This is a genomic window from Flavobacterium sp., assembly GCF_027484205.1.
Taxonomy (GTDB): domain Bacteria; phylum Bacteroidota; class Bacteroidia; order Flavobacteriales; family Flavobacteriaceae; genus Flavobacterium.
Window position 1 is genome coordinate 1 of record NZ_JAIXUB010000002.1, and the last position, 46,482, is coordinate 46,482.

44 protein-coding genes, 1 tRNA gene and 1 rRNA gene are annotated in these 46,482 nt (G+C 30.9%); 13 read left to right on the forward strand and 33 right to left on the reverse strand.

What is annotated here, in order from left to right; translation table 11 throughout:
* Together Q0049_RS01450 and Q0049_RS01455 are read right to left on the reverse strand one after the other, a co-directional pair.
* Window positions 1-392: ribosomal RNA gene (locus Q0049_RS01450) — 16S ribosomal RNA — on the reverse strand; the annotation flags it as partial.
* A gap of 680 nt (window positions 393-1,072) precedes the next feature.
* Window positions 1,073-2,308 (reverse strand): FtsX-like permease family protein, encoded by a 1,236-nt coding sequence (locus tag Q0049_RS01455; protein ID WP_298115681.1) that lies wholly within the window; start codon window positions 2,306-2,308, stop codon window positions 1,073-1,075.
* Between the two features lie 57 nt (window positions 2,309-2,365).
* Between Q0049_RS01455 and Q0049_RS01460 the strand changes: the two genes are divergently transcribed.
* The gene (locus tag Q0049_RS01460; RefSeq protein ID WP_298115684.1) at window positions 2,366-3,658 is read left to right on the forward strand and encodes a DUF1343 domain-containing protein; all 1,293 of its coding nucleotides are present in this window, start codon (window positions 2,366-2,368) and stop codon (window positions 3,656-3,658) included.
* A gap of 24 nt (window positions 3,659-3,682) precedes the next feature.
* Here Q0049_RS01460 and Q0049_RS01465 read toward each other — a convergent pair whose 3' ends face one another.
* Window positions 3,683-4,180, reverse strand: a complete 498-nt coding sequence (locus Q0049_RS01465; RefSeq protein WP_298115687.1) for a YkgJ family cysteine cluster protein — start codon at window positions 4,178-4,180, stop codon at window positions 3,683-3,685.
* 62 nt (window positions 4,181-4,242) lie between these two features.
* Here Q0049_RS01465 and Q0049_RS01470 point away from each other — a divergent pair, with 62 nt between their 5' ends.
* Complete coding sequence (locus Q0049_RS01470; protein ID WP_298115690.1) at window positions 4,243-4,947, forward strand: bifunctional 2-polyprenyl-6-hydroxyphenol methylase/3-demethylubiquinol 3-O-methyltransferase UbiG; 705 nt, start codon at window positions 4,243-4,245, stop codon at window positions 4,945-4,947.
* Between the two features lie 219 nt (window positions 4,948-5,166).
* Here Q0049_RS01470 and Q0049_RS01475 read toward each other — a convergent pair whose 3' ends face one another.
* From Q0049_RS01475 to der, 6 genes are all read right to left on the reverse strand, one after another.
* Complete coding sequence (locus Q0049_RS01475; protein ID WP_298115693.1) at window positions 5,167-6,324, reverse strand: aminotransferase class V-fold PLP-dependent enzyme; 1,158 nt, start codon at window positions 6,322-6,324, stop codon at window positions 5,167-5,169.
* Window positions 6,325-6,383: 59 nt separating this feature from the next.
* On the reverse strand, window positions 6,384-6,791 hold the full coding sequence (locus Q0049_RS01480) for an energy transducer TonB (protein WP_298115695.1): 408 nt from the start codon (window positions 6,789-6,791) through the stop codon (window positions 6,384-6,386).
* A 2-nt stretch (window positions 6,792-6,793) separates the two neighbouring features.
* Entirely contained in the window at window positions 6,794-7,204 is a 411-nt protein-coding gene (locus tag Q0049_RS01485; protein WP_298115698.1) for a DUF2059 domain-containing protein, read from the reverse strand.
* A 69-nt stretch (window positions 7,205-7,273) separates the two neighbouring features.
* Entirely contained in the window at window positions 7,274-8,047 is a 774-nt protein-coding gene (locus Q0049_RS01490; protein ID WP_298115701.1) for an energy transducer TonB, read from the reverse strand.
* 3 nt (window positions 8,048-8,050) lie between these two features.
* Entirely contained in the window at window positions 8,051-8,683 is a 633-nt protein-coding gene (locus Q0049_RS01495; RefSeq protein ID WP_298115703.1) for a 7-carboxy-7-deazaguanine synthase QueE, read from the reverse strand.
* A gap of 48 nt (window positions 8,684-8,731) precedes the next feature.
* Window positions 8,732-10,042 carry a ribosome biogenesis GTPase Der gene (der, locus tag Q0049_RS01500; RefSeq protein ID WP_298115706.1) on the reverse strand — a complete coding sequence of 437 codons (1,311 nt, stop codon included), beginning with the start codon at window positions 10,040-10,042 and terminating at the stop codon, window positions 8,732-8,734.
* 115 nt (window positions 10,043-10,157) lie between these two features.
* On the opposite strand from der, the gene Q0049_RS01505 reads away from it, so the two are divergent.
* Complete coding sequence (locus Q0049_RS01505; RefSeq protein WP_298115709.1) at window positions 10,158-10,661, forward strand: hypothetical protein; 504 nt, start codon at window positions 10,158-10,160, stop codon at window positions 10,659-10,661.
* 3 nt (window positions 10,662-10,664) lie between these two features.
* Here Q0049_RS01505 and Q0049_RS01510 read toward each other — a convergent pair whose 3' ends face one another.
* Both Q0049_RS01510 and era read right to left on the reverse strand, forming a co-directional pair.
* Entirely contained in the window at window positions 10,665-11,219 is a 555-nt protein-coding gene (locus Q0049_RS01510; protein WP_298115711.1) for a hypothetical protein, read from the reverse strand.
* Between the two features lie 15 nt (window positions 11,220-11,234).
* Window positions 11,235-12,119, reverse strand: coding sequence for a GTPase Era (era, locus tag Q0049_RS01515; protein WP_298115713.1), 885 nt, complete (start codon window positions 12,117-12,119; stop codon window positions 11,235-11,237).
* 119 nt (window positions 12,120-12,238) lie between these two features.
* On the opposite strand from era, the gene Q0049_RS01520 reads away from it, so the two are divergent.
* Window positions 12,239-12,311, forward strand: a tRNA-Met gene (locus Q0049_RS01520).
* A 56-nt stretch (window positions 12,312-12,367) separates the two neighbouring features.
* A complete protein-coding gene (locus tag Q0049_RS01525) occupies window positions 12,368-12,814 on the forward strand; it encodes a KTSC domain-containing protein (RefSeq protein WP_298115716.1) in 447 nt (148 codons plus the stop codon).
* Window positions 12,815-12,881: 67 nt separating this feature from the next.
* Here the strand turns inward: Q0049_RS01525 and Q0049_RS01530 are convergent, their stop codons facing one another.
* Both Q0049_RS01530 and Q0049_RS01535 read right to left on the reverse strand, forming a co-directional pair.
* A complete protein-coding gene (locus tag Q0049_RS01530; RefSeq protein ID WP_298115718.1) occupies window positions 12,882-14,051 on the reverse strand; it encodes an acyl-CoA dehydrogenase family protein in 1,170 nt (389 codons plus the stop codon).
* A gap of 25 nt (window positions 14,052-14,076) precedes the next feature.
* Entirely contained in the window at window positions 14,077-14,967 is an 891-nt protein-coding gene (locus Q0049_RS01535; protein ID WP_298115721.1) for a helix-hairpin-helix domain-containing protein, read from the reverse strand.
* A 147-nt stretch (window positions 14,968-15,114) separates the two neighbouring features.
* Between Q0049_RS01535 and Q0049_RS01540 the strand changes: the two genes are divergently transcribed.
* Entirely contained in the window at window positions 15,115-16,563 is a 1,449-nt protein-coding gene (locus tag Q0049_RS01540; RefSeq protein ID WP_298115725.1) for an APC family permease, read from the forward strand.
* A gap of 78 nt (window positions 16,564-16,641) precedes the next feature.
* Window positions 16,642-18,117 carry an amino acid permease gene (locus Q0049_RS01545; protein WP_298115728.1) on the forward strand — a complete coding sequence of 492 codons (1,476 nt, stop codon included), beginning with the start codon at window positions 16,642-16,644 and terminating at the stop codon, window positions 18,115-18,117.
* A gap of 55 nt (window positions 18,118-18,172) precedes the next feature.
* Here Q0049_RS01545 and Q0049_RS01550 read toward each other — a convergent pair whose 3' ends face one another.
* Window positions 18,173-18,394 carry a PspC domain-containing protein gene (locus Q0049_RS01550; RefSeq protein ID WP_298115731.1) on the reverse strand — a complete coding sequence of 74 codons (222 nt, stop codon included), beginning with the start codon at window positions 18,392-18,394 and terminating at the stop codon, window positions 18,173-18,175.
* 113 nt (window positions 18,395-18,507) lie between these two features.
* Window positions 18,508-19,776: a DUF2851 family protein gene (locus tag Q0049_RS01555; RefSeq protein WP_298115734.1), complete on the reverse strand. Its 1,269-nt coding sequence runs from the start codon at window positions 19,774-19,776 to the stop codon at window positions 18,508-18,510.
* Between the two features lie 223 nt (window positions 19,777-19,999).
* Between Q0049_RS01555 and Q0049_RS01560 the strand changes: the two genes are divergently transcribed.
* On the forward strand, window positions 20,000-21,649 hold the full coding sequence (locus Q0049_RS01560; RefSeq protein WP_298115735.1) for a PNGase F N-terminal domain-containing protein: 1,650 nt from the start codon (window positions 20,000-20,002) through the stop codon (window positions 21,647-21,649).
* 45 nt (window positions 21,650-21,694) lie between these two features.
* On the opposite strand, the gene Q0049_RS01565 is transcribed toward Q0049_RS01560, so the two are convergent.
* The 8 genes from Q0049_RS01565 to Q0049_RS01600 form a co-directional block, all read right to left on the reverse strand.
* A complete protein-coding gene (locus Q0049_RS01565) occupies window positions 21,695-21,868 on the reverse strand; it encodes a hypothetical protein (RefSeq protein WP_298115738.1) in 174 nt (57 codons plus the stop codon).
* Window positions 21,869-21,879: 11 nt separating this feature from the next.
* Window positions 21,880-22,449, reverse strand: coding sequence for a zeta toxin family protein (locus tag Q0049_RS01570; RefSeq protein ID WP_298115739.1), 570 nt, complete (start codon window positions 22,447-22,449; stop codon window positions 21,880-21,882).
* Between the two features lie 2 nt (window positions 22,450-22,451).
* Window positions 22,452-23,813 carry a pyridoxal-phosphate dependent enzyme gene (locus tag Q0049_RS01575; protein ID WP_298115742.1) on the reverse strand — a complete coding sequence of 454 codons (1,362 nt, stop codon included), beginning with the start codon at window positions 23,811-23,813 and terminating at the stop codon, window positions 22,452-22,454.
* A gap of 211 nt (window positions 23,814-24,024) precedes the next feature.
* Window positions 24,025-25,956 carry a putative porin gene (locus tag Q0049_RS01580; protein ID WP_298115745.1) on the reverse strand — a complete coding sequence of 644 codons (1,932 nt, stop codon included), beginning with the start codon at window positions 25,954-25,956 and terminating at the stop codon, window positions 24,025-24,027.
* Between the two features lie 125 nt (window positions 25,957-26,081).
* A complete protein-coding gene (locus Q0049_RS01585) occupies window positions 26,082-27,092 on the reverse strand; it encodes a hypothetical protein (protein WP_298115748.1) in 1,011 nt (336 codons plus the stop codon).
* Between the two features lie 19 nt (window positions 27,093-27,111).
* Window positions 27,112-28,047 carry a hypothetical protein gene (locus tag Q0049_RS01590; RefSeq protein WP_298115751.1) on the reverse strand — a complete coding sequence of 312 codons (936 nt, stop codon included), beginning with the start codon at window positions 28,045-28,047 and terminating at the stop codon, window positions 27,112-27,114.
* A gap of 18 nt (window positions 28,048-28,065) precedes the next feature.
* On the reverse strand, window positions 28,066-29,535 hold the full coding sequence (locus Q0049_RS01595; RefSeq protein ID WP_298115754.1) for a SusD/RagB family nutrient-binding outer membrane lipoprotein: 1,470 nt from the start codon (window positions 29,533-29,535) through the stop codon (window positions 28,066-28,068).
* A 12-nt stretch (window positions 29,536-29,547) separates the two neighbouring features.
* Window positions 29,548-32,637 carry a SusC/RagA family TonB-linked outer membrane protein gene (locus Q0049_RS01600; protein ID WP_298115756.1) on the reverse strand — a complete coding sequence of 1,030 codons (3,090 nt, stop codon included), beginning with the start codon at window positions 32,635-32,637 and terminating at the stop codon, window positions 29,548-29,550.
* A gap of 198 nt (window positions 32,638-32,835) precedes the next feature.
* On the opposite strand from Q0049_RS01600, the gene Q0049_RS01605 reads away from it, so the two are divergent.
* On the forward strand, window positions 32,836-33,435 hold the full coding sequence (locus Q0049_RS01605) for a ribonuclease HII (protein WP_298115759.1): 600 nt from the start codon (window positions 32,836-32,838) through the stop codon (window positions 33,433-33,435).
* A gap of 19 nt (window positions 33,436-33,454) precedes the next feature.
* Here the strand turns inward: Q0049_RS01605 and lipB are convergent, their stop codons facing one another.
* Both lipB and Q0049_RS01615 read right to left on the reverse strand, forming a co-directional pair.
* The gene (gene lipB, locus Q0049_RS01610) at window positions 33,455-34,156 is read right to left on the reverse strand and encodes a lipoyl(octanoyl) transferase LipB (protein WP_298115763.1); all 702 of its coding nucleotides are present in this window, start codon (window positions 34,154-34,156) and stop codon (window positions 33,455-33,457) included.
* Window positions 34,157-34,248: 92 nt separating this feature from the next.
* A complete protein-coding gene (locus Q0049_RS01615) occupies window positions 34,249-34,986 on the reverse strand; it encodes a hypothetical protein (RefSeq protein WP_298115765.1) in 738 nt (245 codons plus the stop codon).
* Between the two features lie 150 nt (window positions 34,987-35,136).
* On the opposite strand from Q0049_RS01615, the gene lysS reads away from it, so the two are divergent.
* Together lysS and Q0049_RS01625 are read left to right on the forward strand one after the other, a co-directional pair.
* A complete protein-coding gene (gene lysS, locus Q0049_RS01620) occupies window positions 35,137-36,834 on the forward strand; it encodes a lysine--tRNA ligase (RefSeq protein ID WP_298115768.1) in 1,698 nt (565 codons plus the stop codon).
* Between the two features lie 69 nt (window positions 36,835-36,903).
* The gene (locus Q0049_RS01625; protein WP_298115771.1) at window positions 36,904-38,433 is read left to right on the forward strand and encodes a hypothetical protein; all 1,530 of its coding nucleotides are present in this window, start codon (window positions 36,904-36,906) and stop codon (window positions 38,431-38,433) included.
* A 36-nt stretch (window positions 38,434-38,469) separates the two neighbouring features.
* On the opposite strand, the gene Q0049_RS01630 is transcribed toward Q0049_RS01625, so the two are convergent.
* The 4 genes from Q0049_RS01630 to Q0049_RS01645 all read right to left on the reverse strand — a co-directional run bounded on the left by Q0049_RS01630 (window position 38,470) and on the right by Q0049_RS01645 (window position 41,674).
* A complete protein-coding gene (locus Q0049_RS01630; protein WP_298115773.1) occupies window positions 38,470-39,432 on the reverse strand; it encodes a transporter in 963 nt (320 codons plus the stop codon).
* Between the two features lies 1 nt (window position 39,433).
* A complete protein-coding gene (locus Q0049_RS01635) occupies window positions 39,434-40,474 on the reverse strand; it encodes a cytochrome c peroxidase (protein WP_298115776.1) in 1,041 nt (346 codons plus the stop codon).
* A 56-nt stretch (window positions 40,475-40,530) separates the two neighbouring features.
* Window positions 40,531-41,331 (reverse strand): MbnP family protein, encoded by an 801-nt coding sequence (locus Q0049_RS01640; protein WP_298115778.1) that lies wholly within the window; start codon window positions 41,329-41,331, stop codon window positions 40,531-40,533.
* Between the two features lie 118 nt (window positions 41,332-41,449).
* Window positions 41,450-41,674, reverse strand: coding sequence for a hypothetical protein (locus Q0049_RS01645; RefSeq protein ID WP_298115782.1), 225 nt, complete (start codon window positions 41,672-41,674; stop codon window positions 41,450-41,452).
* Window positions 41,675-41,945: 271 nt separating this feature from the next.
* Between Q0049_RS01645 and Q0049_RS01650 the strand changes: the two genes are divergently transcribed.
* Window positions 41,946-42,398 (forward strand): hypothetical protein, encoded by a 453-nt coding sequence (locus tag Q0049_RS01650; protein ID WP_298115785.1) that lies wholly within the window; start codon window positions 41,946-41,948, stop codon window positions 42,396-42,398.
* Window positions 42,399-42,461: 63 nt separating this feature from the next.
* Window positions 42,462-42,803 (forward strand): hypothetical protein, encoded by a 342-nt coding sequence (locus tag Q0049_RS01655; RefSeq protein WP_298115787.1) that lies wholly within the window; start codon window positions 42,462-42,464, stop codon window positions 42,801-42,803.
* Between the two features lie 53 nt (window positions 42,804-42,856).
* Here Q0049_RS01655 and hemL read toward each other — a convergent pair whose 3' ends face one another.
* The 4 genes from hemL to Q0049_RS01675 all read right to left on the reverse strand — a co-directional run.
* Entirely contained in the window at window positions 42,857-44,143 is a 1,287-nt protein-coding gene (gene hemL / locus Q0049_RS01660; protein WP_298115792.1) for a glutamate-1-semialdehyde 2,1-aminomutase, read from the reverse strand.
* A 13-nt stretch (window positions 44,144-44,156) separates the two neighbouring features.
* Window positions 44,157-45,050 carry a glucosaminidase domain-containing protein gene (locus tag Q0049_RS01665; protein WP_298115795.1) on the reverse strand — a complete coding sequence of 298 codons (894 nt, stop codon included), beginning with the start codon at window positions 45,048-45,050 and terminating at the stop codon, window positions 44,157-44,159.
* Complete coding sequence (locus Q0049_RS01670; protein WP_298115802.1) at window positions 45,047-45,934, reverse strand: 1-aminocyclopropane-1-carboxylate deaminase/D-cysteine desulfhydrase; 888 nt, start codon at window positions 45,932-45,934, stop codon at window positions 45,047-45,049. Before Q0049_RS01670 ends, Q0049_RS01665 begins: the two co-directional genes overlap by 4 nt.
* A 98-nt stretch (window positions 45,935-46,032) precedes the next feature.
* Window positions 46,033-46,482, reverse strand: a 450-nt coding sequence (locus Q0049_RS01675) for an OmpA family protein (protein WP_298115799.1), incomplete at its 5' end; no start/stop codon positions are given.

Genomic DNA, 46,482 nt, shown 5'->3' on the forward strand with positions numbered 1-46,482 from the left:
CATGGCTGGATCAGGCTTGCGCCCATTGTCCAATATTCCTCACTGCTGCCTCCCGTAGGAGTCTGGTCCGTGTCTCAGTACCAGTGTGGGGGATCTCCCTCTCAGGACCCCTACCCATCATCGTCTTGGTAAGCCGTTACCTTACCAACTAACTAATGGGACGCATGCTCATCTTTTACCGTTGGAACTTTAATATGTCTAACATGCGAAAAACATATATTATGGGGCATTAATCCAAATTTCTCTGGGCTATTCCCCTGTAAAAGGTAGATTGCATACGCGTTACGCACCCGTGCGCCGGTCTCATTACCCGAAAGTAACTACCCCTCGACTTGCATGTGTTAGGCCTGCCGCTAGCGTTCATCCTGAGCCAGGATCAAACTCTTCATCGTATATTTTAATATTGTCGATAATTCAATAATATCTAATATCAATTAGCCTTACTTTCTTTTTTATTTGTTTCTAACATCTCTGTTAAAAACGGCTGTCAATTCAATATGTCTATGAACGTGTCATTCTTTTTATTTTCGCCTTTCTTTTGTTTACCTCTCAATACTTTTATTAGTAAGCGGTGATTAGCAACTCTCAGTTAGCGGGTGCAAAAGTACATTTTTTTTCTTAACTCACAAGTAAATCGAAAAAAAAATATTTTTTTATTTTTTTTACTCATTCTTTCAAAAAACTTCCTCGTTTTGCGGAGGGCAAAGATAAAACCTTTATCTATTCCTTGCAAATCTTTTTTAAAGTTTTTTTTTCAGTATTTATTATAGAACGTCTGCCGTATTGCGGGTGCAAAAGTACTACTTATTTCCACTCTCGCAAATCTTTTTAAACCCTTTTTTAAAAGTATTTTTTAATTACCTGAAAACAAGATTGTTGTTCAAGAATTTTTTTTTGATTTTTTTTCTTAAAAGTGAAATTACCTCTGAAAATCGAACCTCCTCTCAAATCAATCTACCAAATAGCCCCGATTGTAGTGGAAATAAAAATAGTTTTTTCTTTAAAAACTACTTTTATTGCAACAAAAGCGGGAAAACAGAATACCGAAATGCACAAAACAATCGCTCATAAATCAATCGAAACGAATTGTTTTTGAAGGAGATATTTTAGAAATAATATATGATGGTATAATTAAAACTAACAAACACATAACTATTACAATAAAATTCAGTACTAATATAAAAAATAAGTTAATATCAACTGGGGCAGTATTCACATAATAACTTTCTGGATTAAGTTTAACTATTTTAAAATATTTTTGAATTAACAATAACCCTAAACCAATTATATTACCATAAAATAATCCCTTTAATATTAAGTAAGAAGCTTGATAAAGAAATATTTTTCTTATTGAAACATTATTTGCTCCTATTGACTTTAATATTCCTATCATTTGTGTTTTCTCTAAAATAAGAACTAACAATGCTACAACCATATTTATTATCGAAACTAAAATCATTATCCCGATAACTAATAAAATATTAAAATCAAACAACTTTAGCCATTCAAATATGTAATAAAATTTTTCTACTATTGTTTGAGAATTTAATGTAGAAGGCACTTCTTCATATACTTCTTTACCCTTTTCTTCTATTTTATCAAAATCATCTACAAATATTTCAAATGACCCAACTTGATTGCTGTTCCATCTATTTATTTTTTGAAGATGACGAATATCTCCTATTATATATGCTGCATCAAACTCTGGGAAACCTGAATTATATATACCCACTATTTTAAAACGACGACTTTTAGGCAATCCATTTCCTCCTTCTTTAATAAAAAAGGTGTTAAAACTATCATTTAATTTAATATTAAGTCTTTTTGCAAGATATTCTGAAATTAGTATTTCATTAGTAAGCTCTTTGTTTAAATTTGGAATTCTTCCCGAAATCAAATACTCACTAATATTATCCCATTTATAATCTTTCCCAACACCTTTATAAAGAATTGGTTCAAAAGCAGACTCAGTTCTAATTATTCCTGCTTTGCTGGCAACTGCTTGAACATGTTGAATACCTTCAATATTTTTAAAATTTGGATAAAATTTTTGATTTAAAGAAATAGGATTTGTACTAACGTCCGATTGATTATCTGTAAAAGACGATATAATTATATGACCATTGAAAGCAGAAACTTTTTGGCGTATTTTTTGCTGCAATCCAATTCCAGTTGCAACTGAAATAATCATCATTATGATACCCATTGCAATTGCAACAACTGCTATTTTTATTATTGGTGCAGAAATACTACTTTTATACTCTTTAGTTGAGATAAGTCGTTTTGCAATGAAATATTCTAAATTCAAAATAAAAGTGTTTGTTGCAAATATAATTAAAGTAGCAAAGTTTAAAAGATAAAGTTTATGAAATATATTATCAATACAACATTATTAGGGTTATTTTTTTTATTCATTTCTTCATCTTGTGGCATTAAGAATAAAACTTTTACACCAACTCCTTCAAAAACTAATGACATTATCTCTAGTAATGAAGCAATCATTGATCCTATAAAAACTGGTGCTGATAATTTTGAAACATATTTACATCTATTAAAAGATAAAAAAGTTGGAATTATAACGAATCAATCCGGAATAGTTAATTATCAGGTTCCAGAGATTATTTATGTACAAGACCCCAGTCAAAAACCAATTGCCCAAATTAAAAATAAATCGATATCTATTGTAGATTATTTAATTGGGCGAGAAGTCAATCTCCAAAAAATATTCGCTCCAGAACACGGATTTCGTGGCACAGCAGATGCAGGAGAACATGTAGTTGATGGCAAAGACACTAAAACTGATTTGCCAATAATTTCATTATACGGAAATAACAAAAAACCAAAACCTGAACAATTAGTTGGAATTGATATTATGGTTTTCGATTTGCAAGATGTAGGTGCACGTTTCTACACCTATATATCTTCCTTACACTATATAATGGAAGCTTGTGCTGAAAACAATATTGATTTAATTGTTTTAGATCGACCAAATCCAAATGGAAACATTGTTGACGGACCAATTCTAGAAAAAGAATTTACCAGTTTTGTTGGAATGCATCCAATTCCTTTGCTTCATGGAATGACTATTGGTGAATATGCAAAAATGATTAATGGTGAGAAATGGCTGAAAAACGGAATCCAATGCAACTTAACTGTTATTCCGTGTTTAAATTACAAACGAGAAATGACTTATAGTTTACCCGTAAAACCTTCACCAAATTTACCAAATGACCAATCCATAAACTTGTATGCTAGTTTGTGCTTGTTTGAAGGAACCAATGTTAGTGTTGGCCGTGGAACAGAAATGCAATTTCAAATTTATGGTTCGCCTTTTTTACCAAAAAATGATTTCAGCTTCACTCCTATTCCTAATTTTGGCGCAAAAGAACCCGTTTATAAAAACCAATTGTGCTTTGGAGAAAATTTAACTTCTATTCCAAAAGTAAATCAATTGGAACTAAAATGGCTGATTAAAGCGTACAATTCAACATCAGATAAATCTTCATTCTTTAATGATTTCTTCACCAAATTAGCCGGAACCAAAAAACTACAACAGCAAATAACAGATGGCGTTTCTGAAACAGAAATCAGAAAATCTTGGGAGAAAGGGTTGCTTAATTTTAAAGAAACTAGAAAGAAGTATTTGATTTATAATTAGAAAAAGAATATAGAAAACAGATTTCTAAAGTACTATTTTCTCCTTCATTCTTTCCACAATATTATATGCAGCAGGACAAATTTCAACATTCTTTAAAGTCAAATTAGATATCTGTTGAAACTTTTTTCTATCTGTATGTGGAAATTCTCGACAAGCTTTTGGTCGCACATCGTAGATAAAACATTTATTATCTGCCTCTAAAAAAGTACACGGAACGCTTTGCAAAACGTAATCATTGTCTTCATCAATTCGCAAATATTGTTCAATAAATTGCTGTGGTTTTTGTTTAAAATGCTTTGAAATTCGCTCAATATCAGCAGAAGTAAAAAGTGGTCCAGTCGTTTTACAGCAATTGGCACAGTCTAAACAATCAGTACGTTTAAATTCCGCATCATGTAAATCTTGCATTACATAATCCAAATTTTTGGGTGCTTTCTTTTTCAGCTTATCGAAATACTTTTTGTTTTCGTTATGCTTATCTTTGGCAAGTTTTCCGAGTTCGTTTAATTGTGGCTTTAGCATTTAATATGATTTCTGATGCAAATTTAAACAACTTGAAACGTTAAACCTGAAACTTTACAAAAATGTTAGATTTATTCGGAAAAGCCATTCTCGATTTTCAAACCAACAATTCTCCTGAAGATATTATCACAGAAACCAATATTTCGGAAGCCGATGAAATGGATGTTGCTTATCTTTTTCGTTCCTATAATGAAATGCCCAAATTAGAAAAAAAAGCACTTCAACTTTCTAAAGGCAAAATCCTTGACGTTGGTTGTGGCGCTGGAAGTCATAGTTTGTATCTCCAAAATGATAAAAATTTGAATGTAACTTCCATTGATATTTCAGAAAATGCAATTCAAGCCTGTCAACTTCGTGGTTTGAAAAATGCTAAAGTTCAAAATATTTTAGATTTGGAAAACGAGAAATTCGATACCATTCTATTATTAATGAACGGAACAGGAATTTTCGGAACATTGGCAGAAACTTCCAACTATTTGCAAAAATTAAAAAGCTTACTGACACCAAACGGTCAAATTCTAATCGATTCTTCCGATATTATTTATATGTTTGATGAAGACGACGATGGTTCTAAATGGATTCCTGCTGATGGTTATTACGGCGAACTCACTTTTACTATTTCTTATAAAAACCAAACCGAAAAACCATTTCCATGGTTATACTTGGATTATAACACACTTCAAAATGCCGCTTTTGCCAATGGCTTGCAATGCGAATTAATCGAAGAAGGAAAACATTTTGATTATTTGGCAAAGTTGTCGCACTAAGCCTGTTGAAGTTGTTACACTGACCGCAGTCGAAGTTGTCGCACTAAAACTGTCGAAGTTGTCACACTGAGCGAAGTTGAAGTTGTCACACTGAGCTTGTCGAAGTTGTCACACTGAGCTTGTCGAAGTGAGAAGCTATTTCCAGCTATACGTTGCAATCTTTAATTTTTTAAAGAAAAAAATTAAAGGATTTCCACTGCTATCTGGGCTAAGCCATCACTAAACTTCAATCAAATCGGTAGTTTTTATAATATCGGTAATCGCTTGGTATAAAACCTCTAAATCTTCCTGAGAATTATATACATTTATGGAATATCTCATGTAAATATTTCCATTCAAAGGCATAATCGGAATTTGAATTTTATATTTCGAATACAACAACTCTTTCAATTCCATTGGCTTTTCAGTTCTAACAGGAATACTAGCCATTTGACCAAGAAATTCTTCTGAAATTGGACAAATAGGTTGTGTTCCTAACAAATCACAAAAACGTTGATAATTCTCTAAAACTATTTTTCGACAGGCTTTAGATTTTTCTCTCCAGTTATTTTCTTCCAAAAACTCAATCACTTTTGGTGTACACAAATAAGCCGAATGATCGTTTGTACCTTGATATTCGTGATAATCTAGAAATTGACTTTCGCTTGGAGCCAAACTTTCATAACCCCAACTTACCACTAAAGGGTCAATATCGGCTTGGAATTCTTTTTTTACATATAAAAACGAACTTCCTTTGGGTGCCAACATCCATTTATGCAAAGTTCCTGTATAAAAATCGGGATTTAATTCTGAAATGTTTAAATCAATATGACCAGGAACATGAGCGCCATCAACAATAGTTATCAATCCGAGTTGTTGTGCTTTATCGCAAATTTCTTTCACAGGAAAAATCAAAGCTGTCGAACTCGAAATCTGATTCAAGAAAATCACTTTCGTATTTTCATTATATCCTTTCCAAAATTCATCTATGATTTGCTCTTTTGAAACAATAGGTAATGAAATTTCTTGACGGATATATTTTACTCCTGACTTTTTACAATAGAAATTCCAAGTTCTGTCCATTGCTCCATATTCATGATTAGTTGTTAGAATTTCATCTCCTTTTTGAAGATTCAAACTTCTCATGATGGTATTTACTGCAAAAGTTGGATTCGGTGTAAAAAAGAAATCTTCAACATTACATCCTATAAATTTTGCTAAAGGTTTCTTGGCTTCTTTCAAATATACTGGCAATTTCTTTTGAATAAATTGAACTGGTTCTTGTTCTAATTCCAATTGTAATCGTTGAAATTCATCAAAAACTGGCTTCGGACAAGCACCAAACGAACCATGATTTAAAAAAGTAATAGTATTATCTAAAAGAAATTCCGATTTCATAAATTATATTTTTTGTAAAAATAAAAAATCCCAACCTTATTTTGATTGGGATTTGAATTCTATTTTGGTGGTTGAATTGTAATTGGTAACATATAACTACATCTTACCTTCTTACCATTCTGTTCTGCGGGTTGCCATGTTTTAGCATTCTTCAAAACTCTAATTGTTTCCTCTGCTGTTCCAAAACCTGCATCTCTTAAAACTTTTATATCTGTCAAAGTTCCGTCTTTTTCAACAACAAAACTAACAAGTATCTTTCCTCCTTTAAAGTTTTTATGTTCAGGAGTAACAAAATGATTTGCAACATGCTTATAAAAAGCTTCAATTCCACCAGGATATTCTGGCTTAACTTCAATTCCAGAGGAATTATATACTAAATTATCATCACTTGTTGCTTCTACAACTTGCTCTTGAGCATATGAAAATTGGAAGAAAATTATTGAAAATAAGAAAAATAGTTTTCTCATATTTATTCTTGCATGTATTTTGCCATTAATGCCTGAACATCAGCAGTTACATCTTGCATTGCAGCCTGTGACTTTTCAGTTACAGCAGCTGATTTTTCATTGATTTTTTTTCCAATTGGGCTTTCATAAAATGCAATCATCGCTTTTACGTCCTCTTTTGTATATTCTTCCATATATACTTTTGCCGTTGCATCATTGATTTTAGCAATAATTCCGTCAAATTCAACTAAGAAAGAAGCTTGCTTGTCTTCAGGAATCATACCTAAAACTTGTTTCTTTGCAGCATCAATTTGTCCAGCTGAACCATTTAAAGTCAATACTTTCAATACATCTTTTTTGAAAGCTGCATCTTCTTGTGCGAATCCGAATTGAGCAACTGCTACAAATACGAAAGTTAAAATAAGTTTTTTCATTTTCTGTTTCTGGTTTTAAAATTTTTATAAATATATAATTTTCAATTATTATGCCAAAATTAATTTGAACTATTTTGGGAAAACAATAGTTATTGGTAAAGTGAATGCGCATCGAACTGGCTTACCTTTTTGCATTGCTGGCTTCCATTTAGGTGATAGTTTCAATACTCTAATAGCTTCAGCTCCAGTTCCAAAACCAATATCTTTTACAACTTTAATATCTTCTAAATCACCTTCTTTATTTACAATAAAAGAAACCATAATTTTACCATCAACACCTTCAACATCAGGTGTATTAAAGTTTTTTCCAACAAATTTATAGAACTCATTAATTCCTCCAGGATATTCTGGTCGTTGTTCTAATTCAAAAGCTTTAACTACCTCATCGTCATTTTGTGCTTCTTCAACTAGATTTCCATCTTTAGTTGGTTCTTCTGTAGATTTTTGCACTTCTGTAATTTTAACTTTGCTTTCAAAAACAAGTGGAAATTTCACCTCAACACTAATTGGTTTTCCACCACGTTTCGATGGTTCCCATTTTGGCGCTTTCTTTAAAACTCTAATTATTTCTGTAGCCGATTCAACATCCACAAATTCAATGACTCTTATGTTTTTAATTTCACCTAACTCATTTATTGAAAAAGAAGTTACCATTTTTCCTGCTTTAGTAACTTTAGAAAAATTAAATTCTTTATTAATAAATTCATAGAATTTATCCATTCCTCCACCTTGAAATTTTGCTTCTACAGCATCACCTCCAAGATAAACCTCATCCTCACCACCAACTTGTGAAAACCCAATTACAAAATAAAATAAGGATATTATTGTTAGAATTTTTTTCATAATCTAAGGAATATTCAAATATTTATGGGTTTGCAACGAAACTCTCCATTTTGGGTTGTTCATAACATAATCTACAATCATAGGTGTCATTTCTTCTTTTTTACTCCATTCAGGTTGAAGAAATAGAATGGCATTTTTATTTACTTTTTCAGCTTGTTCTTCTGCAAAAATGAAATCATGTTTATTGTAAATAATCACTTTTAATTCATTAGCAATTTCATAAGCAGCATCAACAGGAAGTTTATTTTTTTTTGGCGAAAGGCAAAACCAATCCCAAGTTCCAGTTACTGGATAACATCCTGATGTTTCAATATGTACTTTAATATCTTGATTTTTTAGCTTTTGAGTAAGCAAAGTCATGTCCCAAGTTAAAGGTTCACCACCTGTAATTACAACGGTATCAGCATATTTTTTAGCATTTGAAACGATATGGTCTGTTGCTGTTGGTGGATGCAATTCGGCATTCCAACTTTCTTTCACATCACACCAATGACATCCAACGTCACAACCACCAATTCTTATGAAATAAGCAGCAGTTCCTGTATGAAATCCTTCGCCTTGAATTGTGTAAAATTCCTCCATAAGCGGAAGCATTTCTCCTTTATCAACAGCTATTTGTATATCTTTTTGCAACATTTTATTTAAAACATCTAACAAATTATATCAATTTGTATAGTATAAAATTTATTTTTCTCTAATGTAAATATCAATTGGAACTCCTGAAAAATCCCAGTTTTCACGAATTTTGTTTTCAAGAAAACGTTTGTACGGATCTTTAACATACTGCGGCAAATTAGCAAAAAACACAAATTGAGGTGTTGGCGTAGGCAATTGCATACAGTATTTAATTTTAACATATTTCCCTTTCAAAGCTGGTGGAGGATAAGCTTCTATTAGCTTAAGCATAAAATCATTAAACTTTGAAGTTGAAATTCTTTGACTTCTGTTTTCATAAACTTTCACCGTTTCTTCTAACGCTTTTAATAAACGTTGCTTAGTTAATGCAGAAACGAAAAGAATAGGAACATCAGTAAATGGTTGCAATTCTTCACGAATCTTAGCTTCATAATCTCTGGCAGACATGGTGTCTTTTTCAACTAAATCCCATTTATTTACTAGAATAACTACACCTTTTCTATTTTTTTCTGCCAACCAAAATATACTTTGATCTTGACCTTCAAATCCACGTGTTGCATCAATAATTAAAATACACACATCAGAATGCTCAATGGCTCTAACAGAACGCATTACAGAATAAAATTCTAAATCTTCTTTTACTTTAGCTTTTCTTCTAATTCCTGCTGTATCAACAAGATTAAACTGAAATCCAAAACGGTCAAATTTTGTATCAATTGCATCACGAGTAGTTCCTGCAATATCAGTTACAATATATCTATCTTCGCCAATAAGTGCGTTTATGAAACTAGATTTTCCAGCATTTGGACGACCTACAACACAAAAACGTGGCAATTCTAACTCTTCTTTTGTAGGTTCAGGTTTTTCAGGAAATGCTTCAATCAAAGCGTCTAATAAATCACCTGTTCCACTTCCAGAAATACTTGCAAAAGTAAAATATTCACCTAATCCTAAGTTGTAGAATTCCACTGCATCTTTTTCACGCATGGCATTATCCACTTTATTAACTGCTAATAAAACTGGCTTGGTAACTTTACGAAGTAATTTAGCAACTGCATCATCCATTGGAGTGATTCCTTCTTCAACATCTACAACAAAGATAATTACGTCAGCTTCATCAATTGCTAACTCTACTTGTTTACGAATTTCGCCTTCAAAAACATCATCACTTCCGCGAACATATCCACCAGTATCAATTACTGAAAATTCCTTTCCATTCCATTCGCTTTTTCCATAGTTTCTATCACGAGTCACACCCGAAACAGAATCTACAATAGCTTCTCTTCTTTTTATCAACCTATTGAAAAGCGTTGATTTTCCTACATTTGGTCTTCCGACGATGGCTACAATGTTATTCATAATGATTTTAAAATAATGTGCAAAGGTACTACTAATTTTATTTTTTCTTACCTTAGTAATGTGGTAATACTAAAAAAACTACATTTAACTGAATTTGAATATTATAATTTAAGTAATGGAACTGGATAATACTATCGTGCTTCGTCCACGGTTTCATATGGATGTGGCTTTACCAATGAATGAAATTCTTGAACATGCAACTAAAATAAAAGAAGAAGTTAAAGAAGATTTTCGTGTAAAAATATCAGACCATCATATTTTTTTATTCATCACATTAGCTAAACGAAAGTATTACTCGCCACACTTACATCTTGAATTAGAAGAAAAAGAAGATGAAACCACTCATGTAAAAGGGCTTTTTGGACCTGATCAAACGGTTTGGACATTCTTTATGTTTCTTCATTTCATCATTGCAGGAGTTTTTCTTGTCTTCTTGATGATGGCTTATTCGCATTGGAGTTTAAAACAATCTGCAACCATAGATTTTGTTATTATGGGATTGATGATTGTATTTTGGTTTGCCCTATATTTTCAAGCTAGAATTAATAGAAAAAAATGCCAACCACAAATGCATAAACTTAAAGAATTAACTCATAAAATATTGAGACATAAAATCTAAAAACTATCCTTCAAAATCGCCACAATCGTGCTCCTTTAATTTATTTAATGTTTTACTTTGAGTAAAATACATAGCAATTCTTTTGTTCTCTAAAGTAAGTCTTTTTCCATTGATGGTTAGTTCGTAAATTGGTGCTTCATCAATCTTAGTTAAAAGAAATTCTTGCTCTTTTGTTTTAATTTTTAAGATTTTATTGTCATTAGAATAAGACAAAACTTCAAATCTTTGAACATCTTCTTCATTACAAACATTTACTAAATCAAAATGCTTTTTGTTGATTTCAATTTTAGCCAAATCGCAAGCGTAACAATTTCCTGAAAATTCAATACCATATTTTTCATAAACGTCTTGACTGGTTGAATCAATAATAGCTAAAGGAACTAACTCTGAAAAATCAGCTAAATCATTTTGACTACTACTATTATCTTCTAGAGCAACATTGTTATTTTCAATGCTATCTATTTTTGTTGATGCAGTTTTAGATTCCGACTGATTTTTATTACAACTTACAAAGGTGATTGACAGCAAGAATACGTAAATAAAAAGATACTTCTTCATTTCTATGAATTGATATTATTTTTGATTGTATCCAAATCTTCTTAGTTGGAACTGATTACTTCTCCAATCTTTATTAACTTTAACGAACATTTCAATGTGAATTTGCTTGCCAAAGAATTTTTCTAAATCTTGACGTGCTTGCATTCCAACACGTTTTAACGCTTCACCTTTATGACCAATGATAATTCCTTTTTGAGTGTCACGTTCTACCATAATTACAGAACGAATTCTGATAATTTTTTCATCTTCAAGAAACTCCTCTGTTTCAATTTCTACAGCATATGGAATTTCTTTATCATAATTTAAAAGAATTTTTTCACGAATAGTTTCGTTTACAAAAAAGCGCTCTGGCTTATCCGTCAAAGCATCTTTTGGATAATATGCAGGTGATTCTGGAAGCAATTCTAAAATTCGAGCAAAAACCTCTTTCACATTGAAATTTTCAAGTGCCGAAATTGGGTAAATCTCAGCATTTGGAACTTTCTCTTTCCATAAATCGATTTGTTCATCTAATTGTTCTTGATTTGATTTATCAATTTTATTAAGAAGCAATAAAACTGGAATCTTGGCATGAATGATTTTCTTGAAAAAATCTTCATCTTTTAATTCTTTTTCACCAATTTCAACCATGTAAATCAATACATCAGCATCTTCAAAGGCAGATTTTACAAAATCCATCATTGATTTTTGCATTTCATAAGCTGGTTTAATAATTCCTGGCGTATCAGAAAGTATCACTTGAAAGTCATCACCATTCACAATTCCAAGAATCCTATGGCGTGTTGTTTGTGCTTTTGATGTAATAATAGATAATCTTTCTCCAACAAAAGCATTCATTAGTGTTGATTTTCCTACGTTTGGATTTCCGATAATGTTTACAAAACCTGCTTTATGCGACATTTTTAATGATTTAATTTGGCGCAAAGGTAGTCATATCAAGTGAATAGTAGAAATAAAAGATTTTTTTAATTTTTTTGTTGCGAGTGTCGATATTCGTTGTATATTTGCACTCGAAACATCGCGGGATAGAGCAGTAGGCAGCTCGTCGGGCTCATAACCCGAAGGTCACAGGTTCGAGTCCTGTTCCCGCTACTAAGAGAAGCCATTCTGAAAAGAGTGGCTTTTATTTTTTTAGCAAAAATTTATTTATGAAAAGAGTTGTTGAGTACAGAAAGTTACTTGAAGTTGACAAAAATGTAACTTTAAAAGAATTAAAAACCATTTACAGAAACAGTATGAAGGATTCTCATCCTGATAAATTTGTAAATGACGAAGAAGGAAGAATTGCCGCAGAAGAAAGAAGCAAAAACATCATTAATGCATATCATTTTTTGGTAAGTATTTCAAATGAAACGGTTGAAAAAAATCTTCCTGAATATCAAGAAACTATTAATAATCATAATATTCTTGATTATTATTTAGAGAAGCAAACACTTTTTGTAACTCATGTAAATGGTGTTTCCTATGAATATATTGGTGTTCCAAAAAATATTTACATCAAAATGGTCAATGCAGAATCACCTAATCGTTTTGCAAAAAGACACATTTATGGAAATTTCATTTATAGAAAAGCTGGCGAAGGAACTGAAGATTAATTTTTGAAATTATTATATAAAAAAAACCATTCGTGATGAATGGTTTTTTTTATGCTTATAAATTTTATTATTTCACAGCAGGCTTATAATTCTGCTTATCGATTATCATTTTTGATAAAATCTCTCTCAAAATTTCAGAAGTTCCGCCACCAATTGGTCCTAATCGGCTATCTCTTAATAAACGTGCTAATGGATATTCTTCCATATATCCATAACCTCCAAGCATTTGTAAACAACTATAAATTGCTTCATCTGCTACTTTTGTAGATTTTAATTTAGCCATAGTAGCTTCTTTCACTACATACTCACCTTTATTTAAACGAGCAACAGCAGCATAATTAAATATCTTGCAATGTTCCACTTCTGTAGCGTGATCAACTAATGTGTGACGTAATGCTTGAAATTTATCGATTGTAGTCCCAAAAGCTTCACGTTTTGACATATAATCAATGGTGTAATCTATTGCGTATTCTGCTCTTGCATGTGCATTAATTGCCATAATTAATCGCTCTAAAGCAAAATGTTGCATGATGTAAGGAAAACCTTTTCCTTCTTCGCCCATTAAATTTTCTTCGGGAATTTCAACATCATCAAAAGCAATTTCAGCTGTATCTGAAGCTCTCCAACCTAATTTATCTAATTTAGTAGCTGAGATTCCTTTTAAATTTGTATCCAAAAGAAAAATACTAATTCCTTTGTTTCCAAGTTCAGGACTTGTTTTTGCAGCTACAACATAATAATCAGCATAAACACCATTGGTAATAAATGTTTTTGAACCGTTGATTATATATTTATTTCCTTTTTTAACAGCAGTAGTTCGCATTCCTGCAACATCACTTCCACCAAAAGGTTCTGTAATACACAAAGCTCCTATTTTATCGCCAGAAATACTTGTCGCTAAATATTCTTGTTTAATTTTTTCACTTCCTTCGGCATTCAAATGTGTCATTGCTAAGTATGCGTGTGCCCACATTGCGGCAGCAAATCCGGATGATTTTATTTTTTGCAGTTCTTCTAAAAAGACAACCGTATAAAACAAATCTAAATTTAACCCACCATAAACTTCTGGATAAGCAATTCCGAAGAAACCCATTTCACCAAATTTCTTCCAAATAAAACGTTCAATTGTACCTGTTTTTTCCCATTTTTCGATGTGAGGCACTACTTCTTTTTGTAAAAAATCTTGTAAACTTTTTCTAAATAATTCGTGTTCTTCTGTAAAATATATTGAACTCATATATGACTATTTTTGGATTCTTTTTTTAGAATTCCAAATATAATGCTATTATTTTGATTTTATCAACAGGAAAATCCTTTATTTTTGTTAAATCCTCAATTTTTAAATCACCATTCATACTTCTGTACGTTACAATGTTTTTAGAAATAGGAAATCTAAAATAAGGAAACTGACCTAATTCTTTGATTGAAGCATCGTTAATTTTTATTTTCTTTGGGTTTAGTGCATTTATTACTTTAAAACTTTCATTTAATTTTTCAATAACTTCAGGCGATAATCCCCAAACATCATTCATTTGTTCCATAGAAACAAAACAGCCATAAATTTCTTTTTGTTTTAAAATTCTATCTGAAATAGCATCACCAATTCCATAAACTTTCATTAAATCTTCTTTTGTGGCTGCATTTATATCAAGAACAATAATTTTCTTTTCCTTCTTTTCATAATTTGATTTAGAATAATCAACCCAACCATTCTGTGATTTAGAATTTTTATTTTTCACCCAATCAGGAAATTTAAAATAGGGAGAAATTGCTTTTAATAAAGAATCTGAAATTCCTGTCACTTGCTGAAACTCTTCAGGTGAATTTGCAAATTTACCTAGTTTTCTATAAGCTAATAATCGATTAATTTCCTCTGTTTTCATTCCAAGTTTGTACCCTTTGAAATCAGTTATGAAATTTGGATTAAAAGGATACATCTTATATGATTCCTTAGGTCTATTTTCTTTTAAAGAATCAATCTTAGATTGCATCGCTATCCAATTTTGTTTTTCAGGCGAATCTTTAAAATCTGATTTTAAGTTGATGAAACTATATGCAATTTGGGTGCAAATAATAATTACGAACAAAACCAATATCCCTTTTCGTTGGTCTTTGGTAAATAAAAAAAATGATTTCAATTGTTTAGAATCCATATGTGATTATTAATCTTGAATTTCAAATATAGAGAAGATTTTTATAAATATCATAAAAATATTACAAAATTACAATTGTCTAAGAGTTTAAATCAATTCTGTAAAATAAATTTCTTTTTCTATCTTTAGCCAAATAAAATTTATCAAATGGATTCAAATACAAAAGAGTTAAAAAAAGAATTGAATTTAGTAAACGCGACAAGTATTGTTGCAGGCTCAATGATAGGTTCGGGAATATTTATTGTAACCGCAGCCATGTCAAAAGATTTAGGATCATCTGGATGGTTACTTTTTACTTGGTTTTTAACAGGTTTACTAACTATTGCAGCTGCATTAAGTTATGGTGAGTTAGCTGGAATGATGCCAAATGCAGGTGGACAATATGTTTATATTCAAAGAGCGTATGGTAAATTAGTTTCATTTTTATATGGCTGGACCGTTTTTACAGTAATTCAAACCGGTGTAATTGCTGCTGTTGCAGTTGCTTTTGCAAATTATACTTCGGTTTTTATTCCAAAACTTGAAACAGAACTCTTTTCAATTGGAAACTTTACAACGATAACATTAAAACAAGTAATGGCTATTGTTAGTGTGGTTTTGCTAACTTATATCAATACCAAAGGAATTCAAAATGGTAAAAAACTGCAACTTCTTTTTACTGTAGCAAAACTTTTTGCACTTTTTGCACTAATTATTTTTGGTTTGTATGTTGGTCTTCAAACTGATATATTAAGTCAAAATTTTGAAAATCCATGGAATGCTTTTAAAACTATTTCAAATAATGATGGTACTTCTACGACTATTGGAATTACAGGTTTAGCATTAGCTGGAGCAGTTGGTACAACTATAATAAATTCTTTATTTTCTAGTGACGCATGGAATAATGTTACCTTCATTGCTGCTGAAATTAAAGACCCAAAAAAGAATATTCCAAGAAGCTTATTTTTAGGAACATTAATCGTAACAATAATTTATTTATTGGCAAATCTTGCCTATTTATCATTATTACCGATGAGTGGAAATCCTAATGGAACAACTGTTTTAGAAAGAGGAATTATGTTTGCTAGCGAAGATCGAGTTGGTGCTGCTGCTGCTAATATGATTTTTGGAAATGTTGGCGTTTTCATCATGGCAGGATTGATTATGATTTCAACTTTTGGTTGCAATAGTGGATTGATACTTTCTGGTGGAAGACTTTTTTATGCTATGTCAAAAGATGGTTTATTCTTTAAACAAGCTGGAGAATTAAACAATAATAATGTACCTGAAAAAGCATTATGGTTTCAATGTGTTTGGGCTTCAATTCTATGTTTATCAGGAAAATATGGAGATTTACTTACCTATGCAACTTTTGCTTCTTTACTTTTTTATATGTTAACCATTTATGGCATTTTCATATTAAGAAAAAAAGAACCTAATGCAGAAAGACCTTATAAGGCATTTGGTTATCCATTTGTGCCAATTTTGTACATCTTAATTACGGGAGCAATTTGTGTAACATTATTAATTAATTACACTGTAAATACAGGTTTAGGTTTATTAATTGTTTTATTAGGAATTCCTGTATATTATCTAACTCAAAAAAACAAAAAATAATATTTTCACGCGTTTATACACTTGATTTTATTAAAAAAATATATATTTGATTTTTATTACTAACCAAAAATTTAAACTATGTCTATTTGGAAAAGAAAACCATTGGCTTTATTATTAGCAGAAGCTTCTGATTCTGAAAAAGGATTAAAAAGAACATTAACCGCTTGGTCATTAATTGCCTTAGGAATTGGAGCAATTATTGGTGCTGGATTATTTGTTAGAACTGCAATGGCAGCGTCTCAAAATGCTGGTCCATCGGTAACTATAGCATTTGTTCTTGCTGCTGTAGGTTGTGCATTAGCAGGATTATGTTATGCAGAACTTTCATCTTCTATTCCAATCTCAGGTAGCGCTTATACCTATACCTATGCAACAATGGGTGAATTTTTAGCATGGATTATTGGATGGGATTTAATACTTGAATATGCTGTTGGAGCAGCAACAGTTGGAATTGCTTGGAGTGAATATCTCAACAATTTATTGGTCAACGTTCTACATATGAGCCCAATACCTTATGAATTATCGCATTCGCCGTTTCAAACATCACCTGATGGAGTTAGTGGAATTATAAATTTACCCGCTTTATTTATTGTAGGAATTATTAGTTTACTTTTAATAAAAGGTATTCAAGAATCTGCTTTTGTTAATGGTATTATTGTAATTGTAAAAGTTGCAATTGTTGTATTGATTATTATAATTGGTTGGCATTTTATCAATCCAGATAATCACACACCATATATTCCAGAAAGTTCAGTATACACTGATCCACACGGAATTTCTCACAATTTTGGAGGATTTTGGGGAATAGTTGGAGCTGCTGGAACAGTTTTCTTTGCATTTATTGGTTTTGATGCAGTTAGTACTGCTGCTCAAGAAACAAAAAATCCAAAAAGAAATATGCCTATTGGTATTTTAGGATCATTAGCAATTTGTACACTATTATACATTCTTTTTGCTCACGTTTTAACAGGTGTTGCAACAGTTGATGATTTTAGAGGTGAAGGTGGCGAAGCTTCTGTAGCTTTTGCTATTCAAAAATATATGATTGGATATAAATGGTTAGCTGACTTTGTTACTGTTGCAATTCTTGCAGGATTTTCTTCAGTAATATTAGTGATGTTACTTGGTCAATCAAGAGTTTTTTATGCTATGGGAAAAGATGGTTTATTACCAAAAGCATTCAGTGATTTACATTCAAAATATCAAACACCTTACAAAGCAAATTTAATCATTTTAGTAATTGTTGGTCTATTTGCTGCCTTCGTTCCTGGAGATATTGTTGGTGATATGACAAGTATTGGAACTTTATTTGCTTTCGTTTTAGTTTGTATTTCTGTAATTGTATTGAGAAAGAAAGAACCAGATATGAAAAGAGAATTTAAAACTCCATTGGTTCCATTAGTTCCTATTTTAGGAGTACTTGCTTGTGGATTAATGATGGTTGGTTTAGGATGGACAAACTGGTTAAGACTGTTTGCTTGGATGGCACTTGGTGTTATTCTTTATTTCGCTTATGGTAAGAAAAATAGTAAACTAAACAATCCTGAGAAATAAAATTTTGCTTTATACAAAAAAGGATTTAACTAGAAGTTAAATCCTTTTTTTATGTCTATAAATCAAAAACTGAACTTCGTTTTGCTCTTACTAAATCTTTCAGTTTTATCCAAAAAGCTAAGGTTAGATAAAATCCAAAACCTAATCCTACTGTAACAAAGGAAATGTAAATAAAAAACAAGCGCACATTTGTAGCACGCATACCAAGCTTATCAGCTAAGCGAGAAGAGACATGAAATCCGTGTTTCTCAAAAAAATAGCGAATGTTGTTTATCATTTTTAGTACCTATAATATTTTGAGTCTGAATATTTATAAAAATATCTTGGACAAGCTCATACAGCCAATCCTTTTCAAATTAACCTCTTGCAATAAACTACAAATTTATACTTTTATTTCTTTAAAAGTTGAATTCCAATAGCACATTCTAAACACTTTTTATTATTGCAATATTCGTTTTTGAGTTGCAATAAGGCTTGCGATTGAAATGCGCTTTTAGATTTTATTCCAAAAGAATTGAATTTATCAATAATAGTGTTCTTTTCAGATGAAATTTCAGAGAGTAATTCAATTAATTGCTCTGAAATATCTTTACCTTGACTTCGTGCATAAGCAAACTTTATTGGAATTATAGTGTTGATTATTAATAAATCTATAAATGATTTAGACAAAACTTTTTCTTTTTTTGGACTTAATTTATCAAAATTATAATGTGTTTTCCAATAATCGCTTACAGAAATTGCAAACAAAGAATACAATTCTTTCAATGATTTTGCTTCTATAATTTTCGAAAATAAATTTCTATTCAAATGATAAATCATTGCTAATTGTGATAATCTAATAGTTGGGAAATTATCTGGTCGATGTTTAAAAAACTGAATTGGAGCTAAAATTGGTGGTTGCAATTTATATTTTAAAGCAATATAATCATACCACGATTTTAATTCTTTTGCATAATTATCTTCAATAACTATCGGAATTAAATTGGCTTGACCAAAAAGTAATGCCTCAAGATATAAAACTTCGAGAGCTTCTTTTCTAATAATTGAAAACGTAATTGACTTTGCTACTTTCAAAAACGATTCACCATTGGTATTCAACCCGAAATTTTTAGCAAGCATACAAAACAAAACTGATTCCCAATCGTTTTCAGTTTCCAAGAGTAATTGATTTATGGGTTGTGACTTTCGCTCTAAACGTTCAAAAAACAAACGCTCTTGCCAATTAGAAATCGTAAAATCGTCAACATCTTTAATTTGATTTTCGCAAAAAATCCAAGATTTCGGTGAAATTAAAGATTGATATTTATATAATTCTTCTCTAGAAACATAATTTTTAATTTCAAGAACAGGAATTTCAGAATTATCTTTTCTAAAAATTGGTGCATCATGTTCCCAAACAACATGAAGAATTACGTTGTTGTAATTATCATCTTTTTCATGATGATGCACATACCAATCAGATGACTTGATATGAATTTCAATGTTTCCTGCCCATTTTTGTTCGTTTAAAACAATTTGAGCATTAAAAAAATCTGGACCGGATTGTTGAATGTATTGCCCGAAGTTAAGAATGTGTAAAACTTCGCCTTGTGTGGTTTTTAAATTAGAAATATCTAATTTTTTATACAACCAAATGTAGTGTAGAAAATCTTCTTTCATAAAAATGTTATCTATATGGCTTTGAAACGACCAAAGTAATTTTTTGATCTGAATTACACAAATATTCTAAAATTAAATTTTCAAAACTTATATTTGTATTACAAACAACTAATAGAAGTATTTTTTTAATTACGTAGTGCTACTATGCAATGAAAAAATATAAAATCTAAAACAAAAACCCTAATTTTTCGCTTCAATCAAAAAAAGCTAAAATGACTTCATTATGAAAAATTTCTTCATCCTACTCTTTTCGGTATTTTCCATTACAAGTTTTGGTCAGAAAAATTATAAAATTACTTATTTAAAAAGTTCTAATGGAACACTAATTGAAAATCAAGATGCAATTTTAGTGTATTCAAATGAGAAAAAATCGTTAATTACTTCAGAAAAAATTATAGCAAACAAATCGGAATTTCCTTTTGAACAAACAATTATTGATGGTCTAAGTTATTATCAATTGGCTAATTTGAGTAATTCAAAAGCAATTTCAACAAAAGATTCGGTTTCAATTGGGAAACAAAATTTCGAATTTTTATCGGATACTAAAAAAATATTAGGATATAATTGTAAAAAAGCAAAGACCATTATTAATTCAAATACCATTGAGCTTTGGTACACTAATGATTTAAAAATTAAAGGCGCGCCAACAGTTTTAGGTCAAGATTTAGGATTGGTTTTAGAAATGAATAGAAATGGAAATTTTATTATTGCAGCAACAAAAATTGAAAAAGTTAAAACCATTCCATCAATATCATTGGATTCAAACAAAACGTTAGATTTACTTTCCTACAGAGATTTGCTATGGAAAAGTAGATTTACAACTGTTTCTGTTTTTAAAGATGAGATTATTAATTTTTCAAATGAATCAAAATCGAACGATAGCATTTTGAGATTTGCTAATGGCACAATTATTTTGAAGAAAGTAAAAATTCCATCAATAGCAAAAGGAAGTCAAGTATTTATTGATGTTTGTGAGCAATCTAATGGTGATGCTTATGATAGAACGGGTTCCGTTTTTATGATTCCAATGGATAAAAAGCAATCCTTTATTGATGGATTAAAAAATGGGGCAAAAACACTTCCAGTTTATAACAACGGAAATGGCAAGGACTATCAAGGAATTATTTCAACAGAAAACTATTTGCCTTTGCTAGAGTTGATGCGCTTTTTTACACCATTTGGAATAAAACAATACAATCATATTCAATTAAAAGACAAAACTTGGGAAGAAAAAGTAAATTATCGTCAGGACATTTCCGAATTGACCGCTGCACTGAATGACAAAGAAATTTATATTGGAACTTTTATAGGTAATTATGACAAAGGTGGACATAAAGTGAGTGTAAATATCACGATTCATCCTGAAGAAAATGGAAAAGAGAAATCAACTTTTGTGCTTCCTATTTTTAATACTACCAATGTTATGGAAATGGCAGGTCAAGAGTATGGCACTTTATTTAATTCTGAAAAAGGATTGTTTGTCAATTTCACACTAGAAAAAGAATTGAAAAATGCAAAATTGAGGTATATTTCAACAGGTCATGGCGGTTGGGAAAACGGAGATGAATTTGTACCAAAGAAAAATACAATTTTATTAGACGAAAAAGAAGTATTTCATTTTACACCTTGGCGAGAAGATTGTGGTTCGTACAGATTATACAATCCTGCATCGGGAAATTTCTCTAATGGATTATCTTCATCAGATTATAGTCGCTCTAATTGGTGTCCCGGAATGGTTACAAACCCAGTATATATTGAATTAGGTGATTTAAAGGAAGGACAACATTCGATTCAAGTGATTATTCCACAAGGTAATCCTGAAGGAACAAGTTTTAGTTCTTGGAATGTTTCTGGAGTTTTGATTGGTGAATAGCTTTTAGATAAAAATTTTCACTAATTTAAATTCATTATTTATGAATTAGATTTTATCCAATTCAGATGCTTTTACAGTAATTACTTTACCATCACGCATTATAACTACAGATTGGTCTTTTTCAATTTTTGATTTTATCATTCTTTGAAAAGATAATTTTAACCCTTTTGCGACTTTTTCGTGAAAATCATCAATTTTAGATACTACTTTCTTACTCATATTATCTTCGTTTATTCAGTAACTATTGAATCCCATTTTTTTATATCAAAAATTTCTATTTCTTGATTTATAGAACCTTTAGCGATAATTTTTGGTTGTTCTTCATTGTCTAACAACATCCAACTGTCACACAAAGGTAAATAAATTTTGATTAGATTTTCAATTCCTCTTTTATATCTTCTTGAAATTATGTTATTTGGAATATTATGTCCACCTTCTGAAACTCTAATTGCAACTCTATTTATTGCCATTTCAATACTTGGTAACCAAAAGAAAAGCAGTTTAATAGTAAACCCTAATTGTTTGGCTTTTATTAATCTGTGTTTGTATGTTTTTGTTGATAAAGTGGTTTCAAAAGCAAAACTTTCATCAGAATTCATTAAAACATCAATTCTTTCAAGCATAATTCTACCTGATTCAAAAGCAACTTTTTCAGGCTGGAATGGCGATAATCCTTTCGCTATTTCATCAGCATTTACAAACTCTTTACAGTTTAAAATTTCAGGAAGAATGGTGTAAGAAGCAGTAGTTTTTCCTGCACCATTACATCCTGCAATTATATAAATATTTTTATCTTTCAATTTTATTTTATTGAACCAATGATATCATATTTTGTTATGATATGATGTTTTCCGTTTCCTAAATCGACTAAAACTGCTTGATTGTCTTTAGTGAAAAGTTTTGAAACTTCTTCAATTGGCGTTCCAAGTTTTACAATTGGGTAAGGTTTGCCCATTACTTCACGAATTGGCTTTTCAGCAATATCTTTATCTACAACATAGCTTTGAAACAAATCAGATTCGTCAACAGAACCAACAAAACCTGTTACATCAACAACTGGAATCTGTGATATTTTATATTTTCGCATTCTTTCAATTGCATGAGAAACTAATTCTTCAGTGCGAACAATAACTAAAGATTTATCGATATGATCTTTAATTACATCTTCCGCTTTTGTAATTTCCTCGTCTAGAAAACCTCTTTCACGCATCCAGTCATCGTTGAACATTTTTCCTACATAACGACTTCCTGAGTCATGAAACAATACTACAACAACATCTTCTGGTTTAAAATGTTCTTTTAACTGATGTAATCCTTTGATACATGAACCAGCAGAATTTCCAACAAAGATTCCTTCTTCAAGTGCAATTTTTCTTGTGTAAACAGCAGCATCTTTATCGGTTACTTTTGTAAAACCATCAATTAATGAAAAGTCAACATTTTTAGGAAGAATATCTTCACCTATTCCTTCAGTGATATAAGAATAGATTTCGTTTTCATCAAAAATTCCTGTTTCATGGTATTTTTTGAAAACTGAACCATAGGTATCAATTCCCCAGATTTTGATGTTAGGATTTTTTTCTTTTAAGTATTTTGCAACACCCGAAATTGTTCCTCCTGTTCCTACTCCAACAACAAAATGTGTTACTTTTCCATTAGTTTGTTCCCAAATTTCTGGACCTGTTTGTTCGTAATGAGCAATAGCATTTGATGGATTATCGTATTGATTTACGTACCAAGAGTTTGGAGTTTCTTCGCCTAATTTTTTAGACACTGAATAGTATGAGCGAGGATCAGTTGGTTCAACATCTGTTGGACAAACTACAACTTTAGCGCCAACTGCACGAAGAATATCCATTTTTTCTTTAGATTGCTTGTCAGTAATTACAAAAATACATTTGTAACCTTTTACAATAGCAGCTAAAGCCAACCCCATTCCTGTGTTGCCAGAAGTTCCTTCAATAATTGTTCCGCCTGGTTTTAATCGGCCATCAGCCTCTGCATCTTCAACCATTTTTAAAGCCATTCTATCTTTAGTAGAATTTCCTGGATTGAAAGTTTCTACTTTTGCTAAAACTAAAGCGTCAATTCCTTGAACCACTTTGTTTAGTTTAACTAAAGGTGTGTTTCCAATAGTTCCTAATATATTTTCTGAATAATTCATATTATTTGTTTGTGAATGCAAAGATATTGATAATTATATGGTTTTACAAGACCTTGATATTAGAGAAAACGGAATGCTAATTAACCCTGATTGAAATGAAAATCCTTTTCTTATTTTGCCTGAGGTTCTCGAAGGCAACATAAGAAAAGATTGAAATGAAAAGCAGGAAAATGGTTTTGTAAAATTCGCAAACCATTCGTTCCTAAAAAACTTATTGAAAGAATGTCCAAACAAGTCCAAAACGAATCATGAAATCGCGATATGGTGTATTTGGCGCTGAATAGAATTTATTTCCTGTCATTCCTGAATTAAAATGCTCTGCTTTTAGGAAAATTCGAGCTTGACGAATTCGGGCATTTACAAAGAAATCTAACATTGGGAAGTTACCAATTTCTGTTTGATTTTGGACAAAAAACTCTCCAAGAACTGGATTATAATCGTTAGCATAATATTTTGTAAAATAGTTAGCTGTTATTCCGGTTTGAAGATATAATGCTTTTTTAAAGAAATAATTTGTGTAATATAAAGTGTTTCGAGCTGTTAGTTGAGGCACGTTTAGAATATCATCTTCTTGAGAAACGTTTTGATAAAGAATGGTATTATCTAAACCAAATTTTTTATAGGCAATTTCCTTTGATGCTTTGAATGAAACGTAACTAATTGACTTGTTGTACTGTTTAGGAGTAATTAATTGAAATTTATCATCTGTTGCATCGTTACTAAAATATAAATGGTCGTTAAGGACAGAAAATTGAGCAGAAAGATTTACCCATTGAGTATTTGCATCAATTTGGATTTTATTGATTTTTTGATTTTCAAAATTATTTTTCCAATTATAATCTATATAGCTACTTTGATGAAGTATATAATTATTATTAGGAACGCTACTTATATTTTGATATTGAAAAGTGAAATCGTTTTTATCGTTTAATTTATATTTTAAATTGGCTTCAATTGTTGAAAAGGTTTGCTTTGAGATTGCTTTACTATAGATGAATTTTCCTTTCCAATTATTCTTTTGATACGAATACTGAGCACCAAAAGCATTTAACCTTTCTGATAACTGATTTGGAATTGTTTGATCTTCAAGAATTAATATTTTATTGTATTTGTAAACGTATTTAAAATCTTCAACAAAAAATTGAAATTCTCCAAGAGTTGTGTTTTGATATATTGCTCCTAATTTGTTATACATTCTTTGATAACGGGTTTGATCATTTATGTTACTTGAAACATAAGAAGTTCCAAAGCGTTGAAAGGTATCATTATCTAATGTTGTTGAAAGTGTTTTTTGATTAAACTCGTAAAACTTATTTTCAAGGTTGAACTGATGATTAATTATCAAATTGTTACTTGACTGTTTAGGATTAATACGAAAATTATGATCAATAAAGAGCCTTTTCCCTTTTAAAAAGGATTTAGCATCTGTAAGGTATACTTGAAGACGTGCTCTATTTTTAAAATCTTTATCATCGCTCTCAAAATCATCAATTGAAGTAATTCCACCATTTTCACCATTTAGCATATCTTGACCAGTAAAATGTGAATTTATTGAATATCTATTATTCTTAGATGTGTAACTTGTTGTAAATCTAAAATTTCCAATACTTGACAATTGATTGATGTATTTTCCTAAAGAGCGTAAACCTCTATAAGCAACAGAAAAATTAAATTGCTCTGACGTGTTTACGGTTATAAGTGCATCAACACTTTGTCCTTGTTCCATGACCGTTTTGAAATATAATTCGGAAATTGGAGTAGCTACAGAATAATAATTAATATCTTTTACTTGAAGATAAGGAAATTGTTTTCCGGTAAAACCAAATTCTGGTAACGCCGAAAATTCATTTAAGCCAAAAAAAAGCGTATTGTATGTTTGGCCTTCATTAGTAAATTGTTGCAAACCAAAAATATCTTTGCGCAAATAATTGTATTTATATTCACTTTTGATGGTTAGTGAAGTATCAATATAAATTGTATCTCTTTCGAGCGTATAGATTTTGTATTGGTTGTGAGCTGCTTTTGGAGCTTCTTTACTTAACGATTCGCTATCTGTGTCTTTAGACTTAATTGGTTTATCTTGAGCGAAAGAATTGTTTATAAGAAGAACAACAAAAATAAAACTATAAAATATCTTTTTCATTTATAAGTAATAAAGAGCAAAAATATATAAATGAAATATAAAATACTATTGATTTAGTAAAAGTTAACTAAAACAAAAAAACGTCTCACAATGTGAGACGTTTTTAAATTTATTCAATAAAAGAATTATTTAACTCTTTTAGAAATATGTTTTGACTTAGAAGCCATTCTTCCAGAAGCAGAAACATTACCTGCTGTATCTTGAATAGTAAAGATACGTTTTCCACCTACTGTACTAATCACAATATCAACAACTTGATTTTCAGAATCAACAGCAGTATTAGATGTAAAATAATTTACTGGCTCTTGATTGTATCTTCCTTTGTTTATAGAACCAGCTCTTAAATAATCAACAGTAATTGGAATGTTGAATTCAGGAATTGCTACTAAAGGAAATCCAATCTCGGCTAAATCTAATTCAGCATTAGTATATAAATATGCTGTAATATGATAAGTACCATCAACATAATCTGCTAAGTCCATAGAAAGTTCTTCAGGACATGCACCAGTTTGGGCATCAGTAACTCCTAAATCATTGAATGAATCATCATAAACTATGAAATCAATATCATATGGATCACCTGATAAATCACTAGTAATTTCACATAAACTGTATGTATTAGAACCAGCTGTAAAGTCTCTATCAAAGTTGAAAGTCAAATCTAAAACATCAGACACAACGTTAGTAATAGTGATGTTTGTAGTTGCTGGAGTAAACTTAACAGCAGATGTTCTTGATTCTCCAATTTGAAGAATTAAGTTTTCATTACCTTCAGCTAACTCATCCTCATTAATTTCAATTTCACCAGAATATGAAGTTGTAAAAGCAGGAAAAGTAATCTTCTTTTGGTAAGAAGTGTTAGCATAATCACCGTTAATATCACTATCATTTTGGTCAGCAGTACTAGTAACCTGACGCATAATAAAAACGTCAAAGTCATGTCCTGTTGGTTCATCTAAAGTTAAAGTAAAAGGAACTGTTGTTCCTTCCGCTGTAGTAACTGCAGACGCTACACTAATGGTCATTGTTGGCTTATCAATTTGAACAATAGAAGCTACATCTTGATCATCATTACAAGAAGTAAAAAAAGATGCAACAGCCAAAAGACTAAAAATTTTAACTATATTTTTTTTCATATTAAAAATATTAAATTGATTAAAGTGGAGTATAAATACTTCTAAATGATCTATTTCCAGCAGCGAAAGTAACAGTGTACTCAATTGTAATTACTCCAGTTGATAAATTAACTGAACTTGCAGCATATTGAGCAGGTGTTTGCTGAACTAAATTTGAATAATAGTCAAATAAATTTTGTTCTTCTACAGCAATTCTACCACAAACTTCTTTAAAAATAAAACCTCCTCTAGGTGCAGGTACAGATAAATTATTCCATGGACCACCTAAAACTAAACCATAAGCTGCTAAAGTAAAATTACCTGTAGCTTGATTTGAATAGTTTCCATCACCTAAATCAGTAATAACTTCAGATGCAACACTGTATGGTCCACCAGCAGGTGTCAATCTAGTAATTGCAGTTGAATAAGTACCACCTAAATCAGATGGACATTGTGCTTGTAATACAACGTTGATTTTAGATTTGTTTCCTGAATTAACAACATTAACACCATCAGCAGAAGACTGTGTTAAGTTCAATACCAAAACTGGCTGATTTAAATCGTCTAGATTTGCAGAATAAACCTTAATTGGAATAGTTGCAAACTTACTTCCTGCAGGAATTGTTAATACATTCGAAGTATTTACAAAATCGAAATCTTCACCTTCTACTGCAGTAACATAAGTATCATCAAATGTAACTGAAGCATCATCAACATAGTCTAATTTCTCAAAAGTTACTGTGATATCACTTCCAACAGCAAGACCATTACCTCCTACTAATTCAACAGGAACTGTATAGTCGTAAATAACTTCATTTTCATCTTTCAAGAAAAAAGCTGTCTTTGAAGCATAAGGAAATTGAGTAACATACGCACCATTTCCATAATTTAACTCTTCATCGTCGCCAACATCACAAGATGTTATCAAACTAGCAACAAACAAAAGAGCAAATGAATTTCTAATAAATTTTTTCATAATTTCAATTTTTTAATTTTAATTATCCCAGAATATTCTAGTATTGAATATATCAGATGTTGTTTGAGCTGGAACATTATTTGGATTAGCAGAATATTCTGAATCTGGATAAGGAACTCTTACTGGGCGAGTTGGTTGTGTAGCATTTGGTGCCACAGGAACAATTGCTCCCCAAGCATTAATTCTTCTCAATTCACAATAATTTTCAAATCCATTAATGTGCATCAAATCAATATATTTTTGCTTTGCAATTTCAAGAATTGGATTAAGAGTAGGATATGAAGTATCAAATGCTCCAACGCTCACTCCTAATCTAGTACAACTAGCTTCAATACCCGCTTTGTATAATGCAGCTTTATCACCTGAGATAAAACCTCTTTCAATTGCTTCTGCTTGTAAAAAAGCACTTTCAGAACCTGTCATGATAATAGCATCTTGAGAAGAACTTGAAACAATGATTGAACCATAAGTAGATAAGTTAGCAGAAGTTGGACCTCCATTATTATTTTGATCAATTCCAACGTAATTTGTAGTAGTACCAACTGGTCTCAATAACGCAGGTTTTCTAGGATCACCTGTTAACAAAGATGAAATAGTTGGAGAACCAGCAGGAGAACTAGCGCCAGCCACAAAAGGAGTAACTCTAGTTGCATTTGTATTTGCAGCAGGATCACCAGCTACAGTTTTACCAAAAGCAGCATAGAATGGATTTTGTTTGTTAGTGTCATTAACGTAACCTGGGTTACATGTAACATTCTCATTAGCAGCTAAAAACCCAATACCATTATTAACGCTTGAATAATCAGTAACACCTACTTCAGATTGACGTAATAAAATTCTCAATTTTAAAGTATTAGCAAAACGAGCCCATTTAGCCATATCACCACCACACATAACATCTATTGTAGATGAAGGAACTAAATCACTTGAATCAGCATTAGCAATTAATGCTTGAGCAGCTGTTAATTGAACAATTAAATCAGCATACACAGACTGCGCTGTATCATAAGCTGGAGTAGTATTCAAAGCACCTTGAAAAGCTTGAGAATAAGGAATATCACCATAAGCATCAACTAAATATTGAAAGTGAAACGCTTTCATAATTTTAGCAATAGCTTTGTAATTATCGTGATTTTCATCTGATGTTTGTTCTACAACATGGTAGTTTCTCAAAGGTAAAACATAAGTTGTTTCAAAAAGACCAGTTCTAAAACTACTAGAAACTAAATATTTAGTCTCATCAGTAAAATAAATATAATCTCCTCCAGCTGCCCATGTGTATGACCATAAGTTTCCTAGAGTGTTGTAAGAATTATAACCACCTTGAAAACTATCTACAGAATATTTCTGTGCTACAGGCAATGACAACTCTGGAGTAGAAGATGTTGGATTGTTTTGACTATCATTAACGTCAAAGAAATCATCACTACATGATGTTGCAGCTGAGGCAACAAAAAGAGTTAATAAAAGTTTTTTTACTATTTTCATAAAGCAATAAAATTAAAATTTAATATCCATCTTGAATCCGTAAGAACCCGTTGGAGGTAATTGTGATTGTGTACCAAAACCTGTTACTTGTTGACCGTCATTAGTAAATTCTGGGTCAGTATATTTGTTTTGAGCAGAACGTAACATTAATATATTTCTAGCAACTAAACCAAAAGAAACATTTTTAATAAATGTATTTTTTAAATATTGGCTTGGCAAATCATAAGATAAAGCAACCTCTCTTAATTTAAAAGTTGTAGCATCAACAACATAATTTTCTTTAATTGCATTATAAGTATTATTCCAGAAATCAAATCCACCACCTGAAGTTGTAATATTTGTATTTGGAACAAAAACACCTGGAGATGTCTCATAAGAAGAGTTAGGGAAAATAAACGGTTGTCTTCCTGAAGAAACACTGTGTAATGTAGAACCTGTAAATTCTAATGCATCTACCATGTTATTATAGTAAACATGTCCTGTTTTATAATCAGCTGTAGCAGATAATGTAAATTGACCGTATTTAACAGAAGTATTAAAACCAACAATTAAATCTGGAGTAGTAGAACCTAAATTTTTAAGTTCAGAACTAACAACAGGATCACCAGTAGTAGCATCAATTACAACATTCCCATTATCATCTCTTGTATATGCAGTAGCAAAAAGAGAAGGGAAAGGCGAACCAACTTGAGCATAAATACCAACAGCACCATCACCAGCAGCTAAACCAGTTTGTAATCTTTCAGCTCCATCAGATAAAGATTTAACTTCACTTTCTATTTTAGAAACATTCACACCCACCTTCCAAGTAAACTTGTCTGATTGCAAAACAGTACCATTAACATCTAATTCAATACCTTTAGTTTCTAATTCACCACTGTTCAATCTTAAACTAGCAATTCCAGAAGCATAAGATGTAGAAGCATTCAAGAAATCATCAGTAGAGTTATTTATAAAATAAGTAGCACCAATGTTAAGTCTATTTTTAAACAAAGCTAATTCAGTACCAAACTCTAATGTTTTTGTGTATGCAGGAGTAATTCCAGCATCAACAGCACTAGTTGGAGCAGCTAAACCAACAACTGAACCAAATGGAAATCCAGTAGGAGTAGCATACAATTCATTTGTATAACCAATTGTTGGATCGCTACCCACGCTTGCATAACTTCCAAATAATTTCCAGTATTTGATATAATCACTTTTTAATCCAGGAATTGCTTCTGTTAACAATAATGAAGCTCCCAAAGAGTAAAAATCAAAACCATTATTATCCAATAATAAAGTTGATGATTGATCATATCTGTAAGCACCACTTAGAGTTAAAAATTTGTTGTACTCTAAAGATAAATCTGCAAAGTATCCAGCTCTAGTACTTTGAAATTCAGAAAAACCTACCACAGGCTCTCCTGTTCTAACACCTGGATTGTACAAATCTGGTACAAATAAATTGTTTCCACTGATAGAATATGCATTAGAACGGAAAGTAGTAACAGCATTTCCTAAAGTTAAATTAGCATCAAGTTTTTTAAATAAATTCTTTTTTATGTTAATTAATAAATCCGAATTTAATCTTGTATTGCTACTATTACCAACAGCTACAGAAGCAGTCGTATTTTGATCAGTTCTTGTTGGCGCTAATACAGGATTAACAGTAACTGCCGCTCTAGTATTTTTAGAATCACTAGTAAAATAAGTTCCTGTTAAACTGTAACTTGCAGAAATCCAATCAGCAAATTCATAATCAAATTTCAAATTAGCGAACAATCTATTACTTTTTCCTCTGTTTCTTGCAATATCAATTAACATGTAAGGGTTTTGATAATACTCATTAAAATATCCTTCAGGAGTTGCAAAAGGATTATTTCTCCAATCTTTATAGCTTGTTAAAGGCACATTCGCTGGTGTATTCAAAATACTCCAGTATAATGGTCTTGCTTGATATCCTCCATCGCCAACTACATCTGTTTTATCAGAGAAAAACGACGTATTCAATCCAATTTTAAATTTACCTGATTTTCTTGTAGCATTAAATCTAAAGTTGTCTTTAGTATACTCATCATTAGGTGTTATACCTGTAATGTCAGAGCGTTGAGCAGAGAAGAAAAATGTTGATTTATCATCACCACCACTAAAAGACAATCCATTAATAGCTGTTACACCATCAACAAAGAAGTCTCTTCTATTATTTTTGATAGCAGCATAATCAACTGTTTGAAAAGATCCATCAGCTAAGATAGGACCTAGACGTCTTGGTACACCATCAAATCTTGGTCCCCAACTTGTATTTTCGTAAGGATCGTAGATATCATCGAAACCAGGACCAAAAGTTGTTTGCAACTCAGGAAAATATTTAACTCTCTCCAAAGCGTAGCTTGTGTTATAAGTAACCTCTAAACCTTTGTTGTTATCTCCTTGTTTAGTAGTTACAACTAAAGCTCCGTTTTTACCTTGCGAACCATAAAGCACAGTAGCCGCAGAACCTTTCAATGTATTTACCGAAGTAATATCATTAGGATTCAAATTATCCAATGCTGAATTAGCCTGAACAACACCATCAATAATAATCAAAGCAGAGTTATCACCTGTTAAAGATTTGTAACCTCTCAAGATAATTGCTGTTGAAGGATTAACACCATTATTTCTTGTAATAATGTTCAAACCTGAAACTTTACCTTGAAGAGCAGTTACAGCATTTACTGGAGCTGCTTGAATAAGCTCTTTTGCCTCTACTTTTTGAGAAGAATAAGCAAGTTTTTTTGTCTGTAATTTACGTCCAAAAGAACCCACAACAACTTCATCAATTTTTTGAATGTTTTCAGCTAATTTTACATTAACTGTGTTTGAAGCTCCAACAGTAACGTTTTTAGTCTCATAACCTGAAAAGGAAATTACTAATACATCACCTGCTTTAGCTTTGACAGCATATTTACCGTCAACATCTGTTTGTACTCCTTTGCCTGTACTTTTAACAAGCACGTTAGCACCTGGTAGTGGACCTGTCGCATCTGACACCACACCTGTAACAGTTTTCTCTTGTGCAAACGAAAACTGCATTGATAACGCTACTAATAGCGTAAAAATCCATTTGAACTTCGATCTCATATTAAATTTATTTGAGTTAGTTATTCCGCAAACTTCTTAATAATTTCTTAAATAAACAAATAATACTTCGGAATATTTTTATTTATTTATGTTAATTTTATTTACAGAATTCTAACGATGTGGTTACGATTCATTCAATAGATGCATAATAATGCAAAAGGTTGCGTTAAATTTTATATTTTTATCAAAATTAATTTTATGTTAAATTTAAAGTATTCTGAATTTGAAATTGAATGCGGTACTGACGAAGCTGGACGTGGATGTTTGGCAGGACCAGTGACTGCCGCAGCCATTATTCTTCCCAAAGATTTTAAATTGGATTTATTAAACGATTCCAAACAATTATCCGAAAAGGTTAGAGAAAATTTAAAACCACTAATAGAAGAAAAAGCTATTTCATATGCAGTTACACATCTTGAACCTATAATTATTGACAAAATAAATATTTTAAACGCTTCGATAAAAGCAATGCAAGAAAGCATTATCAAACTTAATCCTACACCATTATATATTATAGTAGATGGAAACAGATTTAAACCTATTAATAATATTCCTTATTCGACTATAGTAAAAGGTGATTCTAAATACATGAGCATTGCTGCAGCATCAGTGTTAGCAAAAACGTATCGCGATGAATATATGGATAAAATTCATGAAGAATTTCCTATGTATAATTGGAAACAAAACAAAGGTTATCCAACAAAAGAACATAGAGAAGCTATTAGAAAATATGGTACAACAAAATACCACAGAATGAGCTTTAGATTATTGCCCGAACAACTTTCTTTGGATTTATGAATTTTAGGTTGCGGTTTTTTTAGTCTATAAATTCTGCTTCGAAAAGTTTTGTGAAATGCTTTAAGATTTTTTCTTTCACTTCATCTTCATCAACTTTTTCTACACCCAATTCATTATTTAAAGTAGTAACTGCTTTTCCTTTTATACCACATGGAATGATATTATCGAAGTAACCTAAATCAGCATTTACATTCAAGGCAAAACCATGCATGGTAACCCAGCGACTTGCTCTAACTCCCATAGCACAAATTTTTCGTGCAAATGGAGTGCCTACTCCTAACCAAACACCCGTTTCACCTTCACTTCTTGTAGCAATTATATTGTATTCTGCTAAAGTTAGAATTATTACTTCTTCTAGAAATCTTAAATATTTATGAATATCAGTGAAAAAATTTTCTAAATCAAGAATTGGATAACCTACAATTTGTCCTGGTCCATGATACGTAATATCGCCACCTCTATTTATTTTGTAGAAAGTTGCCCCTTTTGCTTCAAGTTGTTTTTGAGATAAAAGTAAATTAGAAATATCTCCACTTTTTCCTAATGTATACACATGCGGATGTTCTACAAAAAGAAAGTAATTTGGTGTCGAAAGATTCGTTTCATCTTTACGATTTTGGATTTTTACATCAACAATGTTCTTAAAAAGTTCTTCTTGACAATCCCAAGTTTGCTTATAATCTTTTTTACCTAAATCTTGAAGTTGGATTTTTTTATTCATGCATCAAAGTTACAAAGATTATTGCTTTTAATAAAAACAAAAAAAGCAACACTAAAATTTAGCATTGCTTTTTAATTTATTTATAAAAAAAATTATTTTTCAAATTCTACTTCAAAATTTAATTTCTCAGGTTCTTTCATATAATCACTAAAAGGAAACTCAATAGTAATTGTTTTTCTGTCTTCACTATACATCGCTGATTCAACAGAAACTTTTTTAACTTTTTTAGGAAAATGATATTTAACTGTATAAGTTGATGACTCATAAAACATATTCATTGCTTGTTTCATAGAATCTTCTTCTACTTCTAAAATATCTTTCTTTAAAACAGTAGCTTTTCTTGTAAACTTTTTACCATCATAAAAATATTTTAACTCTGAATTATTATCGCCAAAACCTCCACCAGGCATCATATCTTTACCTGCTTTACTAGCTCCTTGAACAGTACTCATTGTTGACATTGCATCTTGCAAATCAGAAACAGTTTTGAAATCTGTATTCATTGAAAACATAAACTCCTTTTTTTCAGGATTCATTACCGTACGAATATTAAAGTTTTCTAGTTTTTTCAATCGTTCTTGCTGTTCTTTAGGAAGTTTTGAAATACTATCTTTTTTCTCTTCTAATATTTGTTTAAAACTATAGGTAGAATCCATTGCTTTTTGAGTTTTCAATGAATCTTCAGGCATCATAGACATCAACTGTGAACCATCCATTTCGATAGAAAACTTACCTGAACCATCTTCATTAATGTAAATGTTTTCAGTAAAATTACAACTTGTTAAAGTTATTGCAGTTAGTAAAACTAATAGGTGTTTTATATATCTCATTTTGTTTATTTTTTACAAATATATAAAAATAATTCACTTTTTTAATATGATTAAATTTGGCTACAAAAAACTTTTATCCTGAAGTTTCGATACTTAAACTTTTAAACTTTTAAACTAATATATATCTTTGCACGCTTAAATACATTTTATATGCAACTTTCGGAACAAGAAATCATTAGAAGAGACAAATTGAACGCTTTGCGCGAACTTGGAATTAACCCATATCCTGCGGATTTATATCCTGTGAATACGACTTCAAAACAGGTAAAGGAAAATTTTGAAGAAGGTAAGAAGGTCAATATTGCTGGTCGATTGATGAGTGTTCGCGATCAAGGGAAAGCTTGTTTTGCTGAATTGCAAGATAGCGATGGTAGAATTCAACTTTATTTGAATAGAGATATGCTTTGTCTCGGCGAAGACAAAACGTTATACAATACTGTTTTCAAAAAATTAACTGATTTAGGTGATTTTATTGGAATTGAAGGCGAGTTATTTTTAACTAAAGTTGGAGCTCAATGTGTAAGAGTTGATAATCTTACATTCTTGAGTAAAACTTTGCGTCCGTTGCCTTTGCCAAAAGTTGACGAAGACGGAAAAGTTCATGATGCCTTTAATGATGCTGAATTAAGATACAGAATGCGTTATGTTGATTTGGTCGTAAACCCAAATGTTAAAGAAGTTTTTGTAAAAAGAACGAAACTTTTTACTGCTATGCGAAATTTCTTCAATGACGCTGGCTATATGGAAGTAGAAACACCAATTTTACAAGCTATTCCTGGCGGTGCCGCCGCACGACCTTTTATATCACATCATAATGCTTTGGACATTCCATTGTATTTGAGAATTGCCAACGAATTATACCTAAAAAGATTGATTGTTGGTGGTTTTGACGGTGTTTATGAATTCTCAAAAAACTTCAGAAATGAAGGTATGGACAGAACGCATAATCCTGAATTTACTGCTATGGAAATTTATGTAGCTTACAAAGACTACAACTGGATGATGGAGTTTACTGAAAACTTGTTGGAACATTGTGCCAACGCTGTTAACGGAACAACTGACGCAACTTTTGGCGAACATAAAGTAAGTTTCAAAGCACCATATGCAAGAGTTACGATGACCGATGCAATTAAAAACTTCACAGGTTTTGATATTTCTGGAAAAACAGAAGCAGAACTTTTTGAAGCTGCAAAATCAATGGGAATCGAAGTTGATGCAACAATGGGTAAAGGAAAATTGATAGACGAAATTTTTGGAGCTAAATGTGAAGGAAATTTTATCCAACCTACTTTTATTACTGATTATCCAAAAGAAATGTCACCGTTGTGTAAGTCGCATAGAGATAATCCAGAATTGACAGAACGTTTTGAGTTGATGGTTTGCGGTAAAGAAATTGCAAATGCTTATTCTGAATTGAATGATCCAATTGATCAACGTGAACGTTTTGAAGCTCAAATGGCTTTAAGTGAAAAAGGTGATGATGAAGCTAATGGAATTATAGACGAAGACTTTTTGAGAGCTTTAGAATATGGAATGCCTCCAACTTCTGGATTAGGAATTGGAATGGACAGATTGATCATGTTTTTAACCAATAATCCTTCCATTCAAGAAGTACTTTTCTTCCCGCAAATGCGACCTGAGAAAAAACAAGTTGAATTGACAGAAGATGAAAAATGGATTATTGAAATTTTAAAAGCTAACGAAGGAATTTTAATTGGCGATTTAAAAGAAAAATCGGCATTAAGTGGCAAAAAATGGGATGCAGCAAGTAAAGGAATTGCAAAACATGGTTTGATGAAAGTAGTGGTTGATGGTGATGCAAAAATCGCCGTTTATACTGGAAAATAAATGTTACACCAAAAAGACTTCAATTATGAAGTCTTTTTTTATATTTACAAAAATTCAACTCTCTACATTATGAAAAAAATTAGTTTTATAATCTTATTTTTTCAAAGTATTTTCCTTGTTGCCCAAACACCAACATTTAAATGGAGTGAAAGTCAATCATCAATTGAAAACGAATTGAATTACACTATCGAAAATCATTTTGATGGCAAGCGTTTTTTTAAAATAAAATCTGCTTACAACGACAAAATTTTTAATAAAGATGTTTTTGTAGACATATTTTCCCCAAACGATGATTTTGAAAAAGATGAAAATAATTTTTCTGTAGGTTTAGAACAACCAGTAATGGGTAAAAACATGAAAACCTTGACAAATCTCTTTTATTTAACTGGAAAAGATTATGTTTATTTTTTAACCGAATTCAATAGTGAAACAAAAGAATTTGAACTTTTTACTCAAAAAGCAAACATTGATACGGGAACAAAAACAATAGCGACTTTTTTAGCCAAAATGCCTGCAAAAAACATGTTCAACATTGGTGATTACTTTATTGCACAATCTGAAAACAAACAGTTTTATGGCGTTGTTTCAAGACCTTCTGGCGATAAAAAACTTAATGAAAAAGTAACACTTTACATTTTAGACGTAAATTTTAAAATTGTAAAAAGTGTAGAACACGAATTTAGTTTTACAACCAAACAATCATTCAATATAAATTGTTATGTTTCAAACAATGGAAATTTAGCCATTGTTAGAGAACTTGATTTACCAAAAATTAAACCCTACAAGTCTTTATTTTATTGGGATTCTAAAACACAAAACGTTGTTGAACATAATTTAAAACAAGATTTAGATTTTCAAGTTTCTCAGTTTAAATGGAAAGAAGCTGAAAACGGAAGCTATTTCATTGGAGGAATCAGCGACGGCAAACGAAAAGTAGGCATTGATTTAGGCGGCGCTTTACCTGAAGCAAACCCAACAAACTCTCTACTTTTAATGCATTTTGATAGCGATGGAAAAGTGATTTTAAACGAAAAAATTACTTTGGAAAAACAAAACAATATAAACTTTGAACAAGTTTTTTTACAAGACAATAAATTATGGTTGCTTTTTAATGAACTATACACAGGATCAAAAAGATTACCACCGCCAGATCCTACAAAACCATTAGAATACAATTGGGAATATTCATTCGTTTCAACAGGTTATTCTGTAATGAAAGTGGATGCAACAACTGGAAAATTAGATTGGTTTACCCGAATTAAAAACGAAGAACCAAGAACAACTAATGATAATGGTGATCATTTAAAATACCTGCCTTTTTTAAGAAAAAATCAATTAGTTTTAATTTACAATGATTCAAGAGACACTAATCCAAATACAAAGTATTTTGTAAGAAATAGTAGATTTGCTGTTATGAGTGTTATCAATAGTGATGGCTCAATAATTACTACAAAAGATATTCCTAATTCAGGCGTTGGAAAAACCTATAACTTTTGCTACGAACTTGATTTATCATTTGCAACACCTGTAGATGACAACACTTATATTGTGCGTTCTAGATGTGGAAATTCTGCACGTTATGGATATTTGAAATTTTAAATAAAAACGGAACTCTATTGAATTCCGTTTTATTTTTTATAGAGCATAATTAAAATTTAAGCTCCATCTATAGTTGGCTTCTACATTTCCGCCAGTTAGATTTTGATTTATTGGCAACATTACATTAGCGCCAAAAGACAATTTATCTTTACCTATTTCAAATCCAATTTTGCTCATAAAAATATCACCAGAAGTACCTCTAACCCTTTGACTGTGTTGGTAATTATTCTCAAAAACTTCACCTGCAAAACCTATTTGTGGCACAATAGAATACTTTGAAGTTTCATACAACCAAAACAAAGTTGACGCATAATTAAATTGATTTCCGAAGCGATAATTCTTTTGATTTTCCGTTTTAATAACATAGTTCAACATCGTGTTTAGCCCGAATCTTTTTCTTTTGATAATATATTCACTTGCAAGAAGATAATCCCAACTTCCAGTACCAACTTGATAACTTGGATTCACACTTCCATTATTAGCTTCATCAAACTTTCCTAATGGAATTTTCAAACCGCCACCAACTTGAAGTGTATGAACAAAAACTGTGCTGTCTTTATGAGTTTGATACAATTGATACATTGCTAAAACGGTTGCATCGCCAACTCCAGTGATGCTTTGATTTCCAGTTTCAGTTTGTCTACTATGAAAATGATAAGGAATTAAAGCAGAAATTTGTAGTTTTTTTACAATAGGAATTCTTGCCCAAACTTGAATTGTATTAAAGTTTTCATCATACCAAGGCGAATTACTATATAATCCATCAGAACTTTTATAGCTTTGATTAAAATAACGAATTCCAACAAAATTAGAGTTCAACATCGAAGCAAAACCCATGCTTCCACCACTTGCTGAACATCCGCAAGCGTCACAATCATCATCTTCATCAAAAACATATAAAAACTTGCTGAATTTACTTGTATTTGGAATGGTATCTTTTGTAGTAGCAGCAAATCCTAATTGGAAAACCACTAAAAAAATTAAACTATATCTTATCATTTTAATATTCTGCAAATTTTGGATTAGATAAATAATCATAATCCGTTAATGTTTTTAAAAAAGCAATTAGTTTTGTTTTTTCCGATGATGTTAAAGGAATTCCTAAAACGCCTGAATTATTCAAACTTGAATCTAATGTAGCTGAATTTACTACGCCCGATGCATAGTGATTTAAAACAGCATCAAGTGTAAAAAATCTTCCATCGTGCATATAAGGTGCAGTTTTTTCTATATTTCTTAAACTTGGAACTTTAAATTTATATATATCTTCTGCTAATTCTGTTACTCTATATCTTCCAATGTCGTTCACCGCAGGATTTACAGGTAATCCATTATTTCGATAAGAGTTATCCGTAAAAATATCAGTTGCATGACAAGAAGCACATTTTTCATTGAAAATTTCATAACCATCTAACTCTTCAGAAGTTAATGATCCTCCTACTTCGTTTCTTCTAAACTTGTCAAATTTTGAATTACTCGAAGTTACCATAACCATAAATTGACCAAGTGCTTTGAGCATATTTTCCGAATTAATTTCACCATCGGCAAAAGCTTGCTTGAATAATTTTCTATAGGTTGCATCGCCTTTCATCATAGTGATTGCATTAGAAAAATTTCCATTCATTTCTATTGGGCTTGTAAAAGGAATTATGGGTTGTAAATCTAAATGAGTTGTAGCTCCATCCCACATAAATGCCGTTTGGAATGCTAAATTTTGAATTGGCGGCGTATTTCTATTCCCTACATTATTATCAACTCCATGACTAACCGTGTGGCCATGATGAGTAAAAGCATCTTCTTGAATATGACAAAAACCACAGGACACAAGTCCATCTGAAGCTAATCGACCATCATAAAAAAGTTTCTTACCGAGTTCAAATCCTTTTTCAGTCAAAGGATTATTTGCCAAATCATAAGCTAATGGTGGAAAATTGCTAGGAACTTGAAAATCAATTGGGATGTTTTGATACTCTTCAGCATCATCATTTGAACAACCAAGAAAAACAGAAAAAATGACTAACAATAAATATTTTGCTTTCATTTTATGAATTTTAAAAAAAGCTGTCAGCAATTACAACTGACAGCTTTTTTGATTATTTAGTCGTTGTGAACATGCTCAACTTCAAACATATTTGAAAGATTTGCAGTTATTAAAGGTAAATTTGCTCCACCCATAATCATTGCTCCCATTCCACCCATATTATTGTCAGATAGTTTTACTTTGTTAGTACCATCAATAATATGTTTTACATCAGCCATGATATGAATTTGTGGCGTAATATTAGTTCTAATTAGTGCATTTTCAGGCAAATCTAAAGTTACATCAGTATAATTATAAGAAGTTCCTGCTTGCCCAGTGTGAACCATAAAAGAAGTATCTGTAGCAACTGTTCCTGAAGTAAACGTTCCTTCAAAAGCTACAAATTTATATCCAGCACTCCATGACCACATCATTCCAGCATCTTGAGCAGAAGCAAGAAAATCTCCTTGACCAGTAGCACCTAAATTAAATTGCTCTTGGTCAACCCCAATTCCAAATTTTATTTTAGTATAATTTCCTGCTGGAATATTTGACAAATTCAACACATGACTTGCAGCAGTTGCCTCATCAACAATAAAATAGCTTTCACTTTTTGGATAAGTAAAAGTAGTTCCATCAGATTTTGTTAAAACAATATTACTAATGATGTATTTTACCTCTGAAATCTTTAAATTTTCAGATTGTGACGTAGTATTTGTTTGTGTGCCTAAAATTAAATCGGCACTACCAAAAACATTATCAAACTCAACATTAAGACTACCTTCTCCTGTAATTTTATTATCATCATCATTTGAACATGAAGTGAATGCAAGTGCAGCAACCATAGCGATTGCAATATTTTTTAATTGAAATTTCATTTTATTTTTTTATTAATTAAAGTTTATAGATATTGTGTTTGAAAAGAATGCTCTTCAAACAAAATTGGATATAAAAATCCTGTCAATTCGATGATTTTGAACTGACGTACGATAAAATTTAAGAAATAATTGTGGGCGGATGAAATACAAAAACGCTATTCAAAAAGTTATAATTATTTGAATAGTTCGAATTAATACTTGATCTATTAGAATCAAATTTATATAAAAATGAAATGTTTTTTTGGTCTGAAAAAAATAACACTTCAACTTCTTGTTTTGAGTTGTCTTTTTTATCTGATTTAATTGGCTTTTCATCTTCCGATGCTTTAGCTAATTCTTTCATTAAATGACATTTACCATTACATTTAAGTATTGGTTTAGCTTTATTTTCACAAAGAACTTTTGATATATATTCATAGTTAACAATGTAATCTACAACCGGAAGAATCGGTTTAAGAATCATTGCAAATATTACTATGAGTACTACTTTTTTCACAATGCAAATATACAATCCAATTTACAAATTAATTAAAAAACTTACAATTTTTTGTTAATGATTAAACCATTTCAAGTCTAAAATGTCTTAACAGTATAACACTTAATAAATTTGAATTATGAAAAAATTAATTTTAGCATTTGCATTAGTTATTGGATTAACAACATTTGCTCAAGAAAAAAGACAAGGCAAAGGAGAAAGAGAAAAATTAACTCCTGAACAACAGGTTGAACTTCAAGTAAAAAAGATGAAGTTAGACTTAGACTTAACCGATAAACAAACGGCTGAAATTCAAAAAATTGTTTCGAAACAGGTTGAAAAAAGAGAGGCAAAAAGAGCTGAAATGGAAGCAAAAAGAGCATCAGGTGAAAAACCATCGAAAGATGAATTCTTCAAAAAAAGAAATGCAATGTTAGATGAACAAATTGCACATAAAGCAGAAATGAAAAAAATTCTAACATCTGAGCAATATACAAAATGGGAATCTAAGCATTCTGAGCAAAAAAAGGAATTCAGAAAAAAAGCAAAAGGCGCAAGAAAAGAGAGAAAAATGGAAGATAATGCAAAATAAATTTTTTTTTTAGACAAAAATAAATTAGTTTTGATTTCTATTTCACTTAAAACCATAGAACACATGAAAAAAATATTTTTTGTTTTAACATTGATTTTAGCTTTTTCTATCAATGCTAGCGCTCAAGAAAAAAGAACTGCAATTCAAGAACTTTCTAAAAAAGATAGTGCAGAAGTAACTTCATTATTAGGATTAAACGAAACTCAATCTGCTGATTTATACAGATTATTTGAGATGAAAAATGAAGCAGTTTCAAATGAAAGTTTATCTGATGAAAGAAGAGCTGAATTAAACAGAATTATTGATTTAAAACTTAAAGCATCTTTAACTCCTGAGCAAATTGCAACTTTAGAATCAAAAACTGAGTTATACGCAAGATTAATTGGAAAGAAATCAAGTAAGTAATTTATACTTTTATTACATAAAAAAAAGCCTCGAAAATTTCGAGGCTTTTTTATTTATAAATGCTTTGTAACTTTATCGATAGCGGTTATGGTAAAATCTAAATCTTCATAAGAAAGTGCATCAGTTATAAACCATGTTTCGTATGCTGAAGGTGCAATATAAACTCCTTCATTTAATAATCCGTGAAAGAATTTTTTAAACTTATCATTATCACCTTTTTTAGCAGAGTTGAAATCAACTACAGGATTTGCATCAAAATGAATTGAAATCATTGAACCAACTCTATTGATAGTGAATTCAACATTATTATTCGCTACTACCTTTCTAATTCCGTTTTCTAAATAAGCTGTTTTTTCTTCTAGTCTTTGATATATTTCTGAATCGTGATTTAATGATTGTAACATTGACAATCCTGCTGCCATTGCTAATGGATTTCCTGATAAAGTTCCTGCTTGATAAACTGGTCCAACTGGAGCAAGATAATTCATAATTTCATTATTTGCAGCAAAAGCTCCAACAGGCAAACCGCCACCAATTACTTTACCGAAACAAACAATATCAGCTTGAATGTTATAAAGTTCTTGAGCTCCTCCTTTTGCAAGGCGAAATCCCGTCATTACTTCATCAAAAATAAGTAATGTGTTGTTTTTATTACAAAGACCTCTTAAATCCTCTAAAAAACCATTTTTAGGAGGAACACAACCCATATTTCCTGCAACAGGTTCAATTATAATGGCTGCAATTTCATTTGGATTAGAATCAAAAAGCTCCTTAACACTTTCAATATCATTATAATTAGCTAATAATGTGTCTTTTGCTGTACCTTGAGTTACGCCAGGAGAATTTGGTGTTCCAAAAGTACTTGCTCCACTACCCGCTTGAATCAAAAAAGAATCGGAATGGCCGTGATAACATCCAGCAAATTTTATGATTTTATCTCTATTGGTATATCCACGTGCTAAACGAATAGCACTCATACAAGCTTCTGTACCTGAATTAACAAATCTAATTTTATCAATATTTGGAACCATCGAAATTGCTAATTTGGCAATTTGAGTCTCAAGCTCTGTTGGCATTCCAAAAGAAGTACCTAGTTTTGCTCTTTCAGTAATTGCTTCAATAACAGGTTGGAACGCATGACCTAAAATCATTGGACCCCAAGAATTAATATAATCAATTAGTTTATTTCCATCTTCATCAAAAAGATAAGCTCCTTTTGCACTTTTAACAAAAATTGGATTTCCTCCAACGCCTTTAAAAGCACGAACAGGAGAATTTACACCACCAGGAATTACTTTTTCTGCATCAGCAAATAACTGACTACTTCTTTCGTATAACATTGTAAATATTTAATTATTTGATTTCCAAAATTTGACCTATTGAAATGGCATTTTCAGAAATATTATTTTTCTTTTTTAAATCATCTATTGAGATATTATATCTTTTTGATATAGAATATAATGTATCTCCTTTAACTACTTCATGTGCTTTTTCTGGACTTACTTTTTTGGGTTCAGAAGTTGTAGAAATTACTTGTTTTGTTTCAACATAATCAATTCCTAAAACTTCTGCATCGTATTTTTGAAGTTGGTATCTTTCAATTAATCCTATTAATTTTGATGGATATTTTGGATCCGTTGCATAACCTGCTTTTTTAAGTCCATTTGCCCAACCTTTATAATCATTTTTTTCTAATTTAAATAAAGGTTCATACCATTTTCTTCCTTTCAGAAAGGCAGCATAATCTTGATAAGAATCGTACACATTTTCATATTTTCTGAAACATTCTTGAAGTTCATCATCATCATAATTTACTCCTGGACCTTGCCAATCTTTATGGCATTTAATTCCAAAATGATTGTTTGCCATTTGACTCAAACTACCTGTTCCTGCTCCAGACTCTAAAATGGCTTGGGCCAATGCAATACTAGCTGGAACACCATGATATTTCATATTGTCCATTGCTACTTTTTTATACTTATCGATATACTGAAGAACTAATTCGGTTGTTACTTTAACTTTAGAAGTCGCCTCTAAAGTCTCCGTTTTTGATTCCGTTGGCAGATTATTATTTGGTTTTTCAGAAACTTTTACAGGCAAATTAGGTTTAGTAGTTTCAACTTTTTTTGTTGTAACAACAGGTTTGGTTTTTGTAGTAGAAGGTTTTGAAGTTCTTACAACTCCTTTATTTGTTCCACACGCAACAAAGAATAAAATACTTATAACTAATACTATTTTCTTTATCATATTTTAATTATTGGTAAATTTTTAGCTCTCAACTTTAAATTCATTCCTTCAATTCCTTGCAAACCTCCGGTATGAATCGTAAGAATCTTTGAATTTTCAGGAAAATAATTTTTATTTATTAATTCTATAACGCCAAAAACCATCTTTCCAGTATAAATAGGATCTAATGGAATATTGTATTTTTCATTGAAATCATTAATAAAATTAATTAACTCATTTGAAACTTTTCCATATCCTCCAAAATGATAATCAGAAATAATATTCCAGTTATCTTTTTTTGCAAATTTACAAATATCTTTTTTTAAAAAATCTCCTTTTAACGACGGAAATCCTAAAACCTTTTGATTAAACGAAGAACTGTTTATAATTCCTGAAATTGTTCCTCCAGTTCCAATTGCACAACAAATAAAATCATAAGCAGCATCTTCATTAGTTATTATTTCTTCACAACCTTTTATTGCTAAATCATTTGTTCCACCTTCAGGAATTAAATAAAATTGCTGATATTTAACTTTAAGATTTTCTATAAATTCAACAGTTGTCTTTTGACGATACTCTTCTCTTGAAACAAACTCAAATTTCATTCCACAATCCTGTGCAAATTTCAAAGTCGGGTTACTATTGATTTCAGATGCTAACTCATTTCCTCTTATAATTCCAATTGTTTCAAATCCATTTACTTTTCCTGCAAATGCAACTGCGGCTATATGATTTGAAAACGCACCACCAAAAGTCACTAACTTTTTATAATTGTTGTTTTTAGCAAATTCTAAATTGTATTTAAGTTTTCTAAATTTATTTCCCGAAACAAATGGATGAATTAAATCTTCACGTCGAATAAATAATTTTACTGACGAATTTGGCAACACTATTTCTTGCGTTATTACTTCCAAAAGAATTTTTATGCAAAGGTAACTTTAGAAAATTAATCTCATAAAAAAAGGCACGAAAATCGTGCCTTTAAATTATAAATAATATGTTATTACAATTTCGTAATAATAAATTCTGATCTTCTGTTAGCTTGGTGTTGTTCTTCGCTACAGTTAGATTGGTTAGTTGGTTCGCAACCACAATCGTTAACTAGTTGTGATTCGCCATATCCTTTTCCTGTTAATCTGTTTTTAGCGATGCCTTTTGAGATTAACCATGCCATGGTTGATTTAGCTCTTCTGTCTGACAATGCTGCGTTGTATGCTGCTGTTTGACGACAATCTGTGTGGGAACGTACATCGATTTCCATAGTTGGATTTTGTTCCATTACGTCTAAGATTTTTGCTAATTCTAAAGCGGCATCTGGACGAATGAATGATTTATCTAAATCAAAATAGATGATTTTGATTCCAAAGGCTTTTGCTAAATCATCACCTGGTTTAACAGGTTTTTTACCTAACTCTAATTCAATAGGTACAAATGTTTTTCCTGTTTCGTTAGC

Coding starts and splice junctions, on each gene's coding strand:
- Q0049_RS01460 (WP_298115684.1), top strand. CDS start 2,366: ATGAAATATATTATCAATACAACATTATTAGGGTTATTTTTTTTATTC.
- Q0049_RS01465 (WP_298115687.1), bottom strand. CDS start 4,180: ATGCTAAAGCCACAATTAAACGAACTCGGAAAACTTGCCAAAGATAAG.
- Q0049_RS01470 (WP_298115690.1), top strand. CDS start 4,243: ATGTTAGATTTATTCGGAAAAGCCATTCTCGATTTTCAAACCAACAAT.
- Q0049_RS01475 (WP_298115693.1), bottom strand. CDS start 6,324: ATGAAATCGGAATTTCTTTTAGATAATACTATTACTTTTTTAAATCAT.
- Q0049_RS01480 (WP_298115695.1), bottom strand. CDS start 6,791: ATGAGAAAACTATTTTTCTTATTTTCAATAATTTTCTTCCAATTTTCA.
- Q0049_RS01485 (WP_298115698.1), bottom strand. CDS start 7,204: ATGAAAAAACTTATTTTAACTTTCGTATTTGTAGCAGTTGCTCAATTC.
- Q0049_RS01490 (WP_298115701.1), bottom strand. CDS start 8,047: ATGAAAAAAATTCTAACAATAATATCCTTATTTTATTTTGTAATTGGG.
- Q0049_RS01495 (WP_298115703.1), bottom strand. CDS start 8,683: ATGTTGCAAAAAGATATACAAATAGCTGTTGATAAAGGAGAAATGCTT.
- der (WP_298115706.1), bottom strand. CDS start 10,042: ATGAATAACATTGTAGCCATCGTCGGAAGACCAAATGTAGGAAAATCA.
- Q0049_RS01505 (WP_298115709.1), top strand. CDS start 10,158: ATGGAACTGGATAATACTATCGTGCTTCGTCCACGGTTTCATATGGAT.
- Q0049_RS01510 (WP_298115711.1), bottom strand. CDS start 11,219: ATGAAGAAGTATCTTTTTATTTACGTATTCTTGCTGTCAATCACCTTT.
- era (WP_298115713.1), bottom strand. CDS start 12,119: ATGTCGCATAAAGCAGGTTTTGTAAACATTATCGGAAATCCAAACGTA.
- Q0049_RS01525 (WP_298115716.1), top strand. CDS start 12,368: ATGAAAAGAGTTGTTGAGTACAGAAAGTTACTTGAAGTTGACAAAAAT.
- Q0049_RS01530 (WP_298115718.1), bottom strand. CDS start 14,051: ATGAGTTCAATATATTTTACAGAAGAACACGAATTATTTAGAAAAAGT.
- Q0049_RS01535 (WP_298115721.1), bottom strand. CDS start 14,967: ATGGATTCTAAACAATTGAAATCATTTTTTTTATTTACCAAAGACCAA.
- Q0049_RS01540 (WP_298115725.1), top strand. CDS start 15,115: ATGGATTCAAATACAAAAGAGTTAAAAAAAGAATTGAATTTAGTAAAC.
- Q0049_RS01545 (WP_298115728.1), top strand. CDS start 16,642: ATGTCTATTTGGAAAAGAAAACCATTGGCTTTATTATTAGCAGAAGCT.
- Q0049_RS01550 (WP_298115731.1), bottom strand. CDS start 18,394: ATGATAAACAACATTCGCTATTTTTTTGAGAAACACGGATTTCATGTC.
- Q0049_RS01555 (WP_298115734.1), bottom strand. CDS start 19,776: ATGAAAGAAGATTTTCTACACTACATTTGGTTGTATAAAAAATTAGAT.
- Q0049_RS01560 (WP_298115735.1), top strand. CDS start 20,000: ATGAAAAATTTCTTCATCCTACTCTTTTCGGTATTTTCCATTACAAGT.
- Q0049_RS01565 (WP_298115738.1), bottom strand. CDS start 21,868: ATGAGTAAGAAAGTAGTATCTAAAATTGATGATTTTCACGAAAAAGTC.
- Q0049_RS01575 (WP_298115742.1), bottom strand. CDS start 23,813: ATGAATTATTCAGAAAATATATTAGGAACTATTGGAAACACACCTTTA.
- Q0049_RS01580 (WP_298115745.1), bottom strand. CDS start 25,956: ATGAAAAAGATATTTTATAGTTTTATTTTTGTTGTTCTTCTTATAAAC.
- Q0049_RS01585 (WP_298115748.1), bottom strand. CDS start 27,092: ATGAAAAAAAATATAGTTAAAATTTTTAGTCTTTTGGCTGTTGCATCT.
- Q0049_RS01590 (WP_298115751.1), bottom strand. CDS start 28,047: ATGAAAAAATTTATTAGAAATTCATTTGCTCTTTTGTTTGTTGCTAGT.
- Q0049_RS01595 (WP_298115754.1), bottom strand. CDS start 29,535: ATGAAAATAGTAAAAAAACTTTTATTAACTCTTTTTGTTGCCTCAGCT.
- Q0049_RS01600 (WP_298115756.1), bottom strand. CDS start 32,637: ATGAGATCGAAGTTCAAATGGATTTTTACGCTATTAGTAGCGTTATCA.
- Q0049_RS01605 (WP_298115759.1), top strand. CDS start 32,836: ATGTTAAATTTAAAGTATTCTGAATTTGAAATTGAATGCGGTACTGAC.
- lipB (WP_298115763.1), bottom strand. CDS start 34,156: ATGAATAAAAAAATCCAACTTCAAGATTTAGGTAAAAAAGATTATAAG.
- Q0049_RS01615 (WP_298115765.1), bottom strand. CDS start 34,986: ATGAGATATATAAAACACCTATTAGTTTTACTAACTGCAATAACTTTA.
- lysS (WP_298115768.1), top strand. CDS start 35,137: ATGCAACTTTCGGAACAAGAAATCATTAGAAGAGACAAATTGAACGCT.
- Q0049_RS01625 (WP_298115771.1), top strand. CDS start 36,904: ATGAAAAAAATTAGTTTTATAATCTTATTTTTTCAAAGTATTTTCCTT.
- Q0049_RS01630 (WP_298115773.1), bottom strand. CDS start 39,432: ATGATAAGATATAGTTTAATTTTTTTAGTGGTTTTCCAATTAGGATTT.
- Q0049_RS01635 (WP_298115776.1), bottom strand. CDS start 40,474: ATGAAAGCAAAATATTTATTGTTAGTCATTTTTTCTGTTTTTCTTGGT.
- Q0049_RS01640 (WP_298115778.1), bottom strand. CDS start 41,331: ATGAAATTTCAATTAAAAAATATTGCAATCGCTATGGTTGCTGCACTT.
- Q0049_RS01645 (WP_298115782.1), bottom strand. CDS start 41,674: ATGAAAGAATTAGCTAAAGCATCGGAAGATGAAAAGCCAATTAAATCA.
- Q0049_RS01650 (WP_298115785.1), top strand. CDS start 41,946: ATGAAAAAATTAATTTTAGCATTTGCATTAGTTATTGGATTAACAACA.
- Q0049_RS01655 (WP_298115787.1), top strand. CDS start 42,462: ATGAAAAAAATATTTTTTGTTTTAACATTGATTTTAGCTTTTTCTATC.
- hemL (WP_298115792.1), bottom strand. CDS start 44,143: ATGTTATACGAAAGAAGTAGTCAGTTATTTGCTGATGCAGAAAAAGTA.
- Q0049_RS01665 (WP_298115795.1), bottom strand. CDS start 45,050: ATGATAAAGAAAATAGTATTAGTTATAAGTATTTTATTCTTTGTTGCG.